At 59.6% G+C, this 55762-nt stretch carries 52 protein-coding genes, 3 tRNA genes and 2 pseudogenes (1 of these 57 cut by a window edge); 26 read left to right on the top strand and 31 right to left on the bottom strand.

Going from position 1 to position 55762, the window contains the following annotated elements:
* The 3 genes from cobN to ACLD1X_RS21395 all read left to right on the top strand — a co-directional run.
* Positions 1-3429 carry the 3' portion of a cobaltochelatase subunit CobN gene (gene cobN / locus ACLD1X_RS21405; protein ID WP_429371032.1) on the top strand. 420 nt of this gene lie to the left of the window's left edge, so 3429 of the gene's 3849 nt are visible here — the last part of the coding sequence; the start codon falls outside the window, past its left edge; it ends in the stop codon at positions 3427-3429.
* Between the two features lie 151 nt (positions 3430-3580).
* Positions 3581-4588, top strand: coding sequence for an ATP-binding protein (locus tag ACLD1X_RS21400; protein WP_429371030.1), 1008 nt, complete (start codon positions 3581-3583; stop codon positions 4586-4588).
* A gap of 119 nt (positions 4589-4707) precedes the next feature.
* Complete coding sequence (locus tag ACLD1X_RS21395) at positions 4708-5253, top strand: vWA domain-containing protein (protein ID WP_429371142.1); 546 nt, start codon at positions 4708-4710, stop codon at positions 5251-5253.
* Between the two features lie 146 nt (positions 5254-5399).
* On the opposite strand, the gene ACLD1X_RS21390 is transcribed toward ACLD1X_RS21395, so the two are convergent.
* Positions 5400-6623, bottom strand: a complete 1224-nt coding sequence (locus ACLD1X_RS21390) for an NADH:flavin oxidoreductase/NADH oxidase family protein (RefSeq protein WP_429371028.1) — start codon at positions 6621-6623, stop codon at positions 5400-5402.
* 76 nt (positions 6624-6699) lie between these two features.
* Here ACLD1X_RS21390 and ACLD1X_RS21385 point away from each other — a divergent pair, with 76 nt between their 5' ends.
* Entirely contained in the window at positions 6700-7104 is a 405-nt protein-coding gene (locus tag ACLD1X_RS21385) for a MerR family transcriptional regulator (RefSeq protein ID WP_429371026.1), read from the top strand.
* A 12-nt stretch (positions 7105-7116) separates the two neighbouring features.
* Here the strand turns inward: ACLD1X_RS21385 and ACLD1X_RS21380 are convergent, their stop codons facing one another.
* The 6 genes from ACLD1X_RS21380 to wecB form a co-directional block, all read right to left on the bottom strand.
* The gene (locus ACLD1X_RS21380) at positions 7117-7845 is read right to left on the bottom strand and encodes a hypothetical protein (protein WP_429371024.1); all 729 of its coding nucleotides are present in this window, start codon (positions 7843-7845) and stop codon (positions 7117-7119) included.
* Between the two features lie 186 nt (positions 7846-8031).
* On the bottom strand, positions 8032-9108 hold the full coding sequence (locus tag ACLD1X_RS21375) for a diguanylate cyclase domain-containing protein (RefSeq protein ID WP_429371022.1): 1077 nt from the start codon (positions 9106-9108) through the stop codon (positions 8032-8034).
* Complete coding sequence (locus ACLD1X_RS21370) at positions 9092-9970, bottom strand: DUF4434 family protein (protein ID WP_429371020.1); 879 nt, start codon at positions 9968-9970, stop codon at positions 9092-9094. The genes ACLD1X_RS21375 and ACLD1X_RS21370 overlap by 17 nt, the downstream gene beginning before the upstream one ends.
* Positions 9970-13134 carry an NfrA family protein gene (locus ACLD1X_RS21365; protein ID WP_429371018.1) on the bottom strand — a complete coding sequence of 1055 codons (3165 nt, stop codon included), beginning with the start codon at positions 13132-13134 and terminating at the stop codon, positions 9970-9972. The genes ACLD1X_RS21370 and ACLD1X_RS21365 overlap by 1 nt, the downstream gene beginning before the upstream one ends.
* Positions 13131-15305: a cyclic di-3',5'-guanylate-activated glycosyltransferase NrfB gene (nrfB, locus tag ACLD1X_RS21360; protein WP_429371016.1), complete on the bottom strand. Its 2175-nt coding sequence runs from the start codon at positions 15303-15305 to the stop codon at positions 13131-13133. Before nrfB ends, ACLD1X_RS21365 begins: the two co-directional genes overlap by 4 nt.
* Positions 15302-16456: a non-hydrolyzing UDP-N-acetylglucosamine 2-epimerase gene (gene wecB / locus ACLD1X_RS21355; protein ID WP_429371014.1), complete on the bottom strand. Its 1155-nt coding sequence runs from the start codon at positions 16454-16456 to the stop codon at positions 15302-15304. Before wecB ends, nrfB begins: the two co-directional genes overlap by 4 nt.
* A gap of 337 nt (positions 16457-16793) precedes the next feature.
* Here wecB and ACLD1X_RS21350 point away from each other — a divergent pair, with 337 nt between their 5' ends.
* The 10 genes and pseudogenes from ACLD1X_RS21350 to ACLD1X_RS21305 all read left to right on the top strand — a co-directional run bounded on the left by ACLD1X_RS21350 (position 16794) and on the right by ACLD1X_RS21305 (position 24276).
* Positions 16794-17042, top strand: coding sequence for a type II toxin-antitoxin system Phd/YefM family antitoxin (locus ACLD1X_RS21350; RefSeq protein ID WP_429371012.1), 249 nt, complete (start codon positions 16794-16796; stop codon positions 17040-17042).
* Positions 17032-17312: pseudogene (locus ACLD1X_RS21345) on the top strand (type II toxin-antitoxin system RelE family toxin). The gene ACLD1X_RS21350 and the pseudogene ACLD1X_RS21345 overlap by 11 nt, the downstream one beginning before the upstream one ends.
* 267 nt (positions 17313-17579) lie before the next feature.
* Positions 17580-18428, top strand: a complete 849-nt coding sequence (locus ACLD1X_RS21340) for a transporter substrate-binding domain-containing protein (RefSeq protein WP_429371010.1) — start codon at positions 17580-17582, stop codon at positions 18426-18428.
* Positions 18429-18479: 51 nt separating this feature from the next.
* Positions 18480-19142, top strand: coding sequence for an amino acid ABC transporter permease (locus ACLD1X_RS21335; protein ID WP_008015908.1), 663 nt, complete (start codon positions 18480-18482; stop codon positions 19140-19142).
* Between the two features lie 8 nt (positions 19143-19150).
* A complete protein-coding gene (locus ACLD1X_RS21330) occupies positions 19151-19813 on the top strand; it encodes an amino acid ABC transporter permease (protein WP_429371008.1) in 663 nt (220 codons plus the stop codon).
* The gene (locus ACLD1X_RS21325; RefSeq protein ID WP_429371006.1) at positions 19810-20604 is read left to right on the top strand and encodes an amino acid ABC transporter ATP-binding protein; all 795 of its coding nucleotides are present in this window, start codon (positions 19810-19812) and stop codon (positions 20602-20604) included. Before ACLD1X_RS21330 ends, ACLD1X_RS21325 begins: the two co-directional genes overlap by 4 nt.
* Positions 20605-20634: 30 nt before the next feature.
* Positions 20635-21024, top strand: coding sequence for a RidA family protein (locus tag ACLD1X_RS21320; protein ID WP_429371004.1), 390 nt, complete (start codon positions 20635-20637; stop codon positions 21022-21024).
* 170 nt (positions 21025-21194) lie between these two features.
* The gene (locus ACLD1X_RS21315) at positions 21195-21959 is read left to right on the top strand and encodes an IclR family transcriptional regulator (protein ID WP_429371001.1); all 765 of its coding nucleotides are present in this window, start codon (positions 21195-21197) and stop codon (positions 21957-21959) included.
* A gap of 39 nt (positions 21960-21998) precedes the next feature.
* The gene (locus ACLD1X_RS21310) at positions 21999-23216 is read left to right on the top strand and encodes an amino acid deaminase (RefSeq protein WP_429370999.1); all 1218 of its coding nucleotides are present in this window, start codon (positions 21999-22001) and stop codon (positions 23214-23216) included.
* A 127-nt stretch (positions 23217-23343) separates the two neighbouring features.
* Positions 23344-24276 carry a sugar kinase gene (locus tag ACLD1X_RS21305; RefSeq protein WP_429370997.1) on the top strand — a complete coding sequence of 311 codons (933 nt, stop codon included), beginning with the start codon at positions 23344-23346 and terminating at the stop codon, positions 24274-24276.
* Between the two features lie 71 nt (positions 24277-24347).
* On the opposite strand, the gene ACLD1X_RS21300 is transcribed toward ACLD1X_RS21305, so the two are convergent.
* The 12 genes from ACLD1X_RS21300 to ACLD1X_RS21245 all read right to left on the bottom strand — a co-directional run bounded on the left by ACLD1X_RS21300 (position 24348) and on the right by ACLD1X_RS21245 (position 40420).
* A complete protein-coding gene (locus ACLD1X_RS21300; protein ID WP_007898282.1) occupies positions 24348-24623 on the bottom strand; it encodes a peptidylprolyl isomerase in 276 nt (91 codons plus the stop codon).
* Between the two features lie 66 nt (positions 24624-24689).
* The gene (locus ACLD1X_RS21295; protein ID WP_429370994.1) at positions 24690-27227 is read right to left on the bottom strand and encodes a PAS domain S-box protein; all 2538 of its coding nucleotides are present in this window, start codon (positions 27225-27227) and stop codon (positions 24690-24692) included.
* Positions 27228-27394: 167 nt separating this feature from the next.
* Positions 27395-29350 carry an acetoacetate--CoA ligase gene (locus ACLD1X_RS21290; protein WP_429370992.1) on the bottom strand — a complete coding sequence of 652 codons (1956 nt, stop codon included), beginning with the start codon at positions 29348-29350 and terminating at the stop codon, positions 27395-27397.
* A 120-nt stretch (positions 29351-29470) separates the two neighbouring features.
* Positions 29471-30244, bottom strand: a complete 774-nt coding sequence (locus ACLD1X_RS21285) for a 3-hydroxybutyrate dehydrogenase (RefSeq protein ID WP_429370990.1) — start codon at positions 30242-30244, stop codon at positions 29471-29473.
* Positions 30245-30251: 7 nt separating this feature from the next.
* The gene (locus ACLD1X_RS21280; protein WP_429370988.1) at positions 30252-31643 is read right to left on the bottom strand and encodes a GntP family permease; all 1392 of its coding nucleotides are present in this window, start codon (positions 31641-31643) and stop codon (positions 30252-30254) included.
* Between the two features lie 285 nt (positions 31644-31928).
* Complete coding sequence (locus ACLD1X_RS21275; protein ID WP_429370986.1) at positions 31929-33344, bottom strand: sigma-54 interaction domain-containing protein; 1416 nt, start codon at positions 33342-33344, stop codon at positions 31929-31931.
* A 139-nt stretch (positions 33345-33483) separates the two neighbouring features.
* Complete coding sequence (locus tag ACLD1X_RS21270; RefSeq protein WP_429370984.1) at positions 33484-35061, bottom strand: ABC transporter ATP-binding protein; 1578 nt, start codon at positions 35059-35061, stop codon at positions 33484-33486.
* 13 nt (positions 35062-35074) lie between these two features.
* Positions 35075-36097, bottom strand: a complete 1023-nt coding sequence (locus tag ACLD1X_RS21265) for an ABC transporter permease (RefSeq protein WP_429370982.1) — start codon at positions 36095-36097, stop codon at positions 35075-35077.
* Positions 36097-37158, bottom strand: coding sequence for a microcin C ABC transporter permease YejB (locus tag ACLD1X_RS21260; RefSeq protein WP_085717658.1), 1062 nt, complete (start codon positions 37156-37158; stop codon positions 36097-36099). Before ACLD1X_RS21260 ends, ACLD1X_RS21265 begins: the two co-directional genes overlap by 1 nt.
* Complete coding sequence (locus ACLD1X_RS21255) at positions 37158-39026, bottom strand: extracellular solute-binding protein (protein WP_429370980.1); 1869 nt, start codon at positions 39024-39026, stop codon at positions 37158-37160. The genes ACLD1X_RS21260 and ACLD1X_RS21255 overlap by 1 nt, the downstream gene beginning before the upstream one ends.
* A gap of 135 nt (positions 39027-39161) precedes the next feature.
* Entirely contained in the window at positions 39162-39443 is a 282-nt protein-coding gene (locus ACLD1X_RS21250) for a peptidylprolyl isomerase (protein WP_007984657.1), read from the bottom strand.
* 95 nt (positions 39444-39538) lie between these two features.
* Positions 39539-40420: an esterase/lipase family protein gene (locus tag ACLD1X_RS21245; protein WP_429370977.1), complete on the bottom strand. Its 882-nt coding sequence runs from the start codon at positions 40418-40420 to the stop codon at positions 39539-39541.
* Between the two features lie 338 nt (positions 40421-40758).
* Between ACLD1X_RS21245 and ACLD1X_RS21240 the strand changes: the two genes are divergently transcribed.
* Positions 40759-41823, top strand: a complete 1065-nt coding sequence (locus ACLD1X_RS21240; protein WP_429370975.1) for a hypothetical protein — start codon at positions 40759-40761, stop codon at positions 41821-41823.
* Between the two features lie 57 nt (positions 41824-41880).
* On the opposite strand, the gene ACLD1X_RS21235 is transcribed toward ACLD1X_RS21240, so the two are convergent.
* Complete coding sequence (locus ACLD1X_RS21235) at positions 41881-42960, bottom strand: 3-deoxy-7-phosphoheptulonate synthase (protein WP_429370973.1); 1080 nt, start codon at positions 42958-42960, stop codon at positions 41881-41883.
* Positions 42961-43297: 337 nt separating this feature from the next.
* The gene (locus ACLD1X_RS21230; protein ID WP_429370971.1) at positions 43298-43429 is read right to left on the bottom strand and encodes a hypothetical protein; all 132 of its coding nucleotides are present in this window, start codon (positions 43427-43429) and stop codon (positions 43298-43300) included.
* Positions 43430-43626: 197 nt separating this feature from the next.
* On the opposite strand from ACLD1X_RS21230, the gene ACLD1X_RS21225 reads away from it, so the two are divergent.
* The 7 genes from ACLD1X_RS21225 to ACLD1X_RS21195 all read left to right on the top strand — a co-directional run bounded on the left by ACLD1X_RS21225 (position 43627) and on the right by ACLD1X_RS21195 (position 47800).
* Positions 43627-44070, top strand: coding sequence for a GNAT family N-acetyltransferase (locus ACLD1X_RS21225; protein WP_429371140.1), 444 nt, complete (start codon positions 43627-43629; stop codon positions 44068-44070).
* Positions 44071-44197: 127 nt separating this feature from the next.
* Positions 44198-44839 carry a response regulator transcription factor GacA gene (gene gacA, locus ACLD1X_RS21220; RefSeq protein WP_008015884.1) on the top strand — a complete coding sequence of 214 codons (642 nt, stop codon included), beginning with the start codon at positions 44198-44200 and terminating at the stop codon, positions 44837-44839.
* A gap of 2 nt (positions 44840-44841) precedes the next feature.
* Positions 44842-46665 (top strand): excinuclease ABC subunit UvrC, encoded by a 1824-nt coding sequence (gene uvrC, locus ACLD1X_RS21215; RefSeq protein ID WP_429370968.1) that lies wholly within the window; start codon positions 44842-44844, stop codon positions 46663-46665.
* A gap of 32 nt (positions 46666-46697) precedes the next feature.
* Complete coding sequence (pgsA, locus tag ACLD1X_RS21210; RefSeq protein ID WP_007992985.1) at positions 46698-47258, top strand: CDP-diacylglycerol--glycerol-3-phosphate 3-phosphatidyltransferase; 561 nt, start codon at positions 46698-46700, stop codon at positions 47256-47258.
* A gap of 63 nt (positions 47259-47321) precedes the next feature.
* Positions 47322-47397, top strand: a tRNA-Gly gene (locus tag ACLD1X_RS21205).
* 47 nt (positions 47398-47444) lie between these two features.
* Positions 47445-47518 (top strand) — tRNA-Cys (locus ACLD1X_RS21200).
* Between the two features lie 195 nt (positions 47519-47713).
* Positions 47714-47800: transfer RNA gene (locus tag ACLD1X_RS21195), tRNA-Leu, on the top strand.
* An 80-nt stretch (positions 47801-47880) separates the two neighbouring features.
* Here the strand turns inward: ACLD1X_RS21195 and ACLD1X_RS21190 are convergent.
* Positions 47881-48912 (bottom strand): site-specific integrase, encoded by a 1032-nt coding sequence (locus tag ACLD1X_RS21190; protein ID WP_413424870.1) that lies wholly within the window; start codon positions 48910-48912, stop codon positions 47881-47883.
* Between the two features lies 1 nt (position 48913).
* Positions 48914-49120, bottom strand: coding sequence for a DUF4224 domain-containing protein (locus tag ACLD1X_RS21185; RefSeq protein WP_429370965.1), 207 nt, complete (start codon positions 49118-49120; stop codon positions 48914-48916).
* Positions 49121-49902: 782 nt separating this feature from the next.
* On the opposite strand from ACLD1X_RS21185, the gene ACLD1X_RS21180 reads away from it, so the two are divergent.
* Complete coding sequence (locus tag ACLD1X_RS21180; RefSeq protein ID WP_429370963.1) at positions 49903-50751, top strand: hypothetical protein; 849 nt, start codon at positions 49903-49905, stop codon at positions 50749-50751.
* Here ACLD1X_RS21180 and ACLD1X_RS21175 read toward each other — a convergent pair.
* From ACLD1X_RS21175 to ACLD1X_RS21140, 8 genes are all read right to left on the bottom strand, one after another.
* Positions 50731-50931: a hypothetical protein gene (locus ACLD1X_RS21175; RefSeq protein ID WP_429370961.1), complete on the bottom strand. Its 201-nt coding sequence runs from the start codon at positions 50929-50931 to the stop codon at positions 50731-50733. The genes ACLD1X_RS21180 and ACLD1X_RS21175 overlap by 21 nt on opposite strands.
* An 81-nt stretch (positions 50932-51012) precedes the next feature.
* A complete protein-coding gene (locus ACLD1X_RS21170; protein ID WP_429370959.1) occupies positions 51013-51474 on the bottom strand; it encodes a hypothetical protein in 462 nt (153 codons plus the stop codon).
* Complete coding sequence (locus ACLD1X_RS21165) at positions 51471-51743, bottom strand: hypothetical protein (RefSeq protein WP_429370957.1); 273 nt, start codon at positions 51741-51743, stop codon at positions 51471-51473. The genes ACLD1X_RS21170 and ACLD1X_RS21165 overlap by 4 nt, the downstream gene beginning before the upstream one ends.
* Before the next feature lie 151 nt (positions 51744-51894).
* On the bottom strand, positions 51895-52095 hold the full coding sequence (gene csrA, locus ACLD1X_RS21160; protein WP_429370955.1) for a carbon storage regulator CsrA: 201 nt from the start codon (positions 52093-52095) through the stop codon (positions 51895-51897).
* A gap of 65 nt (positions 52096-52160) precedes the next feature.
* Positions 52161-52364, bottom strand: coding sequence for a hypothetical protein (locus ACLD1X_RS21155; RefSeq protein ID WP_429370953.1), 204 nt, complete (start codon positions 52362-52364; stop codon positions 52161-52163).
* Complete coding sequence (locus ACLD1X_RS21150) at positions 52361-52810, bottom strand: tellurite resistance TerB family protein (protein WP_429370951.1); 450 nt, start codon at positions 52808-52810, stop codon at positions 52361-52363. The genes ACLD1X_RS21155 and ACLD1X_RS21150 overlap by 4 nt, the downstream gene beginning before the upstream one ends.
* 318 nt (positions 52811-53128) lie before the next feature.
* Positions 53129-53377: a DUF1654 domain-containing protein gene (locus ACLD1X_RS21145; RefSeq protein WP_429370949.1), complete on the bottom strand. Its 249-nt coding sequence runs from the start codon at positions 53375-53377 to the stop codon at positions 53129-53131.
* A 162-nt stretch (positions 53378-53539) separates the two neighbouring features.
* A complete protein-coding gene (locus ACLD1X_RS21140; RefSeq protein WP_429370947.1) occupies positions 53540-54262 on the bottom strand; it encodes a LexA family transcriptional regulator in 723 nt (240 codons plus the stop codon).
* 106 nt (positions 54263-54368) lie between these two features.
* Between ACLD1X_RS21140 and ACLD1X_RS21135 the strand changes: the two genes are divergently transcribed.
* The 3 genes and pseudogenes from ACLD1X_RS21135 to ACLD1X_RS21125 all read left to right on the top strand — a co-directional run.
* A complete protein-coding gene (locus ACLD1X_RS21135) occupies positions 54369-54590 on the top strand; it encodes a Cro/CI family transcriptional regulator (protein WP_429370945.1) in 222 nt (73 codons plus the stop codon).
* Between the two features lie 40 nt (positions 54591-54630).
* Positions 54631-55128, top strand: coding sequence for a YmfL family putative regulatory protein (locus ACLD1X_RS21130; protein ID WP_429370943.1), 498 nt, complete (start codon positions 54631-54633; stop codon positions 55126-55128).
* Between the two features lies 1 nt (position 55129).
* A pseudogene (locus ACLD1X_RS21125) lies at positions 55130-55762 on the top strand (phage replication protein); the annotation flags it as partial.

Genomic DNA, 55762 nt, shown 5'->3' with positions numbered 1-55762 from the left:
CTGCGTCAGGGCGGCATGGGCAACGCCCTGGATTTCTTCCGCTGCCTCGCCAACCGCTGGCTGGCGCGTGACTACACCTGGGGCGAACCGCAAACCCTGCCACGCACGGCGATTTACCATCCACATAAACACTCTGCCGCACTGAGTGACTGGCAGGCCGACTGGCATGCCGCTCAACCCGTGGCGGCGGTGCTGTTTTACCGTTCGCATTTGCAGGCGGCGAACACCGCTTTCATTGATGTTTTTTGCCAGCGATTGCGGGCGGCGGGGTTGAATCCGTTGCCGATTGCGCTGGCGAGCCTGAAAGAGCCCGGCTGCCTTTGCGTGGTCGAGGACTGGCTCGACGAGGCCTGCGCCTCGGTGATTCTGAACACCACCGGCTTCGCCCAGTCCAGCCCGGAAGCACCGCATCTGCGGCCGTTCCGCCGCAATATCCCGGTGATCCAGGCGATTTGCGCCCAGGACAACGAACCGGGTTGGCGCGCCAGCGAACAGGGGCTTGGCCCCCGCGACCTGGCCATGCACATTGCCTTGCCGGAACTGGACGGGCGCATCATCAGCCGCCCGATCAGTTTCAAGGACCTGGCGTGGCGCAGTGAGCGCAGCCAGTCGGATGTGGTCTGCTACCGGCCACAGCCGGAACGCATGGACTTCGTTGCCGAACTGGCGCGGCGCTGGGTCGATCTGGCGCGGGTGCCGAATGCCGGGAAGCGCATTGCCCTGATTCTCGCCAATTACCCGACCCGCGACGGTCGCATCGGCAATGGCGTGGGCCTCGACACCCCGGCCGCTGCGCTGAATATCCTGCGTGAGCTGCATAAAGAAGGTTATCCGCTACCCGGCGAACTGCCGGAAAGCGGAACCGCACTGATCCAGCAATTGCTCGGCGGCGTCAGCAACGACCTGGACACCCTTGACCAGCGTCCATGTCAGCAAAGCCTGGCCATGGACGACTACCTGACGATGTTCAACGCACTGCCCGAAGCCAACCGCGCGGCGGTCCAGGAACGTTGGGGCGCGCCGGAAAAAGACCCGATGTGTCGCAGTGGGCGAATGATGATCGCCGGCCTGCGCTTTGGCCTGACCTTCGTCGGCATTCAACCGGCGCGGGGTTATCAGGTCGACCCGAGCGCGGTGTACCACGACCCGGACCTGGTACCGCCCCACGGTTACCTGGCGTTCTACTTCTGGCTGCGCAACACCTATGGCGCCCACGGCGTGATCCACGTCGGCAAACACGGCAACCTCGAATGGCTGCCGGGCAAAGGTGTCGGGCTCTCGGACAACTGCTGGCCGGATGCGCTACTCGGGCCGCTGCCGAACATCTATCCGTTCATCGTCAACGACCCGGGCGAAGGTGCCCAGGCCAAGCGGCGGACCCAGGCGGTCATCATCGATCACCTGATGCCACCGCTGACCCGCGCCGAAACCTACGGCCCGCTGCGCAACCTCGAACTGTTGGCGGACGAGTATTACGAAGCCCAGCTGCTCGATCCGCGCCGAGCCCGAGAGCTGCAGCGCGACATCCTGCAACTGGTGCGCGATACGCACATCGACCGTGAACTGCAACTGGACGAACAACTCGACAGCGATGCCGACGCAGCGATCTGGTTGCCGCGCCTGGACACGTACCTGTGCGACTTGAAAGAGTCGCAGATCCGCGACGGCCTGCATGTTTTCGGCGAATCGCCCACTGGCCGCCTGCGTATCGACACCTTGCTGGCGTTGTTGCGCATTCCAAGGGGCGATGGCCGTGGGGCGCAGTCGAGCCTGCTGCGAGCGTTAGCCAAGGCTTTCGAGCTGGAATTCGATCCGCTCGATTGTGCGCTGGCCGAACCGTGGACCGGGCCGCGTCCCGAACCACTTTTGCTTATCAGCGACGAAGCCTGGCGTACGGCGGGGGATACCCGCGAACGTCTGGAACTGTTCGCCGCGCAGTTGATTTCGGACACGTTGAGCGGCCCCTGTGGGAGCGGGCTTGCTCGCGAATGCGGTGAATCAATCGACATACATGTTGAAGGATCCACCGATTCGCGAGCAAGCCCGCTCCCACAAGGGGCCGGTTGGGCTGAGGTGAGTGTCATTCTCGACAGCCTGCGCGAAGTCGTCGCCCCGCGTCTGGACGCCTGCGGCCCGGCGGAAATGCGCGGTTTGCTCGATGCCCTGAGCGGTCGCTTCGTTCCGGCCGGCCCCAGCGGTGCGCCGAGTCGCGGTCGTCTGGACGTGCTGCCCACCGGGCGCAACTTTTACTCGGTGGACGTGCGCAACCTGCCGACCACCACGGCCTGGCGCATCGGTTTCCAGTCGGCCAACCTGATTCTCGAACGGCATCTGCAAGACCACGGCGATCATTTGCGCCAGCTCGGCCTGTCGGTATGGGGCACCGCGACCATGCGCACTGGTGGCGATGACATCGCCCAGGCGATGGCGCTGATGGGGGTACGTCCGGTCTGGGCGACCGGCAGTCAGCGGGTCGATGATTTCGAAATTCTGCCGTTAAGCTTGCTTGATCGTCCGCGGGTGGATGTGACCTTGCGTGTGTCCGGTTTCTTCCGCGATGCCTTTGCCAACCTGATTCGCTTGTTCGACGCGGCGGTGCAAGCGGTCGCCGACCTGGAGGAGCCGGACGACCTCAACCCGTTGGCGGCCAAGGTGCGCGCCGAGCGTGCAGCGTTGTTGCAGGCAGGTCTCGATGAAGACGCGGCGCGACGTCAGGCCGGCTGGCGGATTTTCGGGGCCAAACCCGGTGCCTACGGCGCAGGCGTGCAAGGCGCCATCGACGGCCGTCTGTGGCAAACCCGCGAGGACCTGGCCGAGGTTTACCTCAACTGGGGTGGCTACGCATACGGCGGTGCTGACGAGGGCACCGCCGCTCGAGAACAGTTCACCCAGCGCCTGAGCCAGGTACAGGCGGTGCTGCAAAACCAGGATAACCGCGAGCACGACCTGCTCGACTCCAACGACTACTACCAGTTCCAGGGTGGCATGCTGGCGGCGGTGGAAAGCCTGAGGGGCGAAGCGGCGGCCAGTTATCATGGCGATCACAGCCAGCCGGACCTGCCGAAGATTCGCACCCTTAAGGAAGAACTGAACCGGGTGATCCGCTCCCGGGCGGCCAATCCGAAATGGCTCGAAGGCGTTAAACGCCACGGCTACAAAGGTGCGTTCGAAATGGCCGCGACAGTCGACAACCTGTTCGCCTTCGATGCCACCACACAGTTGATCGACGATCACCAGTACGCGTTGCTGGCCGATGCCTATTTGCTCGACCCGGACACACGGGATTTTGTTCGCGAGCACAATCCCCATGCCTTGCGCGACATGACCGAACGCATGCTCGAGGCCCAGCAGCGCGGCATGTGGAAAGACCCGGGCGAGTACCGCGAGGCGCTGGAGAATCTGTTGCTCGACATAGAAGAAGACAGCTGATGCACCACCAACCCTGTGGGAGCGGGCTTGCCCGCGAAGGCGTCAACACAGTCGACATTGATGTCGACTGTCAGGCCGCCATCGCGAGCAAGCTCGCTCCCACAGGAATTGGAGCGCCTGTGAGATCACCGACCATGACCGAGATAAAACAATGACCGACACCCTGCATTTCCCCCTCTCCGCCGTGGTCGGCGCCGACGATTTGAAGCTGGCCCTGTGCCTGACCGCCATCGACCCGAAAATCGGCGGTGTGCTGATCGAAGGCCCGCGGGGCATGGCCAAGTCGACACTGGCCCGCGGTCTGGCGGACCTGCTGACCAGCGGTCAGTTCGTCACCTTGCCATTGGGTGCCACCGAGGAGCGTCTGGTCGGTACCCTCGATCTTGACGTGGCGCTGGGCGAAGGTCGCGCGCAGTTTTCGCCCGGCGTACTGGCCAGGGCTGACGGTGGCGTGCTCTACGTCGACGAGGTCAATCTGTTGCCTGATCACCTCGTGGATCTGCTGCTCGATGTGGCCGCCAGCGGTACCAATCTGGTCGAGCGTGACGGCATTTCCCATAGGCATTCGGCGAAGTTCGTGCTGATTGGCACCATGAACCCGGAGGAGGGCGAGCTGCGTCCGCAACTGCTCGACCGCTTCGGCCTGAATGTCGCCCTCGGTGGCCACACCGCGCCGGCCGAACGAAGCCAGATCATTCGCCGTCGCCTGGATTTCGACAGCGATCCGCAGGGTTTCTGCGCCGAATGGGAATCGGCGCAGGCGTCTCTGCGCGAGCGTTGCCAGAACGCACGCAACGCCCTGGCAAGCATTCCCCTCGATGATCAGGCACTGGCATGCATCACCGAACGTTGCTTTGCCGCCAGCGTCGACGGTATGCGCGCCGATCTGGTCTGGCTGCGTGCCGCACGGGCGCACGCCGCCTGGCGCGGGGCAAACGCCATTGCCGAGGAAGATATCGACGCAGTCGCCGAGTTCGCCTTGCGCCATCGTCGTGGCGAGCATTCACCTGCGGCGCCTCAGCCATCCCACGCTGCGCAACCCAGCGCGCCGCAGAACGCCAACCCGAGCGCAGGGCAGGGCCAGTGGGGCGAATTGCCCGCCCAGCCGCTGGCGGTTGGCGCCCGACGTGAAGTGCCGGCCTGGCCAAAAAAGCCCTAGGCATTCGCCCTCGCTCCGTCATGGGGGCGAATGCCAGACCCCGAGCCGGACGGCTGGACCACGGCAAACTGGGCAAGCGTCATGCAGCCCGCAGTGGCTCGGTCAACTGGCCCGGCACATTGCTCAATGGCCGGCCGCGCCAGCGTGACGACCTGTTGTTTCACCTGCGTACTCGCTCGCCCCATGAGCTGTGGCTGGTGATCGTCGATGCCTCCGCATCGACCCGCCGTCATCAGGCATTGAGCGACGCCAAGGGTTTGCTGGCGCAGTTGTTCGACGATGCCTATCGCCAGCGTGCTCGCCTGGCCCTGCTCACGGCCAGCGGTTCTGCACCCAAGTGGCAGGTGCAGGGATTGAAGGCTTCCACGGGGTTGCGCCATTGGCTCGATGGCCTTGGCGCGGGTGGCGGCACGCCGTTGCTGGCGGCATTGAGTGAAGCGGGGCAATGGCTTGCTGCACGGCAAAAGCGCTTTCCGGCCGAGCGGCAGCGGTTGTTGCTGGTGACCGATGGCCGGCTGAAGGACTGGCCGCTGCTGCCGACGCTGGAATGTCCGGGGCTGTTGATCGACATCGAGCGCGGGCCGATCCGGCTTGGGCGCAGCAAGTTGCTGGCCGCGCAGTTGCAATCGGAATACCGGCATATCGACGAGCTGCTGCCTGTCTGAGTTCCGGGTTGTTCATGCCGCCGCCTTCGCGGGCAAGCCCGCTCCCACAGTGGTTGGTGTTGTACACAAATTTTGTGTTTAACACTGAAACCTGTGGGAGCGGGCTTGCTCGCGAAAGCGGTGGGTCAGTCAACATCAATTCCGGATTACTTGCCCATCGCCTGCCGGTACTGCCGGGTCCGCTTGCCAATGTACAGCCGGTCGACAATCAACGCCCATAGTGCCGAGACTTCAGGTCGGGTTTTGCGCCCACGGCTCAAGCGATGCAGCTGGAACTTGACCACGGCCATGCTCGCCAGCGCCGCCAGGGGTTTGCGTTTCCAGCGGATCGGCGGCAGTTGCGGATGGCTGTCCTGGCCTTCACGCCAGAGCTTGACCAATTGCGGTTCCACGGCCAGGGCGGTACCGATGCCGGCCATGGCCAGGCCGCTGTCGAGGACCTGCTCGACGATTGCCAGGCGCCGGATCCCGCCGGTCACCATCACCGGCATCCGCGCCACGCTGGCCAGTTCAGCGGCCATTTCCAGAAAGTACGCCTCCCGCGCCAGGGTCCGGCCGTCGCGGGCTTCGCCTTGCATGGCCGGTGCTTCGTAACTGCCACCGGAGAGTTCCAACAGGTCGATCGGTCGTTCGTTAAGCCACTGGATCACTTGCCGAGCATCATCGGCATCGAAACCACCGCGCTGGAAATCCGCTGAGTTGAGCTTTACCGACACACAAAATTGCGGCGACACCGCCTGGCGAACGGCCTCGACGACGGACAACAGCAGGCGCGCACGATTTTCCAGCGAACCGCCCCACTGATCGGTGCGCCGATTGGTGAGCGGCGAAAGGAACTGGCTGATCAGGTAGCCGTGGGCGGCGTGGATCTGCACACCGGTAAAACCGGCTTTCTCCGCCAGTGCGGCGCTGGTGGCGAAGCGTCGGATCACCTCCTGGATGTCGTCCTCGCTCATGGGCCTGGGTTCGGCGAACATCTTCGAGAACTGACCGAGATCCAGTGCCACCGCCGACGGCGCCAAGGCTTGCTGGCCAAGGTTGGCCATGGTCTGGCGACCAGGGTGGTTGAGCTGCACCCAGAAGTGCGCACCACCGGCCCGGCCGACACTGGCCCACTGGCGAAAGCGTTCCAGGTGACGCTCGTCTTCCAGCGCTACACCACCGGGGCCGGTCATGGCGCGGCGGTCGATCATCACATTGCCGGTCAGCAACAAGCCGGCTTCGCCTTCGGCCCAGGCCTGGTACAGGCGAAACAGTGCCTGGTCGGGTACTTGATCGGTGTTGGCCAGGTTCTCTTCCATCGCGGCTTTGGCAATGCGATTACCGATGGTCTGGCCGTTGGGCAAATTCAAGGTCTGGAAGGGCGACATGCTTGACTCCTCATAGTGATGAGTAGAGGATAAGCTTAAAGTTAACTTTAATGTCAAGCGGGTAAATGAGTTCTCTATGAAGATTGGTGAATTGGCGCAGTTGAGCGGGTTGACCGCATCGCGCATCCGTTTTTACGAATCTCAGGGATTGATCCGGCAGGTCGAACGTTCGGCCAACGGCTATCGACGTTACTCGCAAGAGGCGTTGCAAACCCTGCAAATCATCCAGTGTGCGCAACAGGCCGGTTTCAGCCTGGAAGAACTCAAGCAGTTACTGCCGGATAGTCTGACGGGGGCGTTCAAGCACGATGAGTTGATGGCCGGCCTGCATCGCAAGATCGGGCAGATCGAAGAGATGCAACGCCACCTGGCGCACAGCAAGGCGCAATTGCTGGGGTGGATCGACACCATTAAGGACAAACCGGATGGTATGTCCTGTGATGAAAATGCCGAGCGGGTGATGACATCATTCAAGCACTAGGTCAGGTCAGTGTTAAGGTTGACCTGGAAGAACAGTCTGCTTGACCGGGTAGGCAAATGAGTCGTCGTTTCGATTGGTTGCGTACGCTGTTAGTTCGTCCCCTGGCTTTGCCGGAGCTGGAACGTATGTAAAAAAGTTGATAATTCGGTCTGCCTTCCAATAAATACGGTTCATACCCATTTGGTATGGAAGTAGCGACGCTCCGCCGTATAACTCGGGCGACGGAATTTTGAGAATAGTGGTGATGGATGTTTTTATCGGAAAAAAGATTGCGCCCGGGTAGGTACCACATAGCGGATAGTCTGGAGTGCCAGGAGAACATGTCGAGGGCGGCTCCTGGCCAATGACCAGTTTGGTAGGCGGTGAGCTGATACCAGTTACATACACCGAAAATGAAATGCCCTTGCCTGGCAGGTCTAGCAGATTCAATTGAGTCATCGTGAAGTTACGGTCAGAGCCTGTGGTTGCCTGCTTCAAGATGACCCCGTCGCTGGTTAACGCCGTTACCAGGAACGGGCCTGTTGCTGTGGTCCCAACGATAGTCCCGGAGATGGATGTGTCACTTTTAGAAAGCGGTGTCGTGATGCAAACTTCCGGGCCATTCTGGCCAATGAGTTTTTTGTTGACCAGGTCGCTGCACTCTTCGCGGACCGTTGAAGCAGTCGCGTCCTGATAAACGTTGCAACCGATTAAACCCATTCCCAGTGTCGCGCAAAAAAGTAAAGTTTTGGCCGTATACATGTTCGATTCCCTTTGCTGTAGATAGTCAAATACGGCGCCATTATTTCCTCGCATATTCCGAAGCGTCTACTGTCATAGTTGACAGTAGTAATCAGGTAGATAAGGTTTAAACTGATCGTTTTTCAATGGAACGCCTCGCTCGGTTACCGATGAGGACGCACTGTACAGCGGGTGGGATAGATAACTTTATTGATGAAAGGTATACCGATCCTTGCCCGTATGTTTTGACTCATACAGGGCTTCATCGGCCTTGATCAGCGCCTGGTTCAGCGTGTCGCCATCGAGCACCCGGGCCAGGCCGATGCTGATGGTCACCGGGTGTCGGGCAGGCTGCTCGCGCACCGCTCGACACAATTCGCCTGCCAATGCCTCGACGTCTTCACGGCGCACGCCGGCCAGGTAAATCGCGAACTCCTCGCCGCCCAATCGCGCATATTCGTAGCGCGACATCACCGATTTGATGTTCTGGGCGATGCGCTTGAGCACCTCGTCGCCGATGTCATGGCCGTAGACGTCGTTGACCTTCTTGAAATTGTCGATATCGACCATCGCCAGGTAGTGGTCGTTTTTCCGCGGCACATTGTTCAGCTGCTGGCTGGCACGGGTCATGAACGAGCGGCGGTTGGGGATTTCGGTGAGCGTGTCGACGTAAGCCTGGTCCAGCAGCAGCTTGAACATGATGAAGTTGTAGAGCTTGGCCTTGCGTAGCGTCAGGAAGCTGTAGATGGTCAGGCCGCAGATAAATGTCGAGTAACTGATGGCCATCACATCCCTCAGCTCCATCAGTTCAATACCGGTGTGGTAGAAGGGGTTGAGAAACGACCAGGTGACGATTTGCGCGGCAAAGTATGACCAGCGGCTCAGCGGTAATACCGAAGCGGTGAAAAGGGTGGTCGAAGCCGCCAGCAACAGCCATGCGGGTTGGTGATCACCGGACAGCCCTTCGGTCAGCAGCCGCGTGCCGAGTGCAATGGTCAATACAAACAGCAGGTTCAGCTTCTGGAAATGTCGGGCATCGCGGATCAACCGCAGGATGATGAGCAGAGTCGCAAAGACACCGATAAACACCAGCGAACGCCAGGTCAATGGCTGTCCGCCGATGAAACTCAGGATCAGGTCGTAAACAACCCAGATCGCAATGCTGGCGATGTAGATCAATACGCAAAAGGTGCGTAGCCGTTCAAATTCATGCTGGAGAAATTCAGCTTCAAGCTCGGTGGGTGCGGCCTTTTTCAGCACTTCATCTTCAATGGTTTTGTACATCGCCCACCTTACTGTTGTGCTGGTTTTCGAGGATCACCTTGCCCCACGGACGATAGCGAAGGGAGAACACCGACGTTGGGTGGCAACCCGGCGATGTCGATTGGGGGGGCATCGGTTCGGCACGGAAGGGTTGCCCGGCAGTACTGACTTGCCGGAAGGCTTCCCTGACGATGCCGATGGAGCAGGGCAGGGCATTGGCGTAGCCGTTGCGAATCAAGAGCGGCAAACGTCCGGTGCCGGCGCCATCCTGCCACCACACCTGGATACCGGCGTTCGCCACTTCACCCAGCCATTGACCATTGACTTGCGGCGCGAGTTTGCCGACGTTGAATACGCTGATGTGCAGCGGTGCGTCGAGTTTGCCGGAAAAGTCCTTGAGCTGGCGTTGCAGCGTTTGCCGGCGGTCCAGCGGCAGAAAGTGCAGGTCATCGAGTTCCATGGGCAAGTACCAGCCGCTGACCGGAAGTTTCCAGTCTTTGCGCAGCTTCTGCTGCTGGGCCAGCGACAGCCCCAGTTGCGTCTGCCAGTACATTGCCAGCCCGGCACTGTCCAACTCATCGATGCGCTGGTAATAGGCCGGGTCCATGCGCAGCCCCAGCACCAGTTTCAGGCCTTGTGCCCGGGCCAGTTTCAGGCTGCTCGCGAGCCAGCCGTTGGCACCGTCGAAGTCCGAATCGCCGTAGGCCGTCCACTGCACGATCACCGTGTGCGTGCCTTGGCGGGCGGTGTCCTGCCAGATTCGCTGCCATTGCGCCTGGCTCAGGCTGGCATCGGCATTGAGCGGCTGATAGAAAATCCGCTCGTCCGCATGGCTCGCCACGCCCCCCAGCATCAGGCACAAAACCAAAAGAAATCGCCTCATCAGAAATTCAACTCCACGCCCAGCAGCACACCGTTGCCGCCTTCATACAGATTGCCACCCAGCCATTGCTGATATTCGGTGCGTACCGACAGGTGCGCGCGATAGGCGTTGTAGAGGTCATCGTTGAACCACCATTGCCAACGCAAGCCCACCCCGGTGCGCAGATCCTGGCGCCAGTCGTTGCTCGGGTCCTGGCTGGAAAACTCCAGGAAGCCATAGGGCATGAGGGTTTGCGCGCCGTTGAACGGCAGCTTCCAGGTGTGCCCTTGCTGGAAGCGCGACAGCCATTGATGGTCGCCGGCCTTGGTCCACCATGCCGCGTCAAGGTAGAGGAAGCGCTCTTCCCAATCGCTTTCATCGACCCGCCAATCGTTGCGGAATCGCCCCTGGTCAAGGAACGAGGCGGTTGTGCGCAGCAGATAGTCGGTAGAGGTGTGGCCATCCTGACGATGATCGCTGACCTGATCGGAGAGTTTTTCCGGAACCAGCATTTGCCCAAGGCTCAGGCCGTGGTTGTCTTCATCATCGAACTGGCTTTGTTTGTAGATCTCGCCGTAGAAGTTGATGTTGGCGGTGCCCCAGGGCTTGTAGCGCAGGCCGACGCCGGTGCCGAGGGATTCGGCATAGCTCGACCGGCCGACGCCTCCGAGCAGCACGCGGCCGTAGACCGACAACGTGCTGCCGGCGCGGCTGGGTTCCTCGCCCAGTGCGTGGTCCCACATGGCCAGTTGCACGTTCTGCGAGCTGGAGCGACGTTGCGTGCCAGTGCTGTCATCGGGGCGCAGGATGTCGTTGGTCGATATCCCGGCCGGTGACCAGGTGCTGGCGATGGTGACTGTGTCGCGACGGGACAGGCTTTCGTGGGCGCGACGCTGGCGATAGCGTCGCGCCTCCATGCTGCCATCCTCGTCATCGGCGGCCACCGGGTTCTGCTCCAGGTCGATCACGCGTTCCAGTTCTTTGCGCGCCGAGGCGCTGTCTTCGACCTCGTCATAACGCCAGGCCAGGGTTTCGCCAAGGCGATAGTCCTCCGGGAAGTCCTGGGTGGCGCGTTGCAGATAGGGGATGGCGCGGGCGCGCTCTGCCTTGGTCCCGGCACCGGCAAGACGCACGCCGTAGTCGGCGCGATAACGGGGGTTGTCTGGCTCGCGGCGCACGGCCTCGGCCAGCCATTCGGTACTTTGTTGCAGGTCGCCGGCCTTTTGCACCGTGACCGAGGCCGCATAGAAGTGTTCGGCATCCGGTGCCAGTTGCAGGGCGGAGCGCTGGCGTTGCAGCGCGAGCTTGTGATCGCCCCGGGCATCGGCAATTGCCGCGCCCAACGCCCACTCATTGGCGCCACGGGTGTGGCTGGCTTGCCAGTACCGTTCGGCCGTTTGCGTGTCGCCGATATTCAGGGCGCCACGGCTGGCGGTGAGGCGGGCATTGTCGCTGAGTTCGGCGTCGGCAAAACTGCGCCAGATGGCCAGGGCGCCTGCCGAGTCTCCGGCCGCTTCCAGGGCGTAGGCGAGTGGCAGGCGACTGTTTCGGTCGCCCAGTTTTTCGGCGGCCTGGTAATACACCACCGCTTCGCCGGGGCGCTCCGGCATCGCACAACGGCCAAGGGCGCGGTAGTCGCCAGCAGCTTGCGGGTGATCGCCAATCGTCTGTTGAACGGCACCGCACTGGCCGTTTTCCGCCAGTTGCGCCAGCAGTTGCCCGCGAGTGGCGGGGTCGACGCGCTTGAGCAACGTAACGATGCGTTGCTGTTGCGCCGCGGTCGGTGTCGACGCGGCATACAACCCCGCCAACCGTTGCAGCAGGGGTGTCGGTAGCTTGCCTGCGTGGCGGTCGAAGGCCGTTTCGAGTAACTGTTGCGCCTGTTCCCGTTGCCCGGCATTCAATGCCAGGTAAGTGGCCTGATCGAGCGATTTGAAGTTGCCGGTCTGCTGGTAATGCCGCTCCCAGAGGGCCGCCGCTTCACGGTTGCGACCCGATGCCTGGAGCAGCTCGGCGCGGCGTTTGACCACGTCGGCAGTTTGCGGCTGGCTGGCAAGGTAAGCCATGACTTTGTCACTGCGGCCCTCATCCTGCCAGACGTCGAGCAGGCGCTCGCGGCGTCGCGAGTCCCAGGGTTCCGGCAGGCGTGTCGTTTGCAGCAGTTCGGTGGCTTGCAGGCGTTGGGCGAGGATCAGCCAGGCCTGCGGATCTTCTTCGGGTTGGCAACTTTTCAACTGGGTCAGCGCGGCTTGCGGATCATGGCGCGATAGCCAGTCGACGGTCTCCAGGCAGGGCCGCTGCAACTCGGCGCTCAAGCGTTGCACCGTGGCACTGTCGCCGGTCTGCCGCGCCAGTTCCCACAGGCGCTGGCGTTGCGCCGGATCGGCAAGGTCGGCAGGTGGCAGCGACTGCATCCAGCGCTGCGCCATCTGGATGTGGCCCATGGCAATCGCCCGGTCGACCATGGCCAGTCGAGCCTTGCGCGCAGCGTCCGGGCTTGGCGCTGTTGGCAGCAATTGCTGCAGGGGCTGTTCGTCGAGGCGTTGCACGTAGGCGTTGGCCAGGCGTTGCCAGCCTTGGGCATCGAGTTGTTTGTTCGCGGCCAGGGGCGCCAGTTCCTTGATGGTGCCGTCCCAATCGCGCAATTGTTCGGACCAGTTGGCACGCGCCAGATGCAGAAGGCGCGCGTCACCTTTGGGCGGCAGTTGCGCCAGCCACTCATGGGCTTTGGCCGCGCCGCCGTACTTGGCCAGGCTCAGGCTGTAGGCCTGCCACAAACGGATGCGATGAGTGAGGTCGCTGCTGGCGATCCACTGTTCCACCTGCTCGCTACCCGGTGGGTCCTGTTCAATCCAGGTCAGGCGCAGGTTGAGCAGGGCATCGCTGTTGGCCGGCGTGTCAGGCAGGGCCTGCTCAGCGTCCTTGTAGCGTCGCTGTTTGGCCAGCGATTGCACGAGCAGGGCCCGCGCCTCTTCGTTTTTTGGCACTTTGCCCAGCAGGTGGCGCATCAGCCGTTCGACTTCCTTCCAGTTGCCTTTTTTCGCTTCGCGGTAACTGCGGTCCATGTAGGGGAAGCTGCGAAACTGCTCGAAATCGCTCAACGGTTCGGCCTCGACCCACGCCGCTGCGCACAGGCTGAACAGCAGGCTGCCGACCAGCAGGGTTTGACGGGGGATGGGCTTCATGCGACCTCTCGGGCAATGCGGTAAGCGGCTTGCTGTTCACTGGACTGATCGGCCAGGGCCTGTTCGAGGACTTCCCGGGTGATCATGCCGCGATCGATCAGGTGTTCGCCCAGGGACATTTGTTCCGCATCGAAGTCGATCAATGCCTGATTGAACAGGGTTGCCGGGACCCTGCCGCGCACCTGCAACAGATTACCCAGCAGCACCTGATGGTGACTGACACGTTCGAGCAGGGCTTCATCGTCCTGATTGCGCTCAAGCACCTGAAGCATCTGGCGCACGTCCTCGCTTTGACGAGGGCTGGCGTACCAGTAGCGAATCCCCAGGGTCACCCGGCCCTGAGGCGCGAGGCGGCAACGTACCGGGCGTTTCAGTTGACGGCTGATCGCACCTTGTGAGACCTGGCTCACCGGTCCTTCGGAGGCCAGCACCAGGGTGTCGCCTTCCTCGGCAACCGGAAGCACCCCGTAGTGCGTGGCGATCTTGCGCGGCACGCTATCGATCAGGCGCTTGTCGAGCTTGAACGGGTTGAGCGGGGCCCATTCCAGGTCCAGTTGTTCGGCCAGGGTCTGCACCAGTTGCGTGGTGTCGATGTGCCCGCGCAGCAGCAATTCCCGACCCAGGCGCCGACGCACAGGGTTGGTCACCGCCGCTTCCAGTTGTTCCTCGGTCAACAGCCCTTTTTCCACCAACTGATGCCCCAGCGGGGTGCGCTGGGCCTGGGTCAATGCGGGGAATTCATGGGTGGTCTTGTCCCAGGCGACGCGACGGGAATCACCCATTTCCATGACCTGGCGCAGCGCTCGCAAATTGGCGAAGAAGTTGACGAAGTTGCTCCACATCATCCGGGGGGCGGACAACAGCCCTTCGCCCAGACCGTAATAACGAGTGACGAACCAGCCGCGCTGGAACAGCCGATTGAGCAGCATCAGGCCGTTGAGCCACAGCAAGGTCGCCAGCAATGAACTGTCGGCAAGGATCGACGGATAACGCCAGGCATTGGGTGAAATCACCGTCACCAGCCACATGGCCAGCAGCACCAGAAACAGCAGGTTGACCAGGAAACTCAACAGGTATGCGATCAAGCCGCGACGATCGCGCCACAGGAAGTAGTTGAGCAGGCCCTTGGGGCTCCAGCCGAGGTTCTTGGTGCCCTGGAACACGATGCCGACGATCCACCGCGACTTCTGCCGGATCGCGTGTTGCAAGTCCCGGGGAAAGTGCTCGCGCACGCAGATCACCTGGGAGAAGGCGCGGTTCATGCCGAACACCCATGGCTGTTCCAGCGCCAGTTTCGGGTCGGTCACCGAGTAACGGGCAAAGATGCACTTCATGCCTTTTTGCTTGAGGCGAAAACCGATGTCGTAGTCTTCGGTGAGGCTCTGCACGTCGAAGGCAATACCGTCACCGTCTTCGAGCAGGGCACTGATGGCCTTGCGGCTGAAACAGGTGCCGACCCCGGCGCTGGGCACTTGCCCGGTCAATGCCTCGCGCACGATGACGTCCTTGCCGTGGTTCTCGGCGAACTCGTCGACGTAGTGCCCGGCGGTGAAGCCCTTCCATTCCGGGGCGTAGGGGTAGACGGGAATCTGGATCAGGTCCTTGGCCGGCAGCAGGTAGTTGAACAGGCGCAATTCCATGGGCGAAATCACGTCCTCGGCATCGTGCAGGATGAACCCGGCGAACTGGATCTTCGCATCGCTTTCAAAGCGCAGGATGGCGTCGATCACGTTGTTCAGGCAGTCCGCCTTGCTGGTCGGGCCGGGGCGCGCGCACACCACTTTGTGCACGTTGGGGTAGTGCAGGCACACCGCATCGACGTCGGCCTGGGTCTCGGCGTCGTTGGGGTAGGTGCCGACGAAAATCTGATAGTTCTCGTAGTCGATGGTCGAGGCGGCCAGGCGCGCCATTTCGCCGACCACGCCGACTTCGTTCCACGCCGGTACCATGATCGCCAGGGGTTTTTCGCCAATGGCATACAACCGCTCTTCATCGGCGCGCTCGAATTTTTCATAGATCCGCCAGCGTCGGATCAGCTTTCGGGTCCAGTACACCAGGTCGATGAACAGGTCATCGAGCCCGAGTATGAACATCAGCAGGGCGAGGATAATGGCGAGGTATTTGAGTCCGAACAGCACATAGGCAAAAAAGTCGACCCACTCCAGGCTCATACGGCTTTTCCCGATGCCGCGCGATGTTTGAGCCAGCCCCCGAGGCGATTGGCGATACGCTCGCTGGCGTGCCCGTCGCCGTACGGGCTGTGGATTCGACTCATGCGCTGGAACGTGGCTGGGTCATCGAGCAACAGGCTGGACTCCTTGACGATCCGGTCGGTATCGGTGCCCACCAGCAGCACCGTCCCGCCTTCGAGCACCGATGGCCGTTCAGTGACATCGCGCAGCACCAGCAGCGGTTTGCCGATGGCCGGGGCTTCTTCCTGGATGCCGCCGGAATCGCTGAGGATGAAGTGCGCACGGCCCATCAGCCAGACGAAATGCTGGTAGTCCTGTGGTGCCACCAGATAGATGTTGGGTTTGTCCGAGAGCACGCTGTACACCGCATTCTGCACCTGCGGGTTGAGGTGCACCGGGTAGACGAACTGCACGTCGGGATAGCGCTGGGCGAGGGTGGCCAACGCCAGGCAGATCTGGCGGAAGCCGCCGCCGAAGTTCTCCCGGCGGTGCCCGGTGATCAGCACCATGCGCCGGTTGTCGTCGAGCACGGCAAGTGGTGAGTCGGCGGCCGGGTGCCACTGGGTTGCCTGTTGGTGGTCGCGCATCCACACCAGGGCGTCGATCACCGTGTTGCCGGTCACTTCGATGTTGGCCTTGGGCACACCTTCGCGCAGCAGGTTGTCTTCGCTCTTGGTGGTCGGTGCGAAATGCAGGTCGGCGATAACGCCGGTCAGGTGCCGGTTGGCTTCCTCCGGCCACGGTGCACGCAAGTTGCCGGTACGCAACCCGGCCTCCACATGGCCGATGGGCAACTGGCGATTGAAGGCGGCGAGGGCGGCAATGAAGCTGGTGGTGGTGTCACCGTGCACCAGCACGATATCCGGCTGTACCCGTTCGTAGGCTTTGTCGAGATGCCCCAGCAGTTGTTCGGAGAGACCGTTGAGGGTCTGGCCCTGGGTCATCACCTGCAGATCTTCGTCGACCGTCAGTTCGAACGAGTCGAGCACTTGCTTGAGCATTTCCCGGTGCTGGCCGGTGGAGCAGATGTTCAGGTCGATTCCGGGCCAGTTACGCAAGACTCGCGCCAGTGGCGCCATCTTGATGGCCTCCGGACGCGTGCCGAACACCATCATGACTTTGAAGGACATGAACCCCTCCTGGGACTGCACACGCCGAAGCTACGCGGCTGTTAAGACCGGTTATCACTTGAACATTGAATAAAGCAGTCGGACGGGGGGTTGTCCAATGAGCGGCAGTGACTCGGAAATTTCCGACAGTTTTGCAAGGCCTGGCCCACAACAGTCACAGAAATGCCGAAATGCATGACGTGATAGTTTTTGAAATCGGCTGGTCAGCGTAGTCATGAGCAAAATGAAGGAGATTCAGTGCCATGAAATCGGGAATTTTCTGCGAAAAGGGTAGAGCCCTGAAGTGTCTTGGAGTGCTATTTTGAGTACCTCTATTAGCACTCCAAGGAATACCTTTATGACACATGTTGTGCTGTCGCAGATCGTGGCAAGCATTTCGGAATTGAAAAGAAACCCAATGGGGACGGTTGCTGCCGGAGGAGGGGGCTCGGTTGCGATTCTCAACCGGAACGAACCGGCTTTCTATTGTGTGCCTGCCAAAGAGTATGAAGCCATGATGAATCGTCTGGAGGATCTTGAGTTGATTGCTCTATGCAAGGAGCGAGAAAACGATCCAACCGTAAAGGTTTCAATTGATGACCTATGAGCTGGAATTTTCCGAGAAAGCCTGGAAAGAATGGAGAAAGCTTGGAGCAAACCTGAGAGAGCAATTCAAAAAAAGCTTCAGGAGCGATTGGTCAATCCGCACGTTTTGGCAGACCGGCTTTGCGGTCTGGATAATGCGTACAAGATCAAGTTGCGCAGTGCAGGGTATCGGCTGGTTTATCGCGTGGAAGACGAAGTGCTGGTGGTGACGGTGATCGCCATCGGGAAAAGAGAGCGAGGTGAAGTCTATAAAGATGCAATCACACGCTAGCTCCACGAATTTCAACCTGCACCGAAATGGCTCGGCGCCACACAATTGAGAACACGCTACCCGCTCTCTGTAGCCAACGGTAGCGCATGTCTGTCCGTGCGTTTGGTAACGTTTTTTTCCTCGCCTCACGCATCCCTCTGATTCAAAACAAATTTCAATCTCCCTCACATTCCCTCCACTTCCTGTGGCACACTTTCTGCTGTCTATTCCGTTGTTACATACCTAGTTCCGGTATAGCGGAATAAACATCATCCTGGAGTGCTTGCCATGCATCGCCGACCTTCTTTGTTCAAAGCGTGTGTTTTTCTTTTCGCGGCTTCTGCTGCTGCCGTGGGTGTGGCCCAGGCGGCGGACAGCAAGCTCGACAGTGTCCTGGCTCGCGGCAAACTGATTGTAGGCACCGGCAGCACCAATGCGCCGTGGCACTTCCAGGGTGCGGATGGCAAGTTGCAGGGTTTCGATATCGATATCGGGCACATGATCGCCAAGGGATTGTTCAACGACCCGACCAAGGTCGAGTACGTGGTGCAGTCGTCCGATGCACGGATCCCGAACCTGCTGACCGACAAGGTCGACATCAGTTGCCAGTTCATCACCGTGACGGCCAGCCGCGCGCAGCAAGTGGCGTTCACCCTGCCGTACTACCGCGAAGGCGTCGGCCTGCTGCTGCCGGCCAACAGCAAGTACAAGGAAATCGACGACATGCAGGCCGCTGGCAGCGGCCTGACCGTGGCGGTGCTGCAAAACGTCTATGCCGAAGAGCTGGTGCATCAGGCGCTGCCCAAGGCCAAGGTCGATCAGTACGACAGCGTGGACCTGATGTACCAGGCCGTGAACTCCGGTCGCGCCGACGCGGCGGCCACCGACCAGTCTTCGGTGAAATACCTGATGGTGCAGAACCCGGGCCGTTATCGCAGCCCGGCTTACGCCTGGAGTCCGCAAACCTATGCGTGCGCGGTCAAGCGCGGCGACCAGGACTGGCTGAACTTCGTCAACACCACCCTGCATGAGGCCATGACCGGCGTTGAGTTTCCTACTTACGCGGCGTCCTTCAAGCAGTGGTTCGGTGTCGATCTGCCAACGCCTGCCATCGGTTTCCCCGTCGAATTCAAATGATCCCGTGAGAGTGGGGCGACTCTGATCGCCCCGCTCAAGGTACTGCTGACCATGAACTATCAGTTGAACTTTGCCGCCGTGTGGCGCGATTTCGACACCTTGCTGGCGGGGCTCGGCCTGGGCCTTGAACTGGCCCTGGTGTCGATCGCCATCGGCTGCGTGATCGGCCTGATGATGGCGTTTGCTTTGCTGTCGAAGCACCGTGCATTGCGGGTGCTGGCGTCGGTGTATGTCACGGTGATTCGTAACACGCCGATCCTGGTGTTGATCCTGTTGATCTACTTTGCGTTGCCCAGCCTGGGCATTCGCCTGGACAAGATTCCGTCATTCATCATTACCCTGTCGCTGTATGCCGGGGCCTACCTGACCGAGGTGTTCCGCGGCGGTCTGCTGAGCATTCCCAAGGGCCAGCGTGAAGCCGGCCTGGCCATTGGCCTGGGCGAGTGGCAGGTCAAGGCCTACGTGACGGTGCCGGTGATGCTGCGCAATGTGTTGCCGGCGCTGTCGAACAACTTCATTTCGCTGTTCAAGGACACCTCGCTGGCAGCGGCGATTGCCGTGCCGGAGCTGACCTATTACGCGCGCAAGATCAATGTCGAGAGCTACCGGGTGATTGAAACCTGGCTGGTGACCACGGCGCTCTATGTGGCGGCCTGTTACCTCATTGCCATGATGCTGCGTTACCTCGAACAGCGTCTGGCGATCCGCCGATAGGAGGCTCCATGTACGAATCCCCCAGTTGGTTGCATGAGTTGTGGGTGGCGCGCGAAGTGCTGTGGCAAGGCTTTGTGACCAGTGTCCAGGTGTCGGTGCTGGCGATTTTGCTCGGCACGCTGGTTGGCGTCGTTACCGGTCTGGTACTGACCTACGGCAAATTCTGGATGCGCGCTCCGTTTCGTTTTTATGTCGATGTGATTCGCGGCACGCCAGTGTTCGTGCTGGTGTTGGCGTGCTTCTACATGGCACCGGCACTGGGCTGGCAGATCGGTGCGTTCCAGGCCGGGGCGCTGGGCTTGACGCTGTTCTGCGGCTCCCACGTCGCCGAGATCGTGCGCGGTGCATTGCAGGCCTTGCCGCGCGGGCAAATGGAAGCGAGCAAGGCCATCGGCCTGACGTTCTACCAGGCCCTCGGGTACGTGCTGTTGCCCCAGGCGTTGCGGCAGATCCTGCCGACCTGGGTCAACTCGTCTACCGAGATCGTCAAGGCTTCGACCCTGTTGTCGGTGATCGGTGTGGCGGAATTGCTGCTCAGTACCCAGCAGATCATTGCCCGGACCTTCATGACCCTGGAGTTTTACCTGTTCGCCGGTTTCCTGTTCTTCGTCATCAACTACGGCATCGAGTTACTCGGCCGGCACATTGAAAAGCGGGTGGCTTTGCCATGACTCAGACTCAATCCAACGCACAAAACGGCCAACCACTGCTGGACATTCGCGGCCTGCACAAGCGCTACGACCAGCTCGAAGTGCTCAAGGGCGTCGACCTGACCATGCAACGCGGCAACGTGGTGACGCTGATCGGTTCCAGCGGCTCGGGCAAGACCACGCTGCTGCGCTGCGTGAACATGCTTGAAGAATTCCAGGGCGGGCAGATCCTGCTGGACGGCGAATCCATCGGTTATGACGAGGTCAACGGCAAACGCATTCGCCACCCGGAAAAGGTCATTGCCCGTCATCGCGCCATGACCGGCATGGCGTTCCAGCAGTTCAACCTGTTTCCGCACCTGACGGCATTGCAGAACGTCACCCTGGGCCTGCTCAAGGTCAAGAAACTGCACAAGGACGAAGCCGTGGCCCTGGCCGAGAAGTGGCTGGAGCGTGTCGGCCTGCTGGAACGGCGCGATCACTTTCCCGGTCAGTTGTCTGGCGGTCAGCAGCAGCGCGTGGCGATCGCCCGGGCGATTGCGATGAACCCGAGCCTGATGCTGTTCGACGAAGTCACTTCGGCGCTGGACCCGGAGCTGGTCAGCGAAGTGCTCAATGTGATCAAGGGCCTGGCCGACGATGGCATGACCATGTTGCTGGTGACCCACGAAATGCGCTTCGCCTTCGAGGTGTCGGACAAGATCGTTTTCATGAATCAGGGGCGTATCGAGGAGCAGGGTCCGCCCAAGGAACTGTTCGAGCGCCCGCAATCGCCGCGTCTGGCTGAATTTCTCAAAAGCACGCGGTTTTAAACACTCAATTTTCAATCAGGAGAAACACTCATGAGCATTACTCGTTACGGCACCGGCAGCACCGCCGCTGGCGGCACGCCTCGTCCTTTCGCCCGTGCAGTCGAAGCCGATGGCTGGCTGCACGTTTCCGGCCAGGTGCCTGCGAAGGATGGCGAGATCATTGTGGGTGGCATCGTCGAGCAGACCCACCAGACCATGAAGAACCTGATCGCGATTCTCCAAGAGGCGGGTTATGGCCTGGAGGATGTGGTGCGTGCCGGGGTATGGCTGGAGGATCCGCGGGATTTCACCAGTTTCAACAAGGTCTTCTCCGAATACTTCAAACCCGAGCACGCCCCGGCGCGGGCCTGTGTGCAGGCGAACATGATGGTCGACTGCAAGGTCGAGATCGACTGTATTGCATACAAGAAAAAGGCCTGAACCGAGTCGCGCCAATCGCGGGCAAGCCCGCTCCCACAGGAATTGATGGTGTGTTTGCAATCTGTGGCAGCACACAGAACCTGTGGGAGCTGGCTTGCCAGCGAAGGCGACCTTACGGCCAGCATGGCACTCTGGTTAAACTCCCGGCACTTTGAATGGGAACCACTGAAATGACCGAAGACACCATCAAGCGCCGGGCACGCGGTCTGGACCGGGCGTTCGATATCCTGGATTTTCTCAAGGAGATCGGCCAGCCCCTGCGCCCGAACGACATCGCCAACGGCATCGGCAGCCCCAAATCCACGGTCTACGAACTGGTGGCCTCGTTGCTGGAACGACGGATCCTGGAGCCGGTGGGCAAGGACGGTCATGTCTACCTCGGTCGTCAGTTGTACTTTCTCGGCCAGGCGCATTTGCGCCATTTCGACCTCACCCGCGAGGCCGATCACGCCCTGCAGGAAATCGTCAGCCAGACCCATGAAACGGCGCAGATGTGCCTGCTCAACGGGCGCAAATACACGGTTGCGCTGATGAAGGAGGGGGAGCGGCATTTCCGTATTTCCTCGGACATCGGCGAAAACGCGCCCATCCCCTGGACCGCATCCGGGCGCCTGTTGCTGGCACACCTGAGCGACCAGGAAATCGTCGACCTGATCGACCACAATGACTTCATCCTGCCCGACGGCGAGCGTTTGCCGCTTGAACAGTTCCTCAAGGAAATCCGTCAGGCCGGTATCGATGGTTTCTTCTCATTCGATAGCGTCGCCGACACCTTTACCCATTGCTTCGCCGCACCGGTCAAAGACCCCGGCGGCGTGGCCATCGCGACCCTGTGCATCGTCGCCCCACGGGCCGATGCCAGGAACAACTACAACGACTATCGCCGGGTGCTGATCGAGAGCGCCAACAGCCTGGCCCGTCGCATCAACGAATAACAGCGGCTGCCTGCGGCCGCGTGTACGAGGAGTTCGACCATGTCTTCTGCCCCCAATACTGCCAACGTGGATAAAGGCGCAGCCCCGATCGGTGCCAGCCTGGTGCGCGACGTCAGCCTGCCCGCGCTGGTGCTGCACCGCGAGGCGCTGGAGCACAACATCCGCTGGATGCAGGCGTTCGTCAGTGACAGCGGCGCAGAGCTGGCGCCCCATGGCAAGACCAGCATGACCCCGGCCTTGTTCCGTCGCCAGCTGGACGCCGGTGCCTGGGGCATCACCCTGGCCAGTGCCACACAAACCCGTGCGGCCTACGCCCATGGCGTGCGTCGTGTGCTGATGGCCAACCAGTTGGTCGGCACGCCGAACATGGCGCTGATCGCCGACCTGCTGGCCGATCCGACGTTCGACTTTTATTGCATGGTCGACCACCCGGACAACGTTGCCGACCTTGGCGCCTATTTCGCCTCCCGCGGCGTGCGCCTCAACGTCATGATCGAATACGGCGTGGTCGGTGGTCGATGCGGTTGTCGCAGTGAGCGGGAGGTGCTCGACCTGGCCAAGGCCATCGCCGCACAACCGGCCCTGGCCCTGACTGGGATCGAAGGCTACGAAGGGGTGATCCATGGCGATCACGCCGTGACCGGTATTCGCGATTTCGCCGCGTCACTGGTGCGTCTGGCAGTGCAGTTGCAAGACAGTGGCGCGTTTGCCATTGCCAAGCCGATCATCACCGCGTCGGGTTCGGCCTGGTACGACCTGATTGCCGAGTCCTTCGAAGCGCAGAACGCTGGTGGACGTTTCCTCAGCGTGTTGCGTCCCGGCAGTTATGTGGCTCACGACCATGGCATCTACAAGGAAGCGCAGTGCTGCGTGCTCGACCGTCGCAGCGACCTGCACGAAGGCCTGCGTCCAGCGCTTGAAGTGTGGGCGCACGTGCAGTCCTTGCCGGAGCCAGGGTTTGCGGTGATTGCCCTGGGGAAACGCGACGTGGCCTACGATGCCGGTCTGCCTGTGCCGTTGCTGCGTTACAAGGCAGGTGTGGTGCCGGCCAGCGGCGAAGATGTAAGTGCCTGCAAAGTCACCGCGGTGATGGACCAGCATGCGTTCATGACCGTGGCGCCGGGGGTTGACCTGCGGGTGGGCGACATCATCTCGTTCGGCACTTCGCACCCGTGCCTGACGTTCGACAAGTGGCGCATCGGCTGTCTGGTGGACGAGCAACTGAACGTCATCGAGACCATGGAAACCTGTTTCTAAGACTGAAACCGCGGCGCGGCTTTCGCGAGCAAGCCCGCTCCCACAGGGTTTTGTGTACACCGAAGATCCAATGTGGGAGCGGGCTTGCTCGCGAAGAGGCCCTACCAGACAAAAGAGAAATCCGCGTATGAACACCATCAACACCCTCGGCCCCGACACCCCACGCATCGCCCTGATCGGCGAGTGCATGATCGAGTTGCAGCATCGCGCCGACGGCAGCCTGCAACAGAGCTTTGGTGGCGACACCTTGAACACGGCGGTGTACCTGTCCCGGGAACTGGGGGCGAGCGGCACCGTGGACTATGTCACCGCCCTGGGCGATGACAGTTTCAGCGACGCGATGTGCCGCAGTTGGGCGGCGGAAAACATCGGGCTCGGCATGGTCCAGCGCCTGCCCGGACGTCTGCCGGGTTTGTATTGCATCCAGACTGACGCGGCGGGCGAGCGGCGCTTTCTGTACTGGCGCAATGAAGCGGCGGTTCGCGATTGCTTCACGACGCCGGCCGCCGAGCCGATCCTGGCGGCGCTGCCGGATTACGACGTGCTGTATTTCAGCGGTATCACCCTGGCGGTACTCGGCGAACAAGGCCGGGAAAATTTGCTGCAAACCCTGATCGAAGCCCGTCAGCGCGACGCGCGAATCGTGTTCGACAACAACTACCGGCCACGGCTGTGGGCCTCGGTCGAAGACGCCCGGGCGGCGTATCGCCAGGTGCTGGCGCATGTCGACCTGGCGTTGCTGACCGTGGAGGATGAACAGGCCTTGTTCGGTTATGCCGATTGTGACGCGGTGTTTGCCGCGTATGAGCAGATCGGGACGCCGGAGGTGGTGCTCAAGCGCGGTGCACAAGCGTGCCTGATTCGTTGTGCGGGCGAGTCGTTCGAAGTGCCGGCGCAGAAGGTCGAGCGGGTGGTGGACACCACGGCGGCGGGGGATTCGTTCAGTGCGGCGTATCTGGCCTCGCGGCTCAAGGGGGGTAGCCCCGGGGAAGCCGCCGAGGCCGGGCACCGGTTGGCGAGCCGGGTGATTCAGGTGCCGGGGGCGTTGATTCCGAAGTAAGCGTTGAATGGCCGCTGGCTGCGCCGCCGGATCGCTGGCTTGCCAGCGATAGGGCCCTCAAGCCAAATGCATCAATCCCGGTAGAACACCTGCACCAGGTGATACCCGAACTTGCTCTTGATCGGCCCATGGACCACCCGCAGCGGTTTCTTGAAGATCACCGCGTCGATCACGCCGACCATCTGCCCCGGCCGTACTTCGCCCAGGTCACCGCCGCGCTTGCCCGATGGGCAGGTCGAATACTTCTTGGCCAGCACATCAAACGCTTCACCCTTGGCGATGCGTTGTTTGAGCTGCTCGGCTTCTTCCGAGGTTTTTACCAGAATATGGCGGGCTTGAGCTTTCATGTGGCGGTTACCTTGCAACGGTGGTGGCTATGTACGAGCCAGCGGGGCGCGCGATTATGCCTCAACTCAGTCCGGTTGGCCGATCATCGTGCGAATCTTGTTGGCCAGCAGTTCGATGGAAAACGGTTTGCTCACCATGTCCATGCCTTCCTCGAGGAAACCCTGGCGCTCGGCGGCGATCTCCGCGTAACCGGTCATGAACAGCACTTTCAGTCCGGGACGATGCTGGCGGGCGATTTCTGCCAGTTGTCGGCCGTTCATGCCCGGCAACCCCACGTCGGTCACCAGCAAGTCCACCCGCAGGTCTGACTCCAGCACCGGCAGGGCACCCCTGGCATCTTCGGCTTCATGGGCGTGATAACCAAGTTCATTGAGCAGGTCCAGCACCAGCATGCGCACCGCCGCATCGTCCTCGACCAGCATCACGGTTTCGCCGGCAATCGCCGCCGGTGCCTCGCCGACGACCGCTGACAGGACCTTTTCCGGCTCGGTCGAGTACAGGCGCGGCAAGTACAAGCGCACGCTGGTGCCCCGGCCGGGCAGGCTGAACAGACTGACGTGGCCCCCCGATTGCTGGGCGAAACCGTAAATCATCGACAAGCCCAAACCGGTGCCCTGGCCGATCGGCTTGGTGGTGAAGAACGGGTCGAATGCCTTGGCCAGCACCGAGGGCGTCATGCCGGTGCCGTTGTCGCTGACGGCAATCATCACGTAGTCGCCGGCCTTGACCGGTTCCAGGGTCGTGATGTCATTGCCGTCGAGGTACAGGTTGGCTGTTTCGATCTGCAACTCGCCGCCTTCGGGCATGGCGTCCCGGGCGTTGATCACCAGGTTGAGCAAGGCGTTTTCCAGCTGGCTGACATCGGTGTTGACCCGCCAGAGGTTTTCGGCCAGTTGCAGTTTGAGTTCGATGTGGTCGCCCTTGGTGCGACTGAACAGGTCTGCGAGCGAATGAATCAACTCGTTGGGGTCCAGCGGCTTGCGGTTGAGCGACTGACGGCGGGAGAACGCCAGCAAGCGATGGGTGAGGGCGGCTGCACGGTTGGCCGAGGACACGGCCGCCTCGGTGAAACGGCCGATCTCGTTGGCACGCCCGTCGGCGATGTAGCGTTGCATCAGGTCGAGGCTGCCAATGATGCCGGTGAGCATGTTGTTGAAGTCATGGGCGATGCCGCCGGTCAGCTGGCCGACCGCTTCCATTTTCTGCGCATGGCGCAAGGCATCTTCGGCACGCTCGCGCTCGAACATCTCGTTTTGCAAGCGCTCGTTGGCCTCGGCCAGTTGCCGGGTGCGGGCGGCAACCCGTTCCTCAAGGGTTTCGTTGAGGTTGCGCAGGGCTTCCTCGGTCTTCTTGCGTTCGGTTTCGTCGATCACGAAGATGTAGAAACCGTTCACCGCGCCGTCCGCACCGTGGCGTGGCAGGTAATTCATCAGGGCCTGGCGGATGCTGCCGTCGCGATGTGGCGTGCTGATGCTGAAGCTGCAGGGACGGCCGGACAGCGCCTCGGTGATGTACGGCGCGCGCAGCGCATAGGCTTCTTCGCCGAGCACTTCGAGAATGGTTCGCCCGTAAAGTTCTTGGGGCGTCAGCCCGTACCAGTCGAGGTACGCCGAATTGTTCAGGCGAAAGCGTTCTTCACGGTCGACGTAGCTGATCAGGATCGGCATGGCGTTGATGATCAACTGCAGCTCGGTCTGGCTTTGGCGCAGGGCCTGCTCGGTGTGCTTGCGTTCGGTCAGGTCCAGGGCGGCGCCAAGGAAGCGAATCGGCCGGCCGTGGTGATCCTTGTAGCAGCGGCCGCGGGCAAACACCCAGCGCAGCTGGCCGTCGGTTTGCAGCAGGCGATATTCCTCGGCGTATTCGCTGCCATGGGTGATGCAATGCTTGATGCTGCGGGCGATCAGGGCGCGGTCTTGCGGGTGCACACCGTGCAGGTACTCACTGATCGGCAACTGGTTGGCCATGGCCGGATCGATGCCGTGCAACTGGGCAAAATGCGCATCGGCGATGAAACGGTCCTCGCTGATGTCCCAGTCCCAGGTGCCGACCGCGTCGGTGGCGGCGAGGGCCAGTTGCAGGCGCTCCTCGGTTTCGCGCTGGGCCTTGAGGCTGGCCGCCGAGCGCTGTTCGAGTTCGAGGGCGATGCGCCGGCGTTCGTTGGTTTCGATGGCGGTGACCAGGATCCCGGCCACCTCGGCGCTTTCGTCACGGATCGGGCTGTAGGTCAGGTCGAGCCAGAAGTCGGACTCGCGGCCCTCGCGTTGCAGGGTAAAGCGCTGCTCGCTGTAGGTTCGCACCTGACCCTGCAGGACGGCGCGGTATATCGGGTCGGTAAAGTCTTTCAGCTCCGGCCAGATCAGGTGTGCCGGTTGGCCGAAAGCGTGCGGATGTTTGCTGCCGGCGAGCAGGGCGAAGCCGTCGTTGTAGATCTGCGTCAGTTGCGGGCCCCAAAGCAGCAGCATCGGCATCGGTGAGTGAATGACGATGTCCACGGCGGTTCGCAGGCTCTGTGGCCAGCTGCTGGCAGCGCCCAGCGGAGTGTTTGCCCAGTCGAGCCGGGCGATCAGGGCCTGGGCATCACTGCCGGTCGGTATCGCGTTCATCAAGGAGTCCTGCGCCTGAGTCGCTTTATCTGGCATCCATTCTTGCACAGGTTATTGTAGGAGCGAGCTCGCTCGCGATGGTCGTCAACGATAACGCTGGTTGGCAGGTGCCCCGCGGCGCTCTCGGGTTTATCGCGAGCAAGCTCGCTCCTACAGGGAACCCCATTTCAATCCAGCAATTCAGGCCTGTTCCGGTACTGCTCCAGCGCTTCGGGATTGGCCAGCGCATCGGTGTTCTTCACCTTCTGCCCATGCACCACATTGCGCACCGCCAGCTCAACGACCTTGCCACTGATGGTCCGGGGAATGTCGGTGACCGCGACAATTTTCGCCGGCACATGACGCGGCGTGGTGTTGGCGCGAATCGTCTGGCGGATCTGCTGTTGCAGCGCCTCGTCCAGCTTCAGCCCTTCGCGCAGCTGTACGAACAGCACCACCCGCACGTCATCCTGCCATTGCTGACCGATGGCCACGCTGTCGAGCACCTGCGGGATTTTTTCCACCTGACGATAGATTTCCGCCGTGCCGATGCGCACGCCGCCGGGGTTGAGCACGGCATCCGAGCGGCCGTGGATCAGCATCGCGCCATGGGGCAGTTGTTCGGCGTAGTCACCCTGGGCCCAGACGCCGGGGAACAGGCTGAAATAGGATTGGCGCAGCTTTTCGCCATCGGCATCGTTCCACAAGCCGATGGGCATCGCCGGAAAGTGGCGGGTGCACACCAGTTCGCCTTTTTCGCCGATCACCGGCTGGCCGGCGTCGTTCCACACTTCGACGGCCATGCCCAGGCTCTTGCCCATGATTTCGCCACGCCTGACCGGCGACACAGGGTTGCCGTTGACGAAGCACGAGACGATGTCGGTGCCACCGGACATCGAGGCCAGGCACACGTCAGCCTTGAAGTCGCGATAGACGAAGTCATAACTTTGCGGTGACAGCGCCGAGCCGGTGCAAAGCAAGGTCTTGAGGCTGCCCAGGTCATGACTTTCACGCGGCTTGATGCCGCTGCTTTCCAGGGTTGCGAGAAATTTCGGGCTGGTGCCGAAGACACTGATGGACTCGTCGTCGATCAGGTCGATCAAGCGTTGCGGGTCAGGCTGGAACGGTGAGCCGTCATACAGCACCACCGAGCTGCCGACGGCCAAGGCCGACACCAGCCAGTTCCACATCATCCAGCCACAGGTGGTGTAGTAGAACAGACGTTCGCCGGGGCCGAGATCGCAGTGCAGGCCGTGCTCCTTGACGTGTTGCAGGAGCACGCCGCCGGTGCTGTGGATGATGCATTTCGGCACGCCGGTGGTGCCGCTGGAGTAGAGGATGTACAGCGGATGGGCGAAGGGCACCGGGACGAAATCCGGTTCGCCGCCGGGCTCGTAGAAATCGTCCCACAGGGTCACGTTGGCCGGGGTGCGGAAGTGTTCGATCCGCGTATGCGGCCGCCCATACGGCAGGATGATCAGCTGCTGCAACGACGGCAGGCGCTCGAGGATTTCGTTGACCTTGGCGGTCTGTTCGATCTCCTTGCCGGCATAGCGATAACCGGCGCAGGTCAGCAGCACCTTCGGTTCGATCTGGCCGAAACGGTCAACGACCCCTTGCGTGCCGAAGTCCGGTGAAGAACAGGACCAGACAGCGCCGAGGCTGGTGGTGGCGAGCATGGCCACCAGGGTTTGCCAGGTGTTGGGCATGCAGGCGGCGACCCGGTCACCCACACCGACGCCAGCGGCGATCAGGCCGTTCTGAAAACCGGCGACCTGTTCTGCCAGCTCGGCCCAGGTCAGGTGTTCGCGTTGACCGTTTTCGCCGATGGCCACCACGGCCACCGCGTCGTCGCGACGCATCAGCAAGTGTTCGGCGAAATTCAGGGTCGCGCCGGGGAACCACTGGGCGCTGGGCATCTCAGGACCTTCGAGCAGCACGGTGTCGGGTTGTTCATGAAAGCGAATGTCGAAGAAATCGACGATCGCCTGCCAGAAGTCGGGACGTTGCTCGATGGACCATTGGTGCAGGGCAGGGTAGTCGTCAATCTTGAGGTGATACCGCTGATTGACGAAGCGCCGGAAAGCCTCCATGCGCGTCTTGCCAATGCGTTTGGCGTCGGGTTGCCAGAGGATGTCGGACATGGTTTGCCTCTTCTTATGTCTGTAGATCCATTCGCGAGCAAGCCCGCTCCCACATGGAAATGCGATCCCCTGTGGGAGCGGGCTTGCTCGCGAAGAACGATAACGCGGTCCATCGGCCAGTTACTGCGCCAGCCACCCACCATCCACATTCCACGCCGCGCCACGCACCTGGCTGCCGGCATCGCTGCACAGAAACAGCACCAGTTCACCCAGTTGCGGCGGCGTCACGAACTCCAGCGATGGCTGCTTCTCGGCGAGCAAATCATGTTGCGCCTGCTGCGGATCGATGCCACTGGCGGCACGATCATCGATCTGCTTTTGCACCAGTGGCGTCAGTACCCAGCCCGGGCAGATCGCGTTGCAGGTGACCTGGGTGGTCGCGGTTTCCAGCGCGACCACTTTGGTCAGGCCGATCACCCCATGCTTGGCCGCGACATAGGCTGACTTGCCTGCCGAGCCGACCAGGCCATGCACCGAGGCGATGTTGATCACCCGGCCCCAACCCTTGGCGCGCATGCCCGGCAGACTCAAGCGGGTACTGTGGAACACCGACGACAGGTTGATGGCGATGATCGAATCCCAGCGCTCCACCGGAAACTCATCCACCGCTGCCACGTGTTGAATGCCAGCGTTATTGACCAGAATGTCGACACCGCCGAACTCGCGCTCGGCGTAGGCGATCATGTCGGCAATTTGCGCCGGATCGCTGACATCGGCCGGGTGATGGCCGACCTTGCCGCCGAACTGTTGCACCTGGGCGATCACGCTGGAGGCATCGCCGAAGCCGTTGAGGATCAGGTTGGCCCCGGCCTTGGCCAGGCTGAGGGCGATCCCCAGGCCGATGCCGCTGGTGGAGCCGGTGACCAGTGCGGTCTTGCCCGAAAGAGTCGTCATGAATACCTCACACAATGCCAGTGGCGTAGAAGGTGCCGATCACCACGAAAACCGCCAGGGTCTTGATCAGCGTAATACAGAAAATGTCTTTATAAGCCTCGCGGTGGGTCAGCCCGGTGACGGCCAACAGGGTAATCACCGCGCCGTTGTGCGGAAGGGTGTCCATGCCGCCGCTGGCCATCGCGGCGACTCGATGCAGCACTTCCAGCGGAATGTTCGCCGCATGGGCGGCGCTGATGAATTGCTCGGACATTGCCGCCAGTGCGATGCTCATGCCGCCCGAGGCAGAACCGGTGATGCCGGCCAGCAGGGTCACGGTAATCGCTTCGTTGACCAGCGGGTTGGGAATGCTCTTGAGCCAGTCGGCCAACACCAGAAAACCGGGCAGGGACGCGATCACGGCACCGAAACCATATTCCGAGGCGGTGTTCATGGCTGCCAGCAGCGCACCGCTGACCGCACTTTTGCTGCCTTCGGCGAGTTTGCGGCTGATCGCCTTGTAGCCGAACGCCAGCACCATGAGGATGCCCACCAACAGCGCGGCCTGGACCGCCCAGATCGCCGTGAGCTTGGCGATGTCCGTGGTCACCGGCGCGGCCATGCCCGGCAGCGCCAGGTTGTGGGTCTTGCCATACCACTGGGGAATCCACTGGGTGAACAGCAGGTTCATGATGCCCACCGCCAACAGCGGAGACAGGGCGACCCAGGGATTGGGCAGCTTGATGTCGGCGGCGGTTTCCGGCTCGTTGCGCAGGTCCGACCCATAGCCCTCACCGGTACGCTGGGCCTTGTTGCGCTGGCGCTGGAGAAACAGCATGCCGGCACAGAACACGAAGATCGTGCCGATCACGCCCAGCCACGGTGCTGCCCAGGCCGTGGTGTTGAAGAAGGTGCTGGGGATGATGTTCTGGATCTGCGGCGTGCCGGGCAGGGCGTCCATGGTGAACGAAAAGGCGCCCAGGGCAATGGTCGCCGGGATCAGCCGCTTGGGGATGTTGCTCTGGCGGAACATTTCCGCGGCAAACGGATAGACCGCGAACACCACTACAAACAGCGATACGCCGCCATAGGTCAGCAGGGCGCAGACCAGCACGATCACCAGCATCGCCTGGCGAGTGCCGAGCAGGCGAATCGCGGCCGCGACGATGGAGCGCGAGAAACCGGACAGTTCGATCAACTTGCCGAATACCGCGCCGAGCAGGAACACCGGGAAATACAGTTTGATGAAACCGACCATTTTTTCCATGAACACCCCGGTGAAAGCGGGGGCGACGGCAGATGGGTCAGTCAGCAGGACAGCGCCGAGGGCGGCAATCGGGGCAAAAAGGATAACGCTGTAGCCACGGTAGGCAGCCAGCATCAGCAGCGCGAGGGCTGCCAAGGCAATGATCACACTCATGGTGTGTCTCCTGGTTTGTTATTTTTGTAGGATGAAACTTGACAGGAGAGGCGTATAGCGAGTTTTGTGCCAGATGTTTAAGTTCTTGAAATATAAGGATATATTTTGTTTTTATGAGTTGAATTCGAGTTGATTGTCTCTAAGTGGAGACTTTTAGCGATTGTGAGGGCCTCTTCGCGAGCAGGCTCGCTCCCACAGTTGAACCAGTGGGATAGTAGAGCGAGGTCTCCTGTGGGAGCGAGCCTGCTCGCGAAGGTCTGTCTAACAATGGAGATGTATGTCTCTTTAATGAGACTCGACAATCCCCAACGCCACCATTTTCTTGTACAACGTCGACCGCCCAAGCCCCAACCGCGCCGCCGCATCAGGCACCTTGCCCGCGCATTGCGCGAGGGTCGTTTCGATCAGTTGCCGGTCAAACCGCTCCCGTGCCGCACTGAACGTCTCGTGGGCTATCGGTTCGATGGTCAAGGGCGCCACGCGCTCCACCGGGGTGAACGTACCAATCGCCGCGCGGATGTCCGCCACCGTCAGGCGCAAGTCATCACTGAGCAAGGCGGCGCGTTCCAGCACATTGCGCAGTTCGCGGATGTTCCCCGGCCAGGCGTGTTGCCCCAACAGTTCCAGGGCTTCGTGGTGCAGTTCATGCTGGCTGCGCAGTTCCTCGAGAATCGCCTCGCTGAGCGCCGGCACGTCATCGAGTCGATCGCGCAGGGGCGGAACCTGGATCGGCAACACGTTGAGCCGGTAATACAGATCGGCGCGGAATTCGCCGCGCTTGATGGCCGCTTCGAGGTCCGTGGAGGTCGCGGCGATCACCCGCACATCGCTCTGGATCACTTCGTTGGAGCCCACAGGCTCGAATTCCTTTTCCTGCAACACCCGCAGCAGTTTGCTTTGCAGGGGCAGCGGCATGTCGCCGATTTCGTCGAGGAACAAGGTGCCGCCCTGGGCGATCTGCAGTTTGCCGGCACGACCCTTGCGGTCGGCACCGGTAAACGCGCCGGGGGCGGTGCCGAAGAATTCGGCTTCCAGCAACGATTCAGGAATCGCTGCACTGTTGACGCTCACGAACGCCTTGTGCGCCCGGGGCGAGGCATTGTGGATGGCCTGGGCCAGCAACTCCTTGCCGGTACCGGTCTCGCCGAGCAGCAGCACCGGCGATTCGGTACTCGCACTGCGCCGGGCACGGCGTTTGACTTCCAGGCTGGCGGCACTGGTGCCGATGAAGTGGGCGAAGTTGTATTTGGTCTGTCGCGCCCGCAGCAGAGAGCGGGTGGAAGCCAGTTCTTCCTGCATGCTCATGTAGCGCTTGAGCATCGGCGACAGGCTGCGCAACTCGTCGAACAGGGCGAAGCCGATGGCGCCGATCACCACGCCGGCATCGTCGTGAATCGGCAGGCGCATGACCACCAGCGGCTCTTTGGGGGTGTCTTGCATGTCCAGCAAAATAGGCCGGCCGGTACGCACCACCTCACGCAACAGGCTGCCGGGGATCACGCTTTCGCAGGGTTTGCCAATTGCCACTTGCGCCGATTGCAGGCCGAAGCGCCGGGCATAGCGCTCGTTCATCCAGACAATGTTGGCGTCGCGGTCGACAATCACCGTGCCTTCGCTGGATTGCTCGATGATCTCGAACAGCGAGCGGATAGCCAGCAAGCGAACGCGCTGGTAGTCCTTGAGGCTTTCGGTGGTGTTCATGGGGCTGATCCTGATTGTGTTTTGCTTGTGCCGGCCTCTTCGCGAGCAAGCCCGCTCCCACATGGGATCTGTGAACGACACCGGTTAACTGTGGGAGCGGGCTTGCTCGCGAAGGTCGCAACGCGGTTTAACGGCAAGATTATGCCTGCCCCAACAACGCCGCCGCCAACAGCTCCTTGGTGTACGGGTGCTGCGGTGAGGCAAACACCTCATGGCTGGCGCCGCGCTCCACGACTTTGCCGTCCTTGATCACGATCATGTCGTGGGCCAGGGCGCGCACCACCGCCAGGTCATGGCTGATGAACAGATAGGTCAACCCGTGTTTTTCCTGAAGCTGGCGGAGCAGGGCGACCACCTGCTTCTGCACCGTGCGGTCCAGCGCCGAGGTCGGTTCGTCGAGCAGGATCAGTGCCGGCTTGAGCACCAATGCCCGGGCGATGGCGATGCGCTGGCGCTGTCCTCCGGAGAACTCGTGGGGATAGCGATGGCGGCTTTGCGGGTCCAGGCCGACTTCGCTCAGTGCCCGGATCACTTCGGCGTTGCACTCTTCAGTGCTCAACTGGCTGTGCACTTCCAGGCCCTCGCTGATGATCTGCGCGACCGACATGCGCGGGCTGAGGCTGCCGAAGGGGTCCTGGAACACCACCTGCATTTTCTTGCGCCACGGTCGCAGCTGCTTTTGCGTCAGGCCATCCAGCGCCTGGCCCTGGAACCGGATGCTGCCTTCGGAGTCGAGCAAACGCAGGATCGCCTGGCCAAGGGTGGACTTGCCGGAGCCGGACTCGCCGACGATGCCCAAGGTCTTGCCGCGCTGGATGTTCAGGCTGATGCCATCGACGGCGCGCAGCCAGGCCTTGCGTTGAAACAGACCACCACTGACCGGAAACCGTACCTGCAGGTTGTCCACCTCCAGCACGTTTTCGCGCGTGTCCCGGGGCAGGGCTTCGCCCTCGGGTTCGGCGTGCAGCAATACGCAGCTGTAAGGGTGCTTGGGTTCGGTGAACAGGATCTCGCAAGGCGCCTGCTCGACGATTTCCCCGGCCCTCATCACGCACACGCGCTGGGCGATGCTGCGCACCAGGTTAAGGTCATGGCTGATCAGCAGCAGCGACATGCCCAGTCGTTGTTGCAGGGATTTGAGCAGCAACAGGATCTTGCGCTGCACCGTCACATCCAGCGCGGTGGTCGGTTCGTCGGCGATCAGCAGTTCCGGTTCGCACGCCAGGGCCATGGCGATCATCACCCGCTGGCGCTGGCCGCCGGACAATTGATGGGGATAGGCCTTGAGACGCTCCTCGGGTTTCTGGATGCCCACCAGGTGCAGCAATTCGAGGATCCGCGCTTGCGCCGCTTTACCCGCCAGGCCTTTGTGCACCAGCAAGGTTTCACCGATCTGCTTTTCGATGCTGTGCAGCGGGTTGAGGGAGGTCATCGGCTCCTGGAAGATCATCGCGATGCGATTGCCGCGCAGTTGTCGCAACTTGCCGGTATCGGCGCCCACCAGTTCCTGGCCGCGATAGCGAATACTGCCGGTTGTCTCGGAATCGGTTTGCGGCAGCAACTGGAGGATCGAGTGGGCCGTCACTGACTTGCCCGACCCCGACTCGCCCACCAGCGCCAGGCATTCGCCGGGGCGGATGTCCAGGCACAGATTGCGCACCACGGTCTGGCCGCTGAAGGCCACGCTGAGGTCACGGATTTCAATCAGGTTGGTCATATCAACATCCGCATCACGATCGGGGGTCAAACGCGTCGCGCAGTGCTTCGCCAATGAACACCAGTAAAGAAAGAATCAGCGCCAGGGTGAAGAACGCCGTCAGGCCCAGCCATGGCGCTTGCAGGTTTTGCTTGCCCTGGCCGATCAATTCACCCAGGGAAGCGCTGCCGGCCGGCATGCCGAAGCCGAGGAAGTCCAGCGCCGTCAGGGTTGAAATCGCCCCGGTGAGAATGAACGGCAAGTAGCTCAGGGTCGCATTCATGGCGTTGGGCAGAATGTGCCGCACGATGACTTTGCGGTCGGTCAGGCCCAACGCGCGCGCGGCCTTGACGTATTCCAGGTTGCGTCCGCGCAGGAACTCGGCGCGCACCACGTCCACCAGGGCCAGCCATGAAAACAGCGCCATGATGCCCAGCAGCCACCAGAAATTCGGCTCGACGAAGCCCGACAGGATGATCAGCAGGTACAGCACCGGCAACCCGGACCACACCTCCAGCAGGCGCTGGCCGAGCAAGTCCACCCAGCCGCCGTAATAGCCTTGCAGTGCCCCGGCTGCGATACCGATCAGGGCACTGACAAATGTCAGCATCAAGGCAAACAGGATCGACACCCGGGCACCGAAGATCACCCGGGCCAGCACGTCCCGCGACTGGTCGTCGGTGCCCAGCCAGTTGACGCTGGTGGGCGGGCTGGGGGCGGGCTTGTTCAGGTCATAGTTGGGCGTGTCATCGCTGAACGGAATCGGCGGAAACAGCAGCCAGCCACCGTCCTTCTTGATCAGCTTCTGCACGTAGTCGCTGCGGTAGTCGGCCTGAAACGGCAGTTGTCCGCCGAACTCCTGTTCGGTGTAGCGCTTGAAGACCGGGAAGTACCACTGGCCTTGATAGCTGACCACCAGCGGTTTGTCGTTGGCGATCAGTTCGCCGCCCAGGGTCATCAGGAACAGGCCGACAAACAGCCAGAGCGACCACCAGCCCCGACGGTTTTTCTTGAAGCGCTCGAAGCGCCGACGCGCCAGCGGTGAAAGCTTGAGCATCAGGCGTTCCTCGCGGCAAAGTCGATGCGCGGATCGACCAGGGTGTAGCAGAGGTCGCCGACCAGTTTTATCAAAAGACCGAACAGGGTGAAGATGAACAACGAGCCGAACACCACCGGGTAGTCCCGTGATACCGCCGCTTCGTAGCTCATGCGGCCCAGGCCGTCGAGGGAGAAGATCACTTCGATCAGCAGGGAGCCGGCAAAAAATACACTGATGAACGCCTGGGGAATGCCCGACACCACCAGCAGCATGGCGTTGCGGAATACGTGTCCATAGAGCACCCGGCGTTCACTCAAGCCCTTGGCCCGGGCGGTGACCACGTACTGGCGGGTGATTTCGTTGAGGAACGAGTTCTTGGTGAGGATGGTCAGTGTGGCGAAACCGCCGATCACCAGCGCGGTCACCGGCAACACCAGATGCCAGAAATAGTCGGCGACTTTGCCAACGGTCGACAGCGATTCGAAGTTGTCCGAGACCAGCCCGCGGACCGGAAACCAGTTCAGCGAAGTGCCACCGGCAAAGACCACGATCAGGAACATCGCAAACAGGAACGCCGGCATGGCATAGCCGATGATGATCGCAGTGCTGCTCCAGATGTCGAAATGGCTGCCATGGTGTACGGCCTTGCGGATGCCCAGGGGAATCGACACCAGATAGGTGATCAGCGTCGCCCAGAGCCCGAGGGAAATGGTCACGGGCATTTTTTCGAGGATCAGGTCGGTGACGGTGGCGCCGCGGAAGAAACTCTTGCCGAAGTCCAGGCGCGCGTAGCTGGTGAGCATCAGCCAGAGGCGTTCGTGTGCCGGCTTGTCGAAGCCGTACTGTTTTTCAATGTCCTTGATCAGTTGTGGGTCGAGCCCGCGACTGGCCCGGGACTTGCCGCTCATGGATTCGCCGGAACCGCCGCCGACCGTGGCGCCGCCAATGCCTTGCAGGTGCGCGATGGCCTGTTCGACCGGCCCGCCCGGCGCAGCCTGGACGATGACGAAGTTGACCAGGAGAATGATCACCAGCGTCGGAATGATCAGCAGCAGGCGCCGCAATATGTATGCCCACATCAGTGCGGCCCTCCGGGTCTGCCACGGCTGATACGCTCGGCAGTCATCTGCTGGTTGGTCAATGGCGTGGTGCTCATTTCCCACCAGCTTTCGATGGCTTCGTCATTGCTCGCTTGCACGTTCGGGATGCCGAAGCGGTTCCACCACACTGTAGAGGTTCCCGGCGGGTAGTAGTTGGGAATCCAGTAGTAATTCCATTGCAGTACCCGGTCCAGGGCATGGGCGTAATGCAGCATGTCGGCCTGGGTATTGGCGCGGATCAGTCCGGTGATCAGGGTGTCCACTGCCGGGTTCTGCAACACCATGTAATTGTTGGATCCCGGGTCGGTGGCCGCCGCCGAACCGAAATAATTGAGCAGTTCGTTTCCCGGGGAAGTGGTGACCGGGTAGCCGGTGACGATCATGTCGTAGTCGCGGCTCATCAGGCGATTGACGTATTGGGACGAGTCGATGCGGCGGATGTTCAGGTCGATGCCGATCTGTTTCAACGTGCGTTTATAGGGCAACAGCAGGCGGTCCATGCCGTTCTGGCTGACCAGGAACGTAAAGCTCAGCGGCTCGCCATCGGCATTGACCAGTTGGTCGCCGTCGGGTTTCCAGCCGGCCTGTTCAAGCAGGTCCAGGGCCTGCAACTGCTTGTCGCGAATCACGCCGCTGCCATCGGTCTTCGGCGCCTCGAACACCTTGGTGAAGACTTCGTCGGGAATCTGCCCGCGCAGCGGCTCCAGAATTGCCAGCTCACCCGCATCCGGCAGTTTCCGGGCCGCGAGATCGGTATTGGAGAAAAAGCTCTGCTGGCGGATGTACATGTCGCGCATCATCTGCCGGTTGCTCCACTCGAAGTCCCACAGCATGACCAGTGCCTGGCGCACGCGACGGTCCTGAAACATGGGCCTTTGCAGATTGAACACAAAACCCTGGGCCGGTTGCGGCGCCTCGGTGGCGAGGTGGGCCTTTTGCAGGCGACCGTCGCTCAGGGCCGGGCTGTCGTAGCCGATGGAATAGCCGGTGGCGGAAAACTCGCGATTGTAGTCATAGGCGCCGCCGCGCAGGACCTGGCGCGCCACGTCGGTGTCGCCGAAGTACTCGATGCTGAAATGATCGAAGTTGTACAGGCCACGGCTGACCGGCAGGTCCTTGCCCCACCAGTCTGGATTGCGCTCGAACGTGATGCTGCGCCCGGAGTCGATCTTGCCGACCTTATAGGGACCGCTGCCCAACGGCGCTTCATAACCGCCACCACTGGCGAAATCGCGGGTTTTCCACCAGTGTTCGGGAAACACCGGCAAGGTCGCGATATCCAGTGGCAGGGTACGATTTTCGTTGTTCTTGAAATCAAAGCGGATGGTCAGTGGCGACTCCACCTCGACGCCTTTGACGTCGGCGAACTGGGTGCGATAACGCAGGCTGCCCTGGGTCATCAGCAGGTCAAAGGTGTAGCGCACGTCTTCGGCGGTAATCGGTTTGCCATCGGCAAAGCGTGCCTTGGGGTTGAGGTAAAAGCGCAGCGACAGGCCGTCCCCGGAACGCTCCATCTTCTCGGCCACCAGGCCGTACACGGTGTACGGCTCGTCCAGCGAACGCTGGGCCAGCGGCGAATAGAGCAAACCGTCGATCTGAGTGACGCCGATGCCTTTGTCGATGTAAGGCAAGACATGGTCGAACTGGCCGATTTCGATCGCCGAGCGTCGCATCGTGCCGCCCTTGGGGGCCTGCGGGTTGGTGTAGGCGAAATGACTGAAGCCGGCAGGGTATTTTGCCGGTTCGCCATACACGGTCATTGCCGGTTGCGGTGCCGCATTCACACCCGCGGCACCCGACAGCAGGGCGACGGTCGTGAACAACAAGGTAGGGAAAGCCAGTCGCATTGTCAGCCTTAGAGCCGGGTGGTCGTTAACCACAATTTGTACGCTAGCGGCGCGTCCCTCGCCAGCCGAATTACGTGTCGCAAACACAACGGCCCACCAAAAGGCGGGCCGTTGTGTGAATGGCGCAAGCGTCGATCAGTCCTGACGGCTGGTCACTTCCAGCAGGTGGTAACCGAACTGGGTCTTGACCGGGCCCTGGACCACGTTGATCGGCGCGCTGAAGACCACGGTGTCGAACTCCTTGACCATCTGGCCCGGACCGAACGAACCCAGGTCACCGCCCTGGCGGCTGGAAGGGCAGGTGGAGTTTGCCTTGGCAACCTCGGCGAAATCGGCGCCGGCCTCGATTTGAGCCTTGAGTTCGTTGCACTTGGCTTCCGAGGCAACAAGGATGTGACGGGCAGTGGCTTTAGCCATGGGAAAATACTCCTTTCAATACTCGATAAAGTGCTGAGCCTACCGGATTCAGTGAGCTATTTCTTCTCAAAGTTCCTTCCACGGCGGGTGGCGCCTCAAAGGCCGGCGTCTTTCAAGCGCTCGGCATGCTCGACATAGAGTTCAATCGGGTCAGTACCTGTGCGCAACTGGCCGGTCGGCTGGCCAATGGTGTCCAGATGATCCAGCGCATAGTCGGAGCGGATAACCGTGCCCAGGTGGGAACTGAAGCGACCGACCAGGCCGTCGTTCTGATCGCCTTCCGTGACGAAATAGCCGGAAAGGGCCCGGCAGAACGCATGGAGCGGATCGAGCGCATTGAACCCTTCTTGAAGAATATTCGACTGCAGCACGCCGCTCCACGAGTAGTAATGAACGCCGTTGACCCGTTCGCCCCCCTCGCCACCCCAGGTGGTGGGCAGTCCTTGCGGGTATTTGTCGTTGAATGCGCCTACGCCTTCGGTGGTCAGCGCATTGAGGGCCGCAATGGCGCTCTGAGGTCGGTACTGGTTGTCGCTTAATGTCGTGAGGAAGTCGGCAAAGAGAGTCACCACCGTCTCTGCCACGTGCTCCGGCAGGGAGCCGGGTGTCAAAGCCTTGCGCAGGAAGTCGGCCAGTTCCGAGCCATGATTCGGCCCGCTGACGGAAGTCACCGACGCCACATGGTGTGGCGCAATCGCAGCGGCATAACGTGCGGTCAGTGCGCCCTGGCTATGGCCTATGAGGTTGACTTTGCGCGCACCGGTTCCTTCCAGTACCCGCTCAATCTGCTTGAGCAATTGATCACCGCGTACCTCGTTGTCATGGGTGGCTGACAAGTGGGGAACGAACACCCTGGCTCCGGCGTTCCTCAGCGCCTGCCTGACGTCGTGAAAGAGCTCGAACTTGCCAATTCTTTCGAAACCGAAAAGGCCGTGGACCAGCAGTATTGGATAACAGGTGCTTGCATTCCTTTGCATGTTCATACCTTTACGCAGAAGTTCATTGGGACTGCATGGCGCTTCACTCTAAAACACTCGAGGTTGGCGAGGCGTATGAAAAGTCCGCCGCTGATTGCGGAAAGCGGAATAGAACAGATGCGAATGCTCATGAGTTGCTGTGGCTTTAGTCGGAATAGTTTGACGACTTTTCGCGTCAATCAGCTTGCGGTTGAGTAAAGACCTACTTCGCATGCATCGATTTTCCGAGCGAACCAGAGTGAGGGGCCGACATAACGGCGGCCTGCCGTGAGGTTAAATGGTCGCCATCCAATGCCGGCCAACCGTTCGGTGTTTATTCCAGGGACAGGAGCGAATGAATGACTGTTTACGAACCCGACACCTTGAGTCTTGCGCAGCAACCCCTGCCACCTCCCATGCTTGAACAGGCGGAAAACGGCGTTCTGAACCCCTCTGACAGAAAAGCCATCATCCGGGTTCGGCCTTATCCAGGCATGACCTGTGGCGACAAACTGCTATTGAATTGGCTGGGGCTGGATGCCGATGGCGTTGCCTGCAATCTTCAGTTGGCGCGTTATGTCAGTGAGGACCGGGTTGGCGAGGACGTCATCTTCACCGTGGGCAGCGCACATATCGCGGCGCTTGACGGTGGTTCACTCGAAATCGGCTACTCACTCATGAGCGCCTGTTTTGCCGACCCCGTGTTTTCCCGGTGTTTGCAACTGAGTGTAGGCGATGTGCAGTCCGACCTGTTGCCGGTGACGGTGAACGATACGGTGGGTAGAACGCTTGATCCGGATCGGGTGAAAGAGGGGGCAATCGTAACGATCAAGCCTTATGCGCGAATGGCGGCGGGCGACTGCGTGTTGCTGACCTGGGCAGGCGTTTCGATCGAAGGAAGTTTCAGCGACGCACTCAAGGTCGAGTCCTTTTCCGTGGGGGACGAACTGTCGTTTTGGGTCAGCCCGGAGTGCATTGCGCCCAACCTGGGTTCCTCCGTTTCCGTCGATTACTGCGTCAAGCGGGCAGGGCATGGTCCCCGTTACTCTGAAGTAACGGCACTGATGATTGGCAGGTTCGAACGGATGCCGCTATCAGCTCCCATTGTGCTGGAAGCAGACGAAGGGTGGGTGGATCTGCATGATGCGCAGGATGGCGTGACCGTTGTCATCGAAAACGCCAGGGCAGAAAGAGGGGAGTTGGTTTACCTGAAATGCGAGGGGGAGAAGGTCAATCACCGTGACGACCGTGAAATAACCGCAGACACCGCCGGTGAACCCTTGGTGTTCATCGTTCCCTGCCATTTCTGGAGCGGCCATCGGGATGCTGTGATCCGTGTTTCCTATTCAATCGAGCGCCTTGACGATACATGTCAGCAATCCGCGGTGACCCTGGTTCGAGTGCAGTCCCTGATGGGTGATTGATTGCCATTTGCCCTCCAGTCTTCCCGTGAAGGCCGGAGGGCGGACGGATGATGCCGACTATTGGGCGTTGCCTTGCGTTCGCAGCCGATCTGCCGCTTCAAGCAACAGTTGTTCTGTCCCGGACCAGCCGAGGCAGCCATCGGTCACTGACACACCGTATTGCAATGTCGGGCTCAACGGCTGGCAACCCTCGAACAAATGACTCTCGATCATCATGCCGATCAGCGAACGGTCTCCTTGCAGGCGTTGTTCAAGTACATCGTTGAACACGGCCGGCTGGCGCAGCGGGTCTTTGCCGCTGTTGGCGTGACTGCAATCGACCATGATTCGAGCCGGAATCCTGAGCCTGGCCAGGTCACTGTTCACCTGCGCGACGCTGGCCCTGTCATGGTTCGGCCCGCGATGACCACCGCGCAATACCAGGTGAGTGTCCGCATTGCCTGGTGTTTGAATGATCGCCGGGTGTCCCTGGCTATCAATACCGAAATGACGATGGGGATGGGCCGCGGAGCGCATGGCATCGCTGGCGACAGCGACACCACCGTCAGTGCCGTTCTTGAACCCTACGGGCATGCCCAGGCCGCTGGCCATTTCCCGATGGATCTGTGACTCCGTTGTCCGGGCGCCAATCGCCACCCAGCTCAACAGATCATCGAAGTAGCCGGTCGCCATCGGTTGCAGCAGTTCAGTGGCCACGGGCAGGCCCAGGTGGAGCATTTCACGCATCAGCTCGCGGGACAGCGTCAGGCCTGCGGCCATGTCATCGCTGCCATCCAGGTGCGGGTCGTAGGCCAGGCCTTTCCAGCCAACCGTGGTGCGGGGTTTTTCGACGTAGGCACGCATCACCAACAGCATCTGGTCGCTGACTTCGGCGGCGAGGCGGGCAAGGTTGCCGGCGTATTCGAGGGCTGATTTCGGATCGTGTATCGAGCATGGGCCGACGATGACCAGCAGACGGGAATCTTCACCGTTGAGGATCGCGCGAACCGCTTGGCGGTGGGCGGCGACTTGCCGGGTCAGGACGTTGCCGAGGGGCAATTGCTGTTTGAGTTGCAATGAGCTGGGCAGGCGCAGGGTCAGCGCTTCATTGGCAGGGCTCAAGGTGGACAGTGGCAGTGCAGAGACGGACGAGTTCATATTCAAGGTTTCCTGGGCGGGTGGCGGGTTCATGCCCGCGCGCGCGGCCCTACTGGGGTGTTCGACAATTGGCCAAATTGGCTGCGTGTATAGGCTTGCCACCTGTGGGTGACCGATCGGAGGCGGCAGGCTGTCCCGAGCGGAGGGTGGTAAATCGCCAGGCGGTAAAACTGTCGTAACGGTAATAAGTGGCGTAGTTCATGTTTTGAATCCTCTGAATGTCTGGTGTGTCGCTAAAAGTGTTGGGCCTGAAAAAACGAAACCCCCGGTCGGGAGGCCGACCGGGGGTTGAGAATTCTCTGGTGGCGACCCGTTTGAAGTGGGCGCCGTGTGGGTATCAGGCGCGCCAGTGGCTAAACCAATACCCAAAATAAAAGCTGACCGGAGCACAACCGTTGTCGTTCACCCGGGCAGCCGCAACCGAGCGCAGGGCGCTGGCGGTACGAAGCTGTGAAAGGGTGTTGAACATGGTCTGTCTCCGATGGATGGTCCGAGCTTACTAGAGGCCGGTAGGCAGATTCAATCAGAAAATGCTATCGGCCAACGATGGCGCTTTCTATCGCTTGAGTGCCCCGAAGGTTGTGACACACTCTGCACCTCAACAACAAACATATCGTCACAAGGATGCACCATGACGGCACTGATCCTCGCTGTGGAGCTGCAATGATGGATCGCCATTGGCGTCCGGCAACACCCGATGACCTTGCGTTCGCCCGCGAACTGACCTGTAGAAGCATGCTGCATTACTACATCGAACATGATCTTTTATGGCAGGACGAAGCGTTCGACGTGGCCTGGGCAGGACGCGACAACCGATTGATTGCCAGGGGCGACAACGTCCTGGGTTATGTCAGTCTGAGTCGCGATGCCAGGGCCTTGTATATCCGCGAATTGCATATCGTCGAAGCGTTTCGTGGGCAGGGCACGGGATCCTGGACGATCGATCAGGTACTGGCGCTTGCGCGCAAGGAACGGCGCCCGGCGTTACGCCTGACGGTTTTCGATAACAACCCGGCGCAAGCGCTGTACGAGCGCAAGGGATTGAAGGTGGTGGGCAAGGACGAATGTTTCCTGAGGATGCAGCTGGATATTCCAGGCCGGCATTGCTGAAACACGCTTGCGACAAGCCTTTCAAGATGAATTGAAACCTTTAATCCGACGCTTTCCGCTAGGTCTGCCAGATGCTTTTTGCTAAGGTGTCTGGCAACCCAATAAGACCATATCGCGAGGTGTCTGCTTGATTAGGGTGCTAGTAGTCGATGACCATGATCTCGTTCGTACAGGCATTACACGAATGCTGGCTGACATCGATGGCCTGCAAGTAGTCGGCCAGGCCGAGTCAGGTGAGGAATCCCTGCTCAAGGCGCGTGAGCTGAAGCCCGATGTGGTGTTGATGGACGTCAAGATGCCGGGTATCGGCGGTCTTGAAGCCACCCGCAAACTGCTGCGCAGCCATCCGGATATCAAGGTCGTCGCGGTGACCGTGTGTGAAGAGGACCCGTTTCCTACGCGGCTGTTGCAAGCCGGCGCGGCAGGGTACCTGACCAAAGGGGCAGGCTTGCCGGAAATGGTCCAGGCCATCCGCCTGGTGTTCGCCGGGCAACGTTACATCAGCCCGCAAATTGCCCAGCAGCTGGCGATCAAGTCCTTCCAGCCCACCAACGATTCGCCCTTCGATGCATTGTCGGAGCGGGAAATCCAGATCGCGCTGATGATCGTCGGTTGCCAGAAAGTACAGATCATTTCCGACAAATTGTGCCTGTCTCCGAAAACCGTGAACACCTACCGTTACCGCATCTTCGAAAAGCTTTCGATCAGCAGTGATGTCGAGTTGACGCTGTTGGCGGTTCGACATGGCATGGTCGACGCCAGCCTCTGAAAATGAACGACACCTTTGATCCGAGCGCCTTTCTGTCGACCGTTAGCGGTCGCCCCGGCGTGTACCGCATGTTCGACAGCGAAGCGCGGTTGCTCTACGTCGGCAAGGCGAAAAACCTCAAGAATCGCCTGTCGAGTTACTTTCGCAAGACCGGGCTTGCCCCCAAGACCGCCGCACTGGTAGCGCGGATCGCCCAGGTCGAAACCACGATCACGGCCAACGAAACCGAAGCCCTGTTGCTTGAGCAGACGCTGATCAAGGAATGGCGCCCGCCCTACAACATCCTGCTGCGCGACGATAAATCCTACCCCTACGTCTATCTATCCGACGGAGAGTTTCCGCGCCTGAGCATTCACCGCGGCGCGAAAAAGGCCAAGGGCAAGTATTTCGGTCCTTACCCGAGCGCCGGTGCGATCCGCGAAAGCCTGAGCCTGCTGCAAAAGACGTTTTTCGTTCGGCAATGCGAAGACAGTTACTACAAGAACCGTACCCGTCCTTGCCTGCAATACCAGATCAAGCGCTGCAAGGCGCCCTGCGTCGGGCTGGTGGAGCCCCGGGTGTACGCCGAAGATGTGCGCCACTCGGTGATGTTTCTTGAGGGGCGCAGCAATGCCCTGACTGACGAGTTGTCCGCCGGGATGGAAGAGGCGGCGATCAATCTCGAGTTCGAACGAGCAGCCGAGTTGCGCGACCAGATTGCGTTGCTGCGCCGGGTCCAGGATCAACAGAGCATGGAAGGCGGGACCGGAGACGTCGACGTGATTGCCGCCTTCGTCAACCCGGGCGGTGCCTGTGTTCATTTGATCAGCGTGCGGGGCGGGCGGGTACTGGGCAGCAAGAACTTCTTCCCCCAGGTTGGTATTGAAGAAGACGTTTCCGAAGTCATGGCCGCGTTTCTTGGCCAGTACTTCATCAGCAGTCCTGAGCGCGACTTGCCGAGCGAACTGATCGTCAATGTGGTTCACGATGACTTTCCGACACTGATCGCCGCCATCGACGAGCTGCGCGGTCGTGAACTGACCATCAGCCATCGCGTGCGTGGTACGCGGGCGCGCTGGCAGCAATTGGCGGTGACCAATGCCGAGCAGGCACTCAGTGCGCGCCTGGCGAATCGTCAGCACATTACCGCCCGCTTCGATGCGCTGGCAGAGGTGCTGAAGCTGGATGAGCCGCCGCAGCGCCTCGAGTGCTACGACATCAGTCATTCCAGTGGCGAGGCGACAGTGGCTTCCTGCGTGGTCTTCGGCCCCGAAGGCCCGATCAAGGCCGATTACCGCCGGTACAACATCGAGGGCGTTACCGCTGGCGATGATTACGCGGCGATGCATCAGGCGTTGACCCGACGCTTCAGCAAACTGAAGGACGGGGAGGGCAAGTTGCCGGATATCCTCCTGGTGGATGGCGGTAAAGGCCAGTTGTCCATGGCCCGCGACGTGCTCGATGAGTTGGCCGTACCCGATCTGATTCTGCTGGGCGTGGCAAAAGGCGCAACGCGCAAGGCCGGATTCGAAACCCTGTACCTGAACGATGCTGCACATGAGTTCACGTTGCGCGGCGATTCTCCCGCGTTGCACCTGATCCAGCAGATTCGCGACGAAGCCCACCGATTCGCCATTACCGGCCACCGCGCCCGGCGTGGAAAAACCCGTCGGACGTCTACACTGGAAGGCGTCGCCGGCGTCGGACCAACACGTCGGCGGGACTTGTTGAAACATTTTGGTGGATTGCAGGAGCTGTCTCGTGCAAGCATCGAAGAAATTGCCAAAGCCCCCGGGATCAGTAAAAAGCTCGCAGAGTTGATTTATGCAAATCTGCACAGCGAGTAGAATGCCCCCTCACCTCGTAGCCAGTTGTGCCGATGAATATCCCTAATCTGATTACCGTTCTACGCGTTCTGCTCATACCGATCTTCATTCTGCTGTTCTACCTGCCTTACCAGTGGAGCTACCTGGCATCCGCCTCGGTCTTCGCATTCGCTGCCGCCACCGACTGGCTGGACGGGTACCTGGCCCGCCGCCTGGAACAAAGCACACCGTTCGGGGCTTTTCTCGATCCGGTTGCCGACAAGCTGATGGTGGCGGTTGCACTGGTACTGCTGGTGCAGGAACACGGAAACCTGTGGCTCACATTGCCTGCTGCCGTGATCATCGGTCGCGAGATCGTCGTCTCGGCACTGCGCGAATGGATGGCCGAACTGGGCGCTCGTGCCCATGTCGCCGTATCGAACCTGGGCAAATGGAAAACCGCCGCGCAAATGCTGGCGCTGGTGATCCTGCTGGCCAATCCCAAGGATTTCAGTTTCTGGGTCTTGCTGGGCTACACCTTGCTGATGGTGTCGGCTGGCCTGACTTTGTGGTCGATGGTCCAGTACTTGCGGGCTGCCTGGCCACATCTGAAGACCGACGTTGAAAAGAAATAAAACTTTTTTGAATCAAAGGGTTGACGGGGCTTCTGGATTCTATAGAATGCGCCACACCAAGACGCGGGAATAGCTCAGTTGGTAGAGCACGACCTTGCCAAGGTCGGGGTCGCGAGTTCGAGTCTCGTTTCCCGCTCCAAGTTTGTACACATTTGATGTCGCGCTACTAGAGATCAAATGTTTTGAGGCCGAGTAGCAAAATGGTTATGCAGCGGATTGCAAATCCGCCTACGCCGGTTCGATTCCGACCTCGGCCTCCACTAATAAACAAGCTCCGTAGATCTATGATTTACGGAGCTTTTTTATTTGCACTAGCCTGCAAGATTTAGTCTTGAAAAGGGTATTTGCGAACTTGCTTCACCGGGGCGGGATGTATATATTTCCACCTCTGCTGCACAGGCGTCAGAACTGCCAGATCGTTATTTGGCAAAACCTGAACGCTTCACCGCGCTACCGCCCGAATGGCGAAACTGGTAGACGCATGGGACTTAAAATCCCCCGCTCGTAAGGGCGTGCCGGTTCGATTCCGGCTTCGGGCACCATATAAATCAAGGGCTTGCGAGCGAAAGCTAGGCAAGCCCTTGTTCGTTTCTGGTCCGCAATTATTGAATTGGTCCGCAATTCACTTGGTTGGTGAGACTTTCTTCCCCTTACGGTTTCGGATGTACTGCTCAGTCATTACGACGGTCGTATGCCCAAGTTGATCCCTGGCCTGCAAAATGTCGCCGCTTGATTCGGCCTTGTCGGTGCCAGCTTTAGCGCGTAAGTCGCGCATTTGGAACTCGGACTTTGCGACCCCTGCCGCCTCTCTGGCTAAGTCAAATCTTCCCCGCAACATTGCCACCGACATTGGTGTGCCATCCTCTGTAACGATCAGCCGCGTCGAGCGGACCTTGTGTCCTGACTTCCGGGACATAATTCGATCAATCAAAACCTTCAACTCACCAGTGATTTCAATTCGCCTCTTGGCGTTTGTCTTGCCCTGGAGGACCCATATCAGCCCTTCGCGGACGTCTCGCTCATCCATCAATCGTGTGTCGGTCACCCGTTGACCAGTCAAATAAGCAAGGTCCATCGCATCCCGAAGACCCACATCTGCTTTCTCGTACACGCGCTTGAACAGTGCATCCTCGATATAGATGTCCCGCCCCGTCTCTTTGTTGCCCTTTATCCCGGCGCAAGGATTAGCGAGTGCGGTATAGCCAATATCACGGGCGAAGTTCCAGATTGCACTGAGCAGGGCCTTCTCCCTGTTGGCGCGCACCGGAGCGGCCTTACGCCAGGTCAGGTACTGGCGGACGTGCAGCGGCTGGATTGTTTCGAGCGGGGCCGGAGGGTCGTCGAAAAATGACATCAGGTTTTTTAACTCCCTGACGTTGTCCTTTTGTGTTGCTGGTTTCTTTGACGGCACCACGTCGACTAAGTACTTCTCGGCCACGTAGCGGAAGGTAATCACCTTGGCCACCAGGTCGGTAGCGGTGCGATCACGCTCGAGTTTCGCGTACTCCATAATCGCCAGGCCGTAGTCGCTGCCCAACGGAATCTCTTTGCGGTCCTTGCCGCCGGTGTCGTAATAATAGAAAACCCGGCCGCTGGCTTTCTTGCGCTCTCTAAACCGGGCAATTGATCCGGGTTTGCTTGGTCGTCGTCCCATGTCAGCTAGCCTTGCGTGGTTTCCATACGGGTTTCTCCGGCTCAAGCATACCGACCGCCGTCACAGCCAACGCCGTAACACTTGGCCAGCCATTCACCTTAATGGTGTGCCTGACGCCGTTCTTCTTCAGGTTAAGGATCTGGCCTGCCTTGGTCCGCGCGCCGGTAAGCTCGCAGACCTCCGTGTGGGAAAGAAATTGGATGTTCATGAGCGTCTCCATGCCGGGTGTGGCGGCAGAAGGTGGGTGAGTGGAGGTGGCATTTCGTTTGCTGAAGGCGCCAGGTTGGAGATTGTCGCGCTGTTGCTAATCAGCGTTTTGCGGGTCCGGGTGAAACCGAGTGGATCGATTTTCTGTGGGCATGGGGATGTCCTTCGCCGGTGATCAGCTACAGTTGATGGCTCACTGATATGGAGATCGGATATGAAATGCTTAATCTGTCAGGCTGCCGCCAGGATTGTTCACGCGCTTGGAGACTGGTCAGAGGTCAAATGCTCAGCTGGTTGTGGACACTTCAGGGTTTCAGCGAATCTTGTTGCGAAGATGAAGTTCAAGAACGAGTTTTTTGATGTTGAACGAACAAGGCGATGGCTTGATATGTCCCGGAATGAGGAGCCTGTGCCATTGATATCGACCTACGATTACAGCGTTTCCTTACTGCATCGGAATGCAGAAGAGAGATCTACCAGCCTGCGGAATCGTTCTAGAAAGTCGGTAACTTCAGATTAGATAGAAGTTCTTGCTTCGATCTAGCGTAGTGCATGCTGCACGGCGGTGTTGACCGGCTTCATCACCGTCGTGCACTCATCCTATGGCGGCGCGAAAGGTTTGGTTTTCTGTGGGCATGGGGCGTCCTATGCCGGGGTGGTTGTGGATTGGGTTGTGTAAGAAGGAACCGGACTTTTTATAATCGAAAACTTGTCTAGAGTCTTAGCGATCTATGTGCCATCATCGGTGCCACATTAAATTCAACAGTCAGCAAGGACTCAGTCGTGGCCAAAGGAAGTATTGTTAGCTCAGATGCAAGCGATGATAACCCCTCGACATCAATTACTTGCGGGCTTGTCATGCCCATTTCTACTATTGATGGTTGTTCTGCGGAACACTGGCTTGAAGTAAAGAATATTATTGTTGAATCAATATCCTCTATTGATAGCTATAAAATAGAAGTAAAGTTGGTTAGTGAGCAGGATGATGTAGGAGTTATTCAGAAAAGAATTGTTCAGAATATATACTCTTCTGATGTAGTTGTTTGCGATGTTAGTTGCAAAAACCCGAATGTGATGTTTGAGTTGGGGATGCGACTTGCGTTTGATAAGCCAACAGTAATTATTAAAGATGATAAAACTGATTACTCCTTTGATACCGGAGTTATTGAGCATCTTAGCTATCCTAGAGATCTTCGGTTCAGTAAGGTCATGGCCTTCAAAGTGGCGCTAGCTGAAAAAGTTGTCGCTACCCATAAGGCTGGATTGGCAGGTGGTGATACCTCATTTCTAAAGAGTTTCGGTACTTTTTCTGTTTCGTCACTCGAACAAAAAGTTGGCAGTCCTGATCAAGTTATTTTGGAAATGCTGCAGGATCTTTCGGCTGACGTTGCTCGTATAAAAAGATCTACCTACTCTAAAGAAAAGATGATGATAACCTCGCCTCTCCGGAGAACGATTAGAAATGAGATTAATAAAATAGCTAGTGATCACCCTGCTTCTATTAACGCTGAGTTAATAGGGAATTTATCGTTTTATGATCATGTGCTTTCGTCAATTGGATATGGTGATGCAAGTAATAAGGAGAACTTATACCGTGTAATCGCTGATGAACTAACCGATATTGTTTTTTAGATGGTTGTTCAGTTGTTTTGCGCGGTCAGTGCTGAAGTCGTGGCGCTCGCCCAGCACTTGGAGTGCTTCGGCCAGCGCCTTCGACACAATTAGCGACCGTTTCTCGGCGCCGATCCGGTCCAGCAAGGCTTTCTCCTTGGCGCGCTTGTTCCGCTGAATATCCGCGTTGCTCTTGGCCATAGCCCGTCTCTTCAATTCTTTGGGCTGGTAGATCTAGCCATGTCTGTCGTCGGCGCTGGCGCACCAGGTTGCTTATTCGTCTCATGCTGCCCTCTGTTGACTCCAGACACCCACGGCGTCGAACACCCGTGCGGCCTGCTCTTCAGTCAGCGATATCTCGGCGGGGATGGCGATCCAGCCCGAAGCAACCCGATGATTCGGATTGCTCTCGGTGACCAAGTCTTTGTAGGTTTCCTCGATCACGTCTTCGAGGTGCGCGGCCAGATAGTTGCCTTGGGGAGCAACCTCTACTGATTTAGTGTAGCGGTGCCCTCGTTGATCGCGGCACTGGACGCTGAGATAGATCGTCCAGCGGTGCGCAAAGTCGCAGACTGCTTCAGCCATTCGCTGTCCTGGCGGGATGCTCGTGCAGCTCTTCCTGTTGATCAACCCTTGGCGTCCGCTGGGATCGATGTGGACCACCGCGACGTGATTGGCATTGAGCAGTGCCCGGCTCGCTCGCTCTAACCGGGTACGCATGTTATTGGGCTTTCGCTTTTTCATAGCGTCACCGCAATCTGTCGATTGGCTTTTGCTTCGAACTGCATGGCAAGGTCGTGAGCAGCCTTGTAGTCGTCACGGAAGGCTCGAGTCTTGCCGGTGGTGAGGTCTTTAATCTGGTACATGCCGAAGCTTCCGCCGGCGACTTGGTAGCGCACCGGTTTGGCTCGGGCTCGTCGATCAATACGACTGTAGAACCCGGAGCAGGCGGCCTTTGTTCGTTGCAGTAGCACACCGACTTCATCGATGCGCTCTAGAAATGATGGATGCATGGTTGATCCCTCGGAATAGGTTAGGTGTATTCATCAGCACTCCGACCACCTGCTGGTGGCCATTGGGCAGGGAAGGGGGACTGATTGATAAATTGCAGGCGTAAAAAAGCCCGATCGGAACCGGGCCATTGTTTGCATCACGAAGACTTGTCTAAGTGATTGCAGGTGTTGCCATCGAGGGAGTCGACAAACCCGCCTGGATGCGCTGCGTGATTTCTTCTCGATTTACCAGGACATCTTTTGGGGCGCTTGTTCCGATACGTACCTGTTTGCCGCTAACACCCAACACTGTGATCGTGATGTCGTTGCCTATGTTGATGCTTTCGCCTTCTTTGCGAGTCAAAATCAGCATTGTCCATTTCCTTGCGTGAGTTAGTTTCCCAATGCCGCCTTGTAAGAAGCGGCATCAGTGAAACGTCACTGCATTACGCGGATTTCGTTACGAGGGATCCACGCACCGTTAACCAGAACCATGCAGCCAACAAAGGCGGCGTAGCGGGTCTCTCGGTCAGTCTGGAAGCCGTAGTAGTAGCAAGTGGCCCGAGAGGCTACGTTGCTCAGTAACATGCAGCCGACGATCAGTGCCAGCAGGATCAGCAGAACCTTTGTCGCGTACTTCACGCCTCGATACCGTAGTCAGCCAGGCGCAGACCGAAGTGCATGCCTATTTCCTTCAGCACCACCAGCTCTGCTGGCTCGATCTGACCATCAGCCTGGGCAACGGCAAGAATGTTAACGAAGGCTTCCTCTGCGTCGGCTGGAACGTTTTTGATGTCGGCCAGTTCCCGCTTGATCGCCAGTCGACCTACTTGGAAGTTGGCGTTCAACTGACCTGTAAAACGATTGATGGTTTCGGTGATCTCGCTGCCGAAGTGCGTCAAATTCGGGTTGGAGCGAATCAACTCATCCAGTTTGCAAACCTCGCTGTCTTCAATCTCACCATCAGCCGCAGCGACCAATAGACCGCCACCGACAATGGCCTGCATCAAGTCGCGGTTGACGACCTTCTTCATTTCAGCCTGGGCGTTGCCGACTTGTTTTCCGAAGAGTTTTTTCATTCCGAGCATGGTGTTTCCTCATACGGGGGAGGGGGTTTCCCACATAGCCCTGCTGCCAAGGCTATGAAGTGAAATCTGATTGGGCTGTCAGCGGGACTCAGATACGGCGCACTTAGGTGGGGGTCGCCCACGCCTAGTGCGTTTGTCTTTTTGCAGCTGACAGCTTTGAATCGATTGGGTTGTTAAAGAGCGGCGGGTGACCCCGTATTGCCGCTGTGATTCACTGCGACGGCTAGATATTGCCGCCGGGGATATTTAAAGTCAATGCCGCCGGAGATATATTTCCGATCTATGAAAAAAACCTGTGCTGGACGGGCTTGCTTTGGGTTAGATATTTGCGGGGAGGTCCCAGGAGATGCGCGCGGCGCAGTCATCTTCTCGATGCACTAGTACGTGCTCGGTTTCTGCTATCTCTTCAAGGAGCCGTTTCCAGTCCTCAAGGCATTCATCTGCTTCCTTGCAAATGACTGCCGTTTTTCGTTTTTGGGCGCCGGGGGCGCTGATGATTTTTTGGATGCGGAATCCAAGAAGCTCAAACGAATTTGGCGGTGTTGGTTTGTTTTTTGGCTTTGCCATAGCACTGCTCCTTTTATGTATGGATACACAGTGAATGGCTTGAACCCTAAGCGCTAAAGATTAACGATTAAAAACAATTATTTAACAGAGAAAAGCCCGCAATTTGCGGGCTTCAGGAGGGAGGTGTCCAAGGGAGTTAGAGACAAACCGAAGGGCTCAAATTTAGATTCTGCCCAGCACCTTGCTGGGGGCAAGAATTGCCCCTACGTAATGGATTTTCTCGATATCAACCCGAGCGACTGTCAGCCGCTCGCCGTAAGCCGAGTTGATCGACATGAGGCTGACCTCTTCTTCGGTCTCGAAGAGAAGTTCTTTAACCATGCTTTGTCCATCAACGGTGGTGACCATCACATACTCACCCGGCACTAGGCGGTGATTGGGTTCGCAGACAGCGACCCACCCGCTACGGATTGCTGGTGCCATTGAGTCCCCCTTGAGCCGAAGTGCGTAGGCGTCCTCATCTCTGGAGTAGGTCTCAACCCAGCCAGCTGCCTGGTCAAGGCTTGTCCAATATCCCTCACTGCCGAGCTGTGCGGTGCCTTCGATATTGATTCTGCGAGGTGAGGAATAGATGGGGGGGCCCGCCTCGACATTAGATTCGAAGCTGGACTGCGCCATTTTCGCAATCTCATCAGCCAGTCGAGGGCTGAATGACTCCACGGGCTTGGAAATCAATCCGGCAATTGCGCTAGCGACTTTCGCATTCAGTGCGTTGTAGCCGTTCAGGTACGAACTGACGGAGCCCTGATTTATGCCTAAGGCATCTGCGATCTTTCCCTGAGTCAGGGCGTCACGCCGCGACTTGCCTGTGTTGAAGGCATCCACAGCCGCTTTGAGTGCCAAGCACTCTTCTTTTTCCCAGTCTTCGAGTTCGCGTTTTTTCATTCCACGATTATTCCTAGCGGCGATATTTAATCAAATGCCGCCGGGCTTGATAAATTAAATTCCGCCGGAGATACTTGCTGGGTGTTTGATAAAGGAGATCGGCGAGATGAGTCGAAAAAGTCTGGATGAGTTTGCTCGTGCACGCGGGCAAACCAACGCAGCAAATCTGCTTGGGATGTCCCAAGGGTCGCTCAACAAAGCTTTGCAGGTTGGCCGTGACATTTTTGTTACTGAGCACGCAGATGGCTCTTTCACAGCTGAAGAGCTCAGACCATTCCCGGTCCAAAGTGCAAAAAGGTCGCGTCGCCGGATGCTGTCCACTTCATGAGCAAACTTTGAGCGCAACGGCGCCGAGAGAAAACTAGACGATGAAATTGCCAGTACTAGATACCCGCCGCAAAGCAGTCATTGCCGCTGCCAATGCATTTCCCGGCGGACTTGCATACGCCTCTGACTTCCTGGGTGAGGTGAATCTCAAGCGCTTCAAGAACCGGATTTACGAGTCGGCAGGGGTCAAGCCCCTCACTGACGATGAGATCTGCACGCTTGAGACTGAAGCGAAAACTACGTTCTTACCGGACTACATCTGCGCCATGTATGGCGGTGTGTTTGTTCGCCTGCCTGAGGTTGCCGATCTGGACAACGTCGACATCCACCGACGCTCTTTGCGTGCCTCTGTGAAACGCGGCCGGGTTGACCAGCTTCTCGCCATGGCACTGGATGACGGCGAGATTTCTGGCGCGGAAGCGGCAGATATTTTGGCCGGGCATGCCAAGTACTTGGCTGCGCGACACGAGGAGGTGATCGCACAGATTGAATTGTACAAGTCGAATGGCCCCGCCCGCATCCCAAGCGGGAAGGGTTGATATGCAGTTCACCATCACGATCAACCAAGTGAAAGCGCTTGAGTGGGGATTGAACTCACAGCAGGCGCTGCTGTTTTCCTTTGTCTACGAGTGTCCTAGCTGGGCAAGGCCAATCAAGACCGATAACGGGATTTTCTTTGCCCTGAGCAAGGCAAAGATCGTGGAGGAATTGCCCTTGCTCACTGACAAACCAGACACCGCGTACCGGCTTCTCAAAGGGCTCGAGACCGCCGGGCTGATCGAGCTGTCCCACACTTCCAACATCAGTTTGTTTCGTTTGACCGAAAAGGCCAAAGAGTGGAATCGCAAGTTGGATGGGTCGGAAAAATATCCGACCTCTGAGGCGATTGAGGCTCGGAAAAAAGTCCGATCTACCTCGGAAAAATCTCCGAGCAAGGTCGGAAAAATATCCGAACAGGGTCGGAAAAAAATCCGAGGAGGGTCGGAAAAATTTCCGACAAATCAGGGTACCAGTAATCAGGTTACCAATCAGGTAACCAGTAATCAGGAGAAGCAGGGCGCTAACGCGCCAGGAAAATTGCCAAAGTTTGACCCGTTGTTGGCCAAGCCGAAAAACGTCAGCGTCGAGGTTTGGTCCGACTGGTGCCAGCACCGCAAGGAAATCCACAAACCC

Origin of the sequence: Pseudomonas sp. 18173, from assembly GCF_050432945.1 — a bacterium.
Classification (GTDB): domain Bacteria; phylum Pseudomonadota; class Gammaproteobacteria; order Pseudomonadales; family Pseudomonadaceae; genus Aquipseudomonas.
Note: the sequence above shows the minus strand (reverse complement) of the source record. Positions and strands in the feature narration are given on the sequence as shown.

What these genes read in the sequence shown, in the direction of transcription:
- ACLD1X_RS21400 (WP_429371030.1), top strand. Translation starts at nt 3,581, where the DNA reads ATGACCGACACCCTGCATTTCCCCCTCTCCGCCGTGGTCGGCGCCGAC.
- ACLD1X_RS21390 (WP_429371028.1), bottom strand. Translation starts at nt 6,623, where the DNA reads ATGTCGCCCTTCCAGACCTTGAATTTGCCCAACGGCCAGACCATCGGT.
- ACLD1X_RS21385 (WP_429371026.1), top strand. Translation starts at nt 6,700, where the DNA reads ATGAAGATTGGTGAATTGGCGCAGTTGAGCGGGTTGACCGCATCGCGC.
- ACLD1X_RS21380 (WP_429371024.1), bottom strand. Translation starts at nt 7,845, where the DNA reads ATGTATACGGCCAAAACTTTACTTTTTTGCGCGACACTGGGAATGGGT.
- ACLD1X_RS21375 (WP_429371022.1), bottom strand. Translation starts at nt 9,108, where the DNA reads ATGTACAAAACCATTGAAGATGAAGTGCTGAAAAAGGCCGCACCCACC.
- ACLD1X_RS21370 (WP_429371020.1), bottom strand. Translation starts at nt 9,970, where the DNA reads ATGAGGCGATTTCTTTTGGTTTTGTGCCTGATGCTGGGGGGCGTGGCG.
- ACLD1X_RS21365 (WP_429371018.1), bottom strand. Translation starts at nt 13,134, where the DNA reads ATGAAGCCCATCCCCCGTCAAACCCTGCTGGTCGGCAGCCTGCTGTTC.
- nrfB (WP_429371016.1), bottom strand. Translation starts at nt 15,305, where the DNA reads ATGAGCCTGGAGTGGGTCGACTTTTTTGCCTATGTGCTGTTCGGACTC.
- wecB (WP_429371014.1), bottom strand. Translation starts at nt 16,456, where the DNA reads ATGTCCTTCAAAGTCATGATGGTGTTCGGCACGCGTCCGGAGGCCATC.
- ACLD1X_RS21350 (WP_429371012.1), top strand. Translation starts at nt 16,794, where the DNA reads ATGACACATGTTGTGCTGTCGCAGATCGTGGCAAGCATTTCGGAATTG.
- ACLD1X_RS21340 (WP_429371010.1), top strand. Translation starts at nt 17,580, where the DNA reads ATGCATCGCCGACCTTCTTTGTTCAAAGCGTGTGTTTTTCTTTTCGCG.
- ACLD1X_RS21335 (WP_008015908.1), top strand. Translation starts at nt 18,480, where the DNA reads ATGAACTATCAGTTGAACTTTGCCGCCGTGTGGCGCGATTTCGACACC.
- ACLD1X_RS21330 (WP_429371008.1), top strand. Translation starts at nt 19,151, where the DNA reads ATGTACGAATCCCCCAGTTGGTTGCATGAGTTGTGGGTGGCGCGCGAA.
- ACLD1X_RS21325 (WP_429371006.1), top strand. Translation starts at nt 19,810, where the DNA reads ATGACTCAGACTCAATCCAACGCACAAAACGGCCAACCACTGCTGGAC.
- ACLD1X_RS21320 (WP_429371004.1), top strand. Translation starts at nt 20,635, where the DNA reads ATGAGCATTACTCGTTACGGCACCGGCAGCACCGCCGCTGGCGGCACG.
- ACLD1X_RS21315 (WP_429371001.1), top strand. Translation starts at nt 21,195, where the DNA reads ATGACCGAAGACACCATCAAGCGCCGGGCACGCGGTCTGGACCGGGCG.
- ACLD1X_RS21310 (WP_429370999.1), top strand. Translation starts at nt 21,999, where the DNA reads ATGTCTTCTGCCCCCAATACTGCCAACGTGGATAAAGGCGCAGCCCCG.
- ACLD1X_RS21305 (WP_429370997.1), top strand. Translation starts at nt 23,344, where the DNA reads ATGAACACCATCAACACCCTCGGCCCCGACACCCCACGCATCGCCCTG.
- ACLD1X_RS21300 (WP_007898282.1), bottom strand. Translation starts at nt 24,623, where the DNA reads ATGAAAGCTCAAGCCCGCCATATTCTGGTAAAAACCTCGGAAGAAGCC.
- ACLD1X_RS21295 (WP_429370994.1), bottom strand. Translation starts at nt 27,227, where the DNA reads ATGAACGCGATACCGACCGGCAGTGATGCCCAGGCCCTGATCGCCCGG.
- ACLD1X_RS21290 (WP_429370992.1), bottom strand. Translation starts at nt 29,350, where the DNA reads ATGTCCGACATCCTCTGGCAACCCGACGCCAAACGCATTGGCAAGACG.
- ACLD1X_RS21285 (WP_429370990.1), bottom strand. Translation starts at nt 30,244, where the DNA reads ATGACGACTCTTTCGGGCAAGACCGCACTGGTCACCGGCTCCACCAGC.
- ACLD1X_RS21280 (WP_429370988.1), bottom strand. Translation starts at nt 31,643, where the DNA reads ATGAGTGTGATCATTGCCTTGGCAGCCCTCGCGCTGCTGATGCTGGCT.
- ACLD1X_RS21275 (WP_429370986.1), bottom strand. Translation starts at nt 33,344, where the DNA reads ATGAACACCACCGAAAGCCTCAAGGACTACCAGCGCGTTCGCTTGCTG.
- ACLD1X_RS21270 (WP_429370984.1), bottom strand. Translation starts at nt 35,061, where the DNA reads ATGACCAACCTGATTGAAATCCGTGACCTCAGCGTGGCCTTCAGCGGC.
- ACLD1X_RS21265 (WP_429370982.1), bottom strand. Translation starts at nt 36,097, where the DNA reads ATGCTCAAGCTTTCACCGCTGGCGCGTCGGCGCTTCGAGCGCTTCAAG.
- ACLD1X_RS21260 (WP_085717658.1), bottom strand. Translation starts at nt 37,158, where the DNA reads ATGTGGGCATACATATTGCGGCGCCTGCTGCTGATCATTCCGACGCTG.
- ACLD1X_RS21255 (WP_429370980.1), bottom strand. Translation starts at nt 39,026, where the DNA reads ATGCGACTGGCTTTCCCTACCTTGTTGTTCACGACCGTCGCCCTGCTG.
- ACLD1X_RS21250 (WP_007984657.1), bottom strand. Translation starts at nt 39,443, where the DNA reads ATGGCTAAAGCCACTGCCCGTCACATCCTTGTTGCCTCGGAAGCCAAG.
- ACLD1X_RS21245 (WP_429370977.1), bottom strand. Translation starts at nt 40,420, where the DNA reads ATGCAAAGGAATGCAAGCACCTGTTATCCAATACTGCTGGTCCACGGC.
- ACLD1X_RS21240 (WP_429370975.1), top strand. Translation starts at nt 40,759, where the DNA reads ATGACTGTTTACGAACCCGACACCTTGAGTCTTGCGCAGCAACCCCTG.
- ACLD1X_RS21235 (WP_429370973.1), bottom strand. Translation starts at nt 42,960, where the DNA reads ATGAACTCGTCCGTCTCTGCACTGCCACTGTCCACCTTGAGCCCTGCC.
- ACLD1X_RS21230 (WP_429370971.1), bottom strand. Translation starts at nt 43,429, where the DNA reads ATGTTCAACACCCTTTCACAGCTTCGTACCGCCAGCGCCCTGCGCTCG.
- ACLD1X_RS21225 (WP_429371140.1), top strand. Translation starts at nt 43,627, where the DNA reads ATGGATCGCCATTGGCGTCCGGCAACACCCGATGACCTTGCGTTCGCC.
- uvrC (WP_429370968.1), top strand. Translation starts at nt 44,842, where the DNA reads ATGAACGACACCTTTGATCCGAGCGCCTTTCTGTCGACCGTTAGCGGT.
- pgsA (WP_007992985.1), top strand. Translation starts at nt 46,698, where the DNA reads ATGAATATCCCTAATCTGATTACCGTTCTACGCGTTCTGCTCATACCG.
- ACLD1X_RS21190 (WP_413424870.1), bottom strand. Translation starts at nt 48,912, where the DNA reads ATGGGACGACGACCAAGCAAACCCGGATCAATTGCCCGGTTTAGAGAG.
- ACLD1X_RS21185 (WP_429370965.1), bottom strand. Translation starts at nt 49,120, where the DNA reads ATGAACATCCAATTTCTTTCCCACACGGAGGTCTGCGAGCTTACCGGC.
- ACLD1X_RS21175 (WP_429370961.1), bottom strand. Translation starts at nt 50,931, where the DNA reads ATGGCCAAGAGCAACGCGGATATTCAGCGGAACAAGCGCGCCAAGGAG.
- ACLD1X_RS21170 (WP_429370959.1), bottom strand. Translation starts at nt 51,474, where the DNA reads ATGAAAAAGCGAAAGCCCAATAACATGCGTACCCGGTTAGAGCGAGCG.
- ACLD1X_RS21165 (WP_429370957.1), bottom strand. Translation starts at nt 51,743, where the DNA reads ATGCATCCATCATTTCTAGAGCGCATCGATGAAGTCGGTGTGCTACTG.
- csrA (WP_429370955.1), bottom strand. Translation starts at nt 52,095, where the DNA reads ATGCTGATTTTGACTCGCAAAGAAGGCGAAAGCATCAACATAGGCAAC.
- ACLD1X_RS21150 (WP_429370951.1), bottom strand. Translation starts at nt 52,810, where the DNA reads ATGCTCGGAATGAAAAAACTCTTCGGAAAACAAGTCGGCAACGCCCAG.
- ACLD1X_RS21145 (WP_429370949.1), bottom strand. Translation starts at nt 53,377, where the DNA reads ATGGCAAAGCCAAAAAACAAACCAACACCGCCAAATTCGTTTGAGCTT.
- ACLD1X_RS21140 (WP_429370947.1), bottom strand. Translation starts at nt 54,262, where the DNA reads ATGAAAAAACGCGAACTCGAAGACTGGGAAAAAGAAGAGTGCTTGGCA.
- ACLD1X_RS21135 (WP_429370945.1), top strand. Translation starts at nt 54,369, where the DNA reads ATGAGTCGAAAAAGTCTGGATGAGTTTGCTCGTGCACGCGGGCAAACC.
- ACLD1X_RS21130 (WP_429370943.1), top strand. Translation starts at nt 54,631, where the DNA reads ATGAAATTGCCAGTACTAGATACCCGCCGCAAAGCAGTCATTGCCGCT.